The 57,182-nt window shown below is 72.2% G+C and carries 51 protein-coding genes; 34 read left to right on the top strand and 17 right to left on the bottom strand.

Annotated elements, in window-relative coordinates; all coding sequences use genetic code 11:
• Positions 1–157: 157 nt before the first annotated feature.
• The 3 genes from SZ60_RS08615 to SZ60_RS08605 are packed head-to-tail and all read left to right on the top strand — an operon-like array spanning position 158 to position 3,320.
• Positions 158–1,405, top strand: coding sequence for a glycosyltransferase (locus SZ60_RS08615; protein ID WP_231567091.1), 1,248 nt, complete (start codon positions 158–160; stop codon positions 1,403–1,405).
• Complete coding sequence (locus SZ60_RS08610; RefSeq protein ID WP_043595143.1) at positions 1,402–2,487, top strand: glycosyltransferase; 1,086 nt, start codon at positions 1,402–1,404, stop codon at positions 2,485–2,487. Before SZ60_RS08615 ends, SZ60_RS08610 begins: the two co-directional genes overlap by 4 nt.
• The gene (locus SZ60_RS08605) at positions 2,484–3,320 is read left to right on the top strand and encodes a glycosyltransferase family 2 protein (RefSeq protein ID WP_043595141.1); all 837 of its coding nucleotides are present in this window, start codon (positions 2,484–2,486) and stop codon (positions 3,318–3,320) included. Before SZ60_RS08610 ends, SZ60_RS08605 begins: the two co-directional genes overlap by 4 nt.
• A gap of 135 nt (positions 3,321–3,455) precedes the next feature.
• Here SZ60_RS08605 and SZ60_RS08600 read toward each other — a convergent pair whose 3' ends face one another.
• Positions 3,456–3,740 carry a hypothetical protein gene (locus tag SZ60_RS08600; protein WP_043595140.1) on the bottom strand — a complete coding sequence of 95 codons (285 nt, stop codon included), beginning with the start codon at positions 3,738–3,740 and terminating at the stop codon, positions 3,456–3,458.
• A 154-nt stretch (positions 3,741–3,894) separates the two neighbouring features.
• Between SZ60_RS08600 and SZ60_RS08595 the strand changes: the two genes are divergently transcribed.
• The 3 genes from SZ60_RS08595 (at position 3,895) to SZ60_RS08585 (ending at position 9,304) form a co-directional block, all read left to right on the top strand.
• Positions 3,895–4,224 carry a hypothetical protein gene (locus SZ60_RS08595; protein ID WP_043595139.1) on the top strand — a complete coding sequence of 110 codons (330 nt, stop codon included), beginning with the start codon at positions 3,895–3,897 and terminating at the stop codon, positions 4,222–4,224.
• Between the two features lie 112 nt (positions 4,225–4,336).
• Positions 4,337–5,725 carry an LCP family protein gene (locus SZ60_RS08590; RefSeq protein ID WP_082059993.1) on the top strand — a complete coding sequence of 463 codons (1,389 nt, stop codon included), beginning with the start codon at positions 4,337–4,339 and terminating at the stop codon, positions 5,723–5,725.
• 132 nt (positions 5,726–5,857) lie between these two features.
• Positions 5,858–9,304 carry an SdrD B-like domain-containing protein gene (locus tag SZ60_RS08585; RefSeq protein WP_156155549.1) on the top strand — a complete coding sequence of 1,149 codons (3,447 nt, stop codon included), beginning with the start codon at positions 5,858–5,860 and terminating at the stop codon, positions 9,302–9,304.
• An 88-nt stretch (positions 9,305–9,392) separates the two neighbouring features.
• On the opposite strand, the gene SZ60_RS08580 is transcribed toward SZ60_RS08585, so the two are convergent.
• The 4 genes from SZ60_RS08580 to SZ60_RS08565 all read right to left on the bottom strand — a co-directional run bounded on the left by SZ60_RS08580 (position 9,393) and on the right by SZ60_RS08565 (position 13,773).
• On the bottom strand, positions 9,393–10,373 hold the full coding sequence (locus tag SZ60_RS08580) for an alpha/beta hydrolase (protein WP_043595137.1): 981 nt from the start codon (positions 10,371–10,373) through the stop codon (positions 9,393–9,395).
• Entirely contained in the window at positions 10,366–11,913 is a 1,548-nt protein-coding gene (locus tag SZ60_RS08575) for an MFS transporter (protein ID WP_369700701.1), read from the bottom strand. The genes SZ60_RS08580 and SZ60_RS08575 overlap by 8 nt, the downstream gene beginning before the upstream one ends.
• Before the next feature lie 142 nt (positions 11,914–12,055).
• The gene (locus SZ60_RS08570; protein ID WP_197073531.1) at positions 12,056–13,066 is read right to left on the bottom strand and encodes a helix-turn-helix domain-containing protein; all 1,011 of its coding nucleotides are present in this window, start codon (positions 13,064–13,066) and stop codon (positions 12,056–12,058) included.
• Between the two features lie 236 nt (positions 13,067–13,302).
• Positions 13,303–13,773, bottom strand: a complete 471-nt coding sequence (locus SZ60_RS08565) for a GNAT family N-acetyltransferase (RefSeq protein WP_043595136.1) — start codon at positions 13,771–13,773, stop codon at positions 13,303–13,305.
• A gap of 50 nt (positions 13,774–13,823) precedes the next feature.
• Here SZ60_RS08565 and SZ60_RS08560 point away from each other — a divergent pair, with 50 nt between their 5' ends.
• Positions 13,824–14,420 carry a TetR/AcrR family transcriptional regulator gene (locus SZ60_RS08560; RefSeq protein ID WP_043595135.1) on the top strand — a complete coding sequence of 199 codons (597 nt, stop codon included), beginning with the start codon at positions 13,824–13,826 and terminating at the stop codon, positions 14,418–14,420.
• A gap of 4 nt (positions 14,421–14,424) precedes the next feature.
• Here SZ60_RS08560 and SZ60_RS08555 read toward each other — a convergent pair whose 3' ends face one another.
• The gene (locus tag SZ60_RS08555; protein WP_043595134.1) at positions 14,425–15,075 is read right to left on the bottom strand and encodes an NAD(P)-dependent oxidoreductase; all 651 of its coding nucleotides are present in this window, start codon (positions 15,073–15,075) and stop codon (positions 14,425–14,427) included.
• 62 nt (positions 15,076–15,137) lie between these two features.
• Between SZ60_RS08555 and SZ60_RS08550 the strand changes: the two genes are divergently transcribed.
• From SZ60_RS08550 to SZ60_RS08535, 4 genes are all read left to right on the top strand, one after another.
• Entirely contained in the window at positions 15,138–15,740 is a 603-nt protein-coding gene (locus SZ60_RS08550; protein ID WP_043595133.1) for a TetR/AcrR family transcriptional regulator, read from the top strand.
• Between the two features lie 63 nt (positions 15,741–15,803).
• Entirely contained in the window at positions 15,804–17,036 is a 1,233-nt protein-coding gene (locus SZ60_RS08545) for a DUF2254 domain-containing protein (RefSeq protein WP_052505254.1), read from the top strand.
• Between the two features lie 711 nt (positions 17,037–17,747).
• Positions 17,748–18,179, top strand: coding sequence for a LexA family transcriptional regulator (locus SZ60_RS08540; protein WP_148076764.1), 432 nt, complete (start codon positions 17,748–17,750; stop codon positions 18,177–18,179).
• Entirely contained in the window at positions 18,172–19,491 is a 1,320-nt protein-coding gene (locus SZ60_RS08535; protein WP_043595132.1) for a Y-family DNA polymerase, read from the top strand. The genes SZ60_RS08540 and SZ60_RS08535 overlap by 8 nt, the downstream gene beginning before the upstream one ends.
• Here SZ60_RS08535 and SZ60_RS08530 read toward each other — a convergent pair.
• The 3 genes from SZ60_RS08530 to SZ60_RS08520 form a co-directional block, all read right to left on the bottom strand.
• The gene (locus SZ60_RS08530) at positions 19,478–20,812 is read right to left on the bottom strand and encodes an MFS transporter (protein WP_043595131.1); all 1,335 of its coding nucleotides are present in this window, start codon (positions 20,810–20,812) and stop codon (positions 19,478–19,480) included. The two genes, SZ60_RS08535 and SZ60_RS08530, sit on opposite strands and share 14 nt — an antisense overlap.
• Entirely contained in the window at positions 20,809–21,342 is a 534-nt protein-coding gene (locus SZ60_RS08525; RefSeq protein ID WP_043595130.1) for a helix-turn-helix domain-containing protein, read from the bottom strand. The genes SZ60_RS08530 and SZ60_RS08525 overlap by 4 nt, the downstream gene beginning before the upstream one ends.
• 98 nt (positions 21,343–21,440) lie before the next feature.
• Positions 21,441–22,082 carry a TetR/AcrR family transcriptional regulator gene (locus SZ60_RS08520; protein ID WP_043595129.1) on the bottom strand — a complete coding sequence of 214 codons (642 nt, stop codon included), beginning with the start codon at positions 22,080–22,082 and terminating at the stop codon, positions 21,441–21,443.
• A gap of 294 nt (positions 22,083–22,376) precedes the next feature.
• On the opposite strand from SZ60_RS08520, the gene SZ60_RS08515 reads away from it, so the two are divergent.
• Together SZ60_RS08515 and SZ60_RS08510 are read left to right on the top strand one after the other, a co-directional pair.
• Positions 22,377–23,306: an acetamidase/formamidase family protein gene (locus tag SZ60_RS08515; protein WP_043595160.1), complete on the top strand. Its 930-nt coding sequence runs from the start codon at positions 22,377–22,379 to the stop codon at positions 23,304–23,306.
• 221 nt (positions 23,307–23,527) lie between these two features.
• Complete coding sequence (locus SZ60_RS08510; protein ID WP_043595128.1) at positions 23,528–24,097, top strand: manganese efflux pump MntP family protein; 570 nt, start codon at positions 23,528–23,530, stop codon at positions 24,095–24,097.
• Between the two features lie 32 nt (positions 24,098–24,129).
• Here SZ60_RS08510 and SZ60_RS08505 read toward each other — a convergent pair whose 3' ends face one another.
• From SZ60_RS08505 to SZ60_RS08495, 3 genes are all read right to left on the bottom strand, one after another.
• The gene (locus SZ60_RS08505; protein WP_043595127.1) at positions 24,130–25,644 is read right to left on the bottom strand and encodes a serine hydrolase; all 1,515 of its coding nucleotides are present in this window, start codon (positions 25,642–25,644) and stop codon (positions 24,130–24,132) included.
• Between the two features lie 263 nt (positions 25,645–25,907).
• Positions 25,908–26,591: a hypothetical protein gene (locus tag SZ60_RS08500; RefSeq protein ID WP_043595126.1), complete on the bottom strand. Its 684-nt coding sequence runs from the start codon at positions 26,589–26,591 to the stop codon at positions 25,908–25,910.
• Positions 26,591–27,631, bottom strand: coding sequence for a DMT family transporter (locus SZ60_RS08495; RefSeq protein ID WP_082059989.1), 1,041 nt, complete (start codon positions 27,629–27,631; stop codon positions 26,591–26,593). Before SZ60_RS08495 ends, SZ60_RS08500 begins: the two co-directional genes overlap by 1 nt.
• A gap of 92 nt (positions 27,632–27,723) precedes the next feature.
• On the opposite strand from SZ60_RS08495, the gene SZ60_RS08490 reads away from it, so the two are divergent.
• The 3 genes from SZ60_RS08490 to SZ60_RS08480 all read left to right on the top strand — a co-directional run bounded on the left by SZ60_RS08490 (position 27,724) and on the right by SZ60_RS08480 (position 29,383).
• Positions 27,724–28,278, top strand: a complete 555-nt coding sequence (locus tag SZ60_RS08490; RefSeq protein WP_171007356.1) for a CGNR zinc finger domain-containing protein — start codon at positions 27,724–27,726, stop codon at positions 28,276–28,278.
• 90 nt (positions 28,279–28,368) lie between these two features.
• On the top strand, positions 28,369–28,854 hold the full coding sequence (locus SZ60_RS08485) for a MarR family winged helix-turn-helix transcriptional regulator (protein ID WP_043595125.1): 486 nt from the start codon (positions 28,369–28,371) through the stop codon (positions 28,852–28,854).
• Positions 28,855–28,942: 88 nt separating this feature from the next.
• Positions 28,943–29,383, top strand: coding sequence for an OsmC family peroxiredoxin (locus SZ60_RS08480; protein ID WP_043595124.1), 441 nt, complete (start codon positions 28,943–28,945; stop codon positions 29,381–29,383).
• Between the two features lie 96 nt (positions 29,384–29,479).
• Here SZ60_RS08480 and SZ60_RS08475 read toward each other — a convergent pair whose 3' ends face one another.
• Positions 29,480–30,538, bottom strand: coding sequence for a magnesium and cobalt transport protein CorA (locus tag SZ60_RS08475; RefSeq protein WP_043595123.1), 1,059 nt, complete (start codon positions 30,536–30,538; stop codon positions 29,480–29,482).
• Between the two features lie 558 nt (positions 30,539–31,096).
• Here SZ60_RS08475 and SZ60_RS08470 point away from each other — a divergent pair.
• From SZ60_RS08470 to SZ60_RS08455, 4 genes are all read left to right on the top strand, one after another.
• On the top strand, positions 31,097–32,071 hold the full coding sequence (locus SZ60_RS08470; RefSeq protein ID WP_156155548.1) for a D-isomer specific 2-hydroxyacid dehydrogenase family protein: 975 nt from the start codon (positions 31,097–31,099) through the stop codon (positions 32,069–32,071).
• Between the two features lie 92 nt (positions 32,072–32,163).
• Entirely contained in the window at positions 32,164–33,111 is a 948-nt protein-coding gene (locus SZ60_RS08465) for an aldo/keto reductase (RefSeq protein WP_043595122.1), read from the top strand.
• Positions 33,112–33,116: 5 nt separating this feature from the next.
• A complete protein-coding gene (locus SZ60_RS08460) occupies positions 33,117–33,752 on the top strand; it encodes a hypothetical protein (RefSeq protein WP_043595121.1) in 636 nt (211 codons plus the stop codon).
• 187 nt (positions 33,753–33,939) lie between these two features.
• Entirely contained in the window at positions 33,940–35,379 is a 1,440-nt protein-coding gene (locus SZ60_RS08455) for an NtaA/DmoA family FMN-dependent monooxygenase (RefSeq protein WP_231567090.1), read from the top strand.
• Between the two features lie 82 nt (positions 35,380–35,461).
• On the opposite strand, the gene SZ60_RS08450 is transcribed toward SZ60_RS08455, so the two are convergent.
• A complete protein-coding gene (locus SZ60_RS08450; RefSeq protein ID WP_043595120.1) occupies positions 35,462–35,941 on the bottom strand; it encodes a hypothetical protein in 480 nt (159 codons plus the stop codon).
• Positions 35,942–36,192: 251 nt separating this feature from the next.
• Here SZ60_RS08450 and SZ60_RS08445 point away from each other — a divergent pair, with 251 nt between their 5' ends.
• From SZ60_RS08445 to SZ60_RS08435, 3 genes are all read left to right on the top strand, one after another.
• A complete protein-coding gene (locus SZ60_RS08445) occupies positions 36,193–37,263 on the top strand; it encodes an LLM class flavin-dependent oxidoreductase (protein ID WP_043595119.1) in 1,071 nt (356 codons plus the stop codon).
• Between the two features lie 64 nt (positions 37,264–37,327).
• On the top strand, positions 37,328–38,584 hold the full coding sequence (locus SZ60_RS08440) for a D-arabinono-1,4-lactone oxidase (protein ID WP_043595118.1): 1,257 nt from the start codon (positions 37,328–37,330) through the stop codon (positions 38,582–38,584).
• Positions 38,577–39,623 (top strand): aldose 1-epimerase family protein, encoded by a 1,047-nt coding sequence (locus SZ60_RS08435; protein ID WP_082059987.1) that lies wholly within the window; start codon positions 38,577–38,579, stop codon positions 39,621–39,623. Before SZ60_RS08440 ends, SZ60_RS08435 begins: the two co-directional genes overlap by 8 nt.
• Positions 39,624–39,707: 84 nt before the next feature.
• Here SZ60_RS08435 and SZ60_RS08430 read toward each other — a convergent pair whose 3' ends face one another.
• Positions 39,708–40,010 carry a hypothetical protein gene (locus SZ60_RS08430; RefSeq protein ID WP_043595117.1) on the bottom strand — a complete coding sequence of 101 codons (303 nt, stop codon included), beginning with the start codon at positions 40,008–40,010 and terminating at the stop codon, positions 39,708–39,710.
• Positions 40,011–40,478: 468 nt separating this feature from the next.
• Here SZ60_RS08430 and chvE point away from each other — a divergent pair, with 468 nt between their 5' ends.
• The 7 genes from chvE (at position 40,479) to araA (ending at position 49,836) form a co-directional block, all read left to right on the top strand.
• Positions 40,479–41,633 (top strand): multiple monosaccharide ABC transporter substrate-binding protein, encoded by a 1,155-nt coding sequence (gene chvE, locus SZ60_RS08425; protein WP_043595116.1) that lies wholly within the window; start codon positions 40,479–40,481, stop codon positions 41,631–41,633.
• Between the two features lie 124 nt (positions 41,634–41,757).
• Positions 41,758–43,287: a multiple monosaccharide ABC transporter ATP-binding protein gene (gene mmsA, locus SZ60_RS08420; protein WP_199859237.1), complete on the top strand. Its 1,530-nt coding sequence runs from the start codon at positions 41,758–41,760 to the stop codon at positions 43,285–43,287.
• On the top strand, positions 43,274–44,542 hold the full coding sequence (gene mmsB / locus SZ60_RS08415) for a multiple monosaccharide ABC transporter permease (RefSeq protein ID WP_082059986.1): 1,269 nt from the start codon (positions 43,274–43,276) through the stop codon (positions 44,540–44,542). Before mmsA ends, mmsB begins: the two co-directional genes overlap by 14 nt.
• Positions 44,543–44,700: 158 nt before the next feature.
• Positions 44,701–45,690, top strand: a complete 990-nt coding sequence (locus tag SZ60_RS08410) for a LacI family DNA-binding transcriptional regulator (protein WP_043595114.1) — start codon at positions 44,701–44,703, stop codon at positions 45,688–45,690.
• Positions 45,691–45,782: 92 nt separating this feature from the next.
• Positions 45,783–47,600, top strand: coding sequence for a ribulokinase (araB, locus tag SZ60_RS08405; RefSeq protein ID WP_082059985.1), 1,818 nt, complete (start codon positions 45,783–45,785; stop codon positions 47,598–47,600).
• Positions 47,597–48,310, top strand: a complete 714-nt coding sequence (locus SZ60_RS08400) for an L-ribulose-5-phosphate 4-epimerase (protein ID WP_043595113.1) — start codon at positions 47,597–47,599, stop codon at positions 48,308–48,310. The genes araB and SZ60_RS08400 overlap by 4 nt, the downstream gene beginning before the upstream one ends.
• Entirely contained in the window at positions 48,307–49,836 is a 1,530-nt protein-coding gene (gene araA, locus SZ60_RS08395) for an L-arabinose isomerase (protein WP_043595112.1), read from the top strand. The genes SZ60_RS08400 and araA overlap by 4 nt, the downstream gene beginning before the upstream one ends.
• 163 nt (positions 49,837–49,999) lie before the next feature.
• Here the strand turns inward: araA and SZ60_RS16440 are convergent, their stop codons facing one another.
• On the bottom strand, positions 50,000–50,608 hold the full coding sequence (locus SZ60_RS16440) for a response regulator transcription factor (RefSeq protein ID WP_052505253.1): 609 nt from the start codon (positions 50,606–50,608) through the stop codon (positions 50,000–50,002).
• Positions 50,609–50,669: 61 nt separating this feature from the next.
• Here SZ60_RS16440 and SZ60_RS08385 point away from each other — a divergent pair, with 61 nt between their 5' ends.
• The 3 genes from SZ60_RS08385 (at position 50,670) to SZ60_RS08375 (ending at position 55,106) form a co-directional block, all read left to right on the top strand.
• Positions 50,670–51,560 (top strand): ABC transporter ATP-binding protein, encoded by an 891-nt coding sequence (locus SZ60_RS08385; protein ID WP_231567089.1) that lies wholly within the window; start codon positions 50,670–50,672, stop codon positions 51,558–51,560.
• Positions 51,520–53,985: an ABC transporter permease gene (locus SZ60_RS08380; RefSeq protein WP_197073530.1), complete on the top strand. Its 2,466-nt coding sequence runs from the start codon at positions 51,520–51,522 to the stop codon at positions 53,983–53,985. The genes SZ60_RS08385 and SZ60_RS08380 overlap by 41 nt, the downstream gene beginning before the upstream one ends.
• Positions 53,986–54,092: 107 nt before the next feature.
• The gene (locus tag SZ60_RS08375) at positions 54,093–55,106 is read left to right on the top strand and encodes an LLM class flavin-dependent oxidoreductase (RefSeq protein ID WP_043595110.1); all 1,014 of its coding nucleotides are present in this window, start codon (positions 54,093–54,095) and stop codon (positions 55,104–55,106) included.
• A 126-nt stretch (positions 55,107–55,232) separates the two neighbouring features.
• On the opposite strand, the gene SZ60_RS08370 is transcribed toward SZ60_RS08375, so the two are convergent.
• Positions 55,233–56,672, bottom strand: a complete 1,440-nt coding sequence (locus SZ60_RS08370; protein ID WP_052505252.1) for a mannosyltransferase family protein — start codon at positions 56,670–56,672, stop codon at positions 55,233–55,235.
• Between the two features lie 70 nt (positions 56,673–56,742).
• On the opposite strand from SZ60_RS08370, the gene SZ60_RS08365 reads away from it, so the two are divergent.
• The coding region (locus SZ60_RS08365) for a hypothetical protein (protein ID WP_043595109.1) at positions 56,743–57,182 on the top strand (440 nt) is incomplete at its 3' end.

Below are 57,182 nucleotides of genomic sequence, written 5' to 3'. Positions count from 1 at the left end.
ACGCGGCCCGCGTGCCGGCCTCGCGCCGCGGCACCCCGCAGCGCGCCGCCCTGCAGCGGCAGCGTCGGTCCGTGCGGCGACGACAACGCCACGACGTGGCCGCCGCCCATCTCGCGGTGTACGAGCGCGCCCTCGCGACGGTCGCGGCGGTGACGGCGTGATCCGCGCCTCCCGGCCCCTGCGCATCGTCGTCGTGGCGCCGTTGCGCTACCCGATCCGCGAGCCGTTCGCCGGCGGCCTCGAGTCGTCGGTCCACCACCAGGTGCGCACCCTGCGCGAGCGCGGTCACCGCGTCTCGCTGATCGCGACCGAGGGGTCCGACCACCTCGACCAGAGCCCGCCCGAGTTCGTCCTGCCCGCCGTGGTGTTCGACGACCCGGCCGAGGCGACGGACACGACCTACCCGGACGGCTACCTCGAGCGCGCGCTGCCGGCTCTCGAACGCGCCCTGCAGTTCGTCGCCGACCACGCCGACGACTACGACCTCGTCGACAACCACAGCCTGCACGGCGTCCCGCTCGCCCGGGCCGACCGCATCGGCGTGCCCATGGTCAGCACGCTGCACACGCCGACCCTGCCCGACATGCTCGCCGCGCACCGCTCGTCCACCGGGCCGCGCAGCCGCTTCGTCGCCGTCAGCGGTCACACCGCCGCCGCCTGGGCGCGGGAAGGCGTCGAGGCGAGCGTCCTGCCGAACGGCGTCGACACCGAGCGCTGGGGCTTCGGACCCGGGGGCGACGACCTCGTCTGGTCGGGACGCATCGTCCCCGAGAAGGGGTTGCACCTCGCCCTCGAGGTGGCCCGTCGCGCCGGGCGCCGCCTCGTCATCGCCGGTCGCATCGGCGACGTCGACTACTTCGAGACCGAGGTCGCCCCGCACCTCGGCGTCACCGCCCACTACGTCGGCGAGCTGCGCCAGCCCGAGCTCGCGGCCCTCGTCGGCCACAGCGGCTGCGCCCTCGTCACGCCCGTGTGGGAGGAGCCCTTCGGTCTCGTCATCGCGGAGGCGCTGGTCACCGGCACGCCGGTCGTCTCGTTCGCCGTCGGGGGAGTCCCCGAGGTCGTGGCGGGTTCGGTCGGGGCCGCCCTGGTCCCCGCCGGCGACCTCGACGGCATGGCGCGCGCCGCCGACGACCTGCTGCGCCGGGTCGGGACGGACGCCGACGCCCGTCGCACGGTGCGGCAGGACGCCGTCGACCGGTTCTCGCTGCGAGCCCGGGCCGCCGTGCTCGAGCGGCTGTACTCCGACGTCGTCGCCTCCGACGAGCGCGTGCCGGGCACGTCCGCCGGCGCCGCGACGGAGGCGACCGGCGTGGGTGGCCGGCACCGTGCCTCCTCGTCCCTCACCGGCGGCCTGTCGGCCGTCCGCCCGGCCGGCACCGGCCGACGGGTCGTGACGGCGTGACGTCGACGGTCGCCCGCCCCCTCGTCGGCTGGTACGTGCACCACCACGGTGCCGGGCACCGCACCCGCTTCTCGGCCGTCCGGCCGCACCTCGACGCCGACGTCGTCGTCTTCAGTTCGCTGAGCGCTCCCGTCGACCTGCCGGCCGACACCACCTGGATCGAACTCGAGCGGGACGACGCCCCGACCACGGGATCGGACGGCGTGGTCCGGCACCCCGCCGACGCGTCGCCGACCGTGGGCGGTCTGCTGCACTGGGCTCCGGTGGGGCACCCCGGGCACACCTCCCGCCTGGGCCGCATCGCCCGGGAGATCGCCGGGGCCGCGGCCGACGGGCGTCCGTTCGACGCGATGGTCGTCGACGTCTCGGTCGAGGTGACGCTGTTCGTCCGGTTGCTCGGCGTCGAGGTCGTCGTGGTCTCGCAACCCGGCGACCGCACCGACGAACCCCATCGACTCGCCTACGACGCCGCGTCGCGCGTGATCGCCCCGTGGCCCGCCGGGACGCACGACTCGACGGCGCTCGACCGGGTGGCCGAGAAGGTGCGCTGGGTCGGTGGGATCTCGCGACAGGACGGGCGTCGGGTCCCGGTGCCCACGCCGACCGTCGTGCCCGGCAACGTCCTCTTCGTCGGCGGTGCCGGCGGCAGCGACCACGACGACCTCGCTGCCGCGGTCGCCCGTGCCGACCGGGCCACACCCGGCACGAGCTGGTCGGCCCTCGGCCTCGACACCTGGGTCGACGACCCGTGGGCGGCCATGACCGCGGCCGAGGTGGTCGTGACCTGGGCCGGTCAGAACACCGTCGCCGACCTGGCCGCCCTCGGTGCCCGTGCCGTGGTCGTGCCGCAGACCCGACCCTTCGACGAGCAGCTCACGACCGCCCGGGCGCTCGACCGGGCGGGCCTCGCCGTCGTCGCGTCGTCCTGGCCGGAGGACGACGAGTGGCCGGCGCTGATCGAGCGGGCACGCGGTCTGCGGCCCGACTGGTCGGCGTGGCAGGTCGAGGGGGCTGCCGCCCGCGCCGCCGCGGTGGTCGCCGAGGTCGCCGTGCCGACAGCCGGGGCAGGAGCCGCGTCGTGACCGTCGTCGTCGTGACCCTCGCGTCCGCCACCCGCATGAAGCACGTCGCGAACCAGCTGCGGTTCGTCCGGCAGGTCGCCCCCGACGCCGGCCACGTGGTCGTCTGGCTCGACGAGACCCCGGCCCCCGACGTGCCCGCCCTGGCCGGCGTGACGACCCTGCACGTCCCGCCCGGCCCCGACGGCCTGCGCCTCGCCGCGGGGCGCAACCGCGGAGCCGACGCGGCCGTCGGTCACGGCGCGACGCTGATCGTGTTCCTCGACGCCGACTGCGTCCCGGGTGCCGACCTCTTCCGTCACTACGAGCAGGCGGCGCTCGACCACCCGGGGGCCCTCTTGAGCGGACCCGTCACCTACCTGCCCGACGGGTTCGTGCTCGGTGGCGGCGAGGGACTCGAGGCGGCGACCGCTCCGCACGCGGCGCGACCCGCGCCTCCCGCCGGGACGACGCTCGTCGCGGGCGCCGCGGACTACCCGCTGTTCTGGTCGCTCTCGTTCGCGGTGACGCCGGACACCTGGGCGCGGCTCGGCGGCTTCGACGAACGGTACGAGGGCTACGGCGGCGAGGACACCGACTTCGCGTTCACCGCGCGCTCGCTCGACGTCCCGCTCGTCTGGGTCGGCGGCGCCCACGCGTACCACCAGTACCACCCGACCTCGTCCCCGCCGTGGCGGCACCTGGCCGACGTCGTGCGCAACGGTGGCTTGTTCGCCGAACGCTGGGGTGAGTGGCCGATGGGTGGCTGGCTCGACGCGTTCGAGCGGGCCGGGGCGGTGCGCCGCACGACCGACGGCGGCTGGGCGCTCGTCGAGGGTACGGCCGTCCCGAGCTGAGCCGCCCCGGTCTGACCCGCCCCGAGTCGGCGGGCCGGAATCGCACCGCCGACTGAACACCGCACCGTCGATGTGGGCGGTGCGACGTCCGGTCGGCGGTGCGACACCGCCCCGAGGAGGCGCGGCGCGGCCGGGTCAGTCGAGCGTGCCCTGGTCGGACGACTTCTTGTGGGCGATGGCGTCGCGTTCGGCGGCGAGCGACGCGACGGTGGCCGGGTCGAGGGCGTCGTAGTCGACGAACGGGTCGGGCTGGCCCGTCTTGTCGGCGACGACCGCCGAGTAGGCCGAGACGGCGAGTCGCAGCTTGGCGGTCGCCCGCCCGGCGCGCTTGCTCGACAGCGGTTTCTCCTGCATGACCTTGCGGTGGTGGTCGAGCGCCTCGACGAGGTCGCGGTGGGCCGTCTTGAGCTTTTTCGCCATGTGACGATCATGCCCACCCGGGGCCGATCTGCCAACACGGTCGTGCCCGCGGGGGACCCGCCGGGGGACAAGCCGCCGCAGGGGACGAGGCGAGGCCGGGTGCTTTCACAGCGGGTGGCCATACTGCCGTAACCTCCCGGGCGGACCATCAGGCATGATCTCGCTGACCGGAGTGATCCACCCCACCGACGAAGTGGCCGTGCTGCACGTCGTCGAGCAGAAGCTCCGGCGGCACTTCCCGGCGTTGAGCGCCGCGTCCGAGGTGCTCGTGCTGCAGGCCTGGGGCCTCCCCGTCCGCGTCACCGAGCAGTTGGCGCGGCTGCGGCTCGACGTCGTCGTGGGCGACCGCGACGAGGCGGCCACCTTCCGGGACACGGTCGGTGCCGAGTTGCGTGGCTGGTCGGGGTCCGGCTCCCTGCGGGTCGACTGGACCGAGGACGTCCTGCCCGCCGTCGCGCCGGCCACGCTCGGCGAGAGCGCCTGACCGGGACGGCCGGGGACGCCGACGGGGCGACCTCCGGGGTTTCCCGGCCCGCGCCTCCTATGCTTCGTCCCGACGAGGGCCGCCCGAGCCCTTTCTCGCCGAGGGGGCGCGCATGACCGACGACGGACGCACCGAGCGAGCACTCGACGACGCCGACGGCTCGACGAGCCGAGGAGGCGCGGTGCGCGAAGGCGGGATCGCCCGCCACGGTCGCCTCCGCCGTGGCCACCCCGTGGCGTTCGCGGCGAAGATCACGGCGGCCGCGCTGGCCGTCGTGCTCGTCAGCACGACCTCGGTCGCGGCCATCGCCACGTGGCAGGTGCTGCAGGGCGCGAGGCCCACGGTGCCGCTCGCCGGACCCGACGGGTCGTCCGCCTCGCCCGTACCGCAGCTGACGGCACAGACCGGCGAGGTGAACCTGCTGCTGATCGGCACCGACACCCGCGAGGGGTTGGGCACCGGGTTCAACGACGCCGCCAACCAGCGGGCCAGCTCGGGGGCGGGCAAGAACGACTCGACGGTGCTCGTGCACATCTCCGAGGACCACACGAACATGGCGGTCGTCAGCTTCCCGCGCGACCTGATCGTGCCGATGCCCGCGTGCCCGAACGACGACGGCACGGTCAGCCCGGCGACCTCGGGCGCGATGCTGAACACCGCGCTGGGTCGTGGCGGACCGAAGAACGGGCTGTCGTGCGTGGCGCAGACGATCGGCCAGCTGACCGGACTGCAGATCGACTACGCCGGGTCGATCACCTTCGAGGGGGTCGTGTCGATGGCCGACGCCATCGGCGGCGTCGACGTGTGCCTGGCGACGCCGATCCGCGACACCGAGGTCCAGCCCGCCCTCGACCTGCCCGCCGGCACGCGGACGTTGTCGGGGGCCGAGGCCGGGGCGTTCCTCCGGTCGCGCTACGGGGTCGGCGACTCGAGCGACCTCGGGCGCATCAGCAACCAGCAGACGTTCCTCTCGGCGCTCGCCCGGCAGACGGTGTCGGCGGGGACGCTGACCGACCCGACCAAGGTGCTGGCCATCGCGCGGGTGGCGTTCGCGAACATGACGCTGAGCGACACGCTGGCCGACGCGTCGACCCTCGCCAAGCTCGCCCTCGCCGTGAACACGGTCGGGCTGTCGAACATGGTCTTCGTGCAGTACCCGGCGGTGGACGACCCCGCGGATCGCAACCGCGTCCTGGTCGACGAGGCGTCGGCGTCGGTCCTGGACGAGGCGCTGCAGCGCGACCTGCCGCTGACCCTGTCGACGGACAGCCTCGGGCGGTCGGCGGTGCTCGACCCGGACGCACCGGCGCCGAGCACGTCGACCGACCCGTCCGCCGAGGCGACGGGCGAGCCGTCCGCGCCGGCGCCCGACGTCGCTCCGGCCGACGGGTCGGCGACCGGTGTGGCGCCGACGCCCGAGCCGGCGCCGACGTCGGCCGAGCTCCCGAGCAGCGTGACGGGCCAGTCCGCCGATCAGGTCACCTGCGCCAAGCGCGACTGACGATCGGGTCGCTCCGTCGGCCTTCCGTGGGTTCCGTCCTGGGTCGACCGCGCCCTAGGATGACAGCCGACATGTGATCTCGAACATGTCACCTTCCGGGTGGCCTGTCGCGATCCAGGAGAGGCGCACACGATGAACACGACCACAGGCATCCGAGGGGTCGGTGTGACGGTGGCCCTGGCGATGGTGACCGCGGTCCTCGCGGCGACACCTGCCGCGGCGACGCCCGCCGCCACCGCTCCGGCCTCCGCTTCCGCCTCCGCTTCGCCCACCGCACCGGCCCCGGCCTCCACCGCGCCCGCCGTACCGGCCTCGGCCGCGACCGTCGACCTCGAGATCGAGCGCCGTGCCGACGGCAGCGGCCCCTTCACGCCTGCCGACGGGCCCGGTGCCGACGCCGGCGCCTCCAACGGCATCGTCCGCACCTTCGACGCCATCACCTACCGTGTCACCGTCAGTGCCAACGGCGGTTCGGTGACGAACGAGCGGTTCACCGTCACCGCACCCGCCGGCACCACCTGGGCCGGTCTGCCGAACACCTGCCAGGCCGACGGCTCCGCGATCGTCGGCGCCGAGCTCACCTGCAACGTCGGCATGGTCGGCGAGGGGCAGGTCCTCGCCACCCCGGTCGTCCTGACCATCGACTCGCAGGCGGGCGGTGGCACCGTCGCGATCACGGGCACCGTGACCGGTGACGACGTCGCCGCCCCGGCCGGCCCCGTCACCTCGGTGTCGACGACCGTGTCCGCCGCGCCTCGCTTCGATCTCAGCAAATCCGTCGCGAACTCCAACTTCCACCCCGGCGTCGTCGGTCCCGACGGCACCGAGGGCACGGTCGTCCAGTACCCCGTGGCCGTCGCCTGGGAGCCCGTCGTCCCCGGGCAGGGGCTCCTCGGCTACGAACGTTCGGCGGGCACCTTCACCTTCCAGGACGACGTCTCCCGCATGTTCGGCGATCTCCCGTCCCCGGCGGTCCTCTTCGGTCACGACGGAAGGGCGGCCTGCGGGCTGAACGACGGACGCACGTTCCCGGTCCTCCCCGGCGGCAGCGGTGGCAGGTCCACGGCGGTCCTGCACTCGGGCCGGTTCGACTGCACCCAACCCGCCCCGGGGCAGCCCGTCGACGTCACGATCACGGGCACCGACACCGACATCACGCCGTCGCGGGGCATCCCTTCGCAGAGCGCCACCGGCCAGCCGATCCAGGGGGGCGTCAAGCCCTACGTGATCAGCGGCTACATCAGCATCTGGGTTCCCGGCCTCGACGCCGGCCAGTCCCTGATCGCGACCAACACCTACACGCCCCTGCAGACCACGGGCATCAGCGGTGCCTCCAACTTCCCGGGTTCGACCGAGCCGCTGACGAACAACTCCGTCGACCGCAACCTGTCGTACTTCGTCCCGGGAGGGGGCTTCAAGCACCTCGGCCAGACCCGGGACGACGGCTCCACCGCCGTCGGTTCGGCCAAGTCCGGTGACCCCTACGTCACACCCGGGACGCGCATCCGGTCCCAGGTGAACCTCGCGAACAAGGGTGTCTCGGACTACGTCGGGGCGATCGCCTGCGACGTCTACGACAACCGATTCCAGAAACTGACGACCCTGTTCGGCAACCACGCCGCCACCAACGGGTGGAACGACGGCGTCCGCGTCGAGTACGCGGCGTTCTCCTTCACCGACCCCTCCGTCGGTCGTGACGCCACGTGCGACGACTCCGACGGGCCCTGGTACGACAGCCCCGAGGACGTCCCCGGCGGTGTCGACGCGATCGGCAAGATCCGCGCCGTCGGGACGGTCGCCGGCGGGAGGGCGGGCAACCTCTTCAGCTACTTCGAGGTGCAGGCCGCGCCGAACGACACCCGCCTCTACGACTTCGGCTCGATCTTCGACGGCACGAGTGCCTGGGTCCACGACACGGCGCCTGCGGTCAACGGCGCGGGGCCCCTGGCCGACAGCGTCATCGTCACCCAGGTCAGGGCCAGGATCGTGAAGAAGATCGTCGACCCCGGCACCAGCGCCGCGACCACTCCCGACAAGACCGCGTTCGTCGTCGCCGGGACGAGCGTCGACTACGCCCTCTACCCGACCCTCACGAACGCCACGGAGGGGGGCCGCCCCCAGGTCCTCACGGTGACCGACGTCCTGCCCCCGCACACCACGTACCAGCGTGGTTCGAGTTCCCTCGAACCGACGAGCGTCGAGACCACGACGATCGACGGTGAGGTCCACGAGACCATCGTCTGGACCCTCGAGGACGTCGTCCCCAACCGTCCGATCACTGCCCTCACCTACCGGCTCGACGTGTCCGGCACCGCCCCGGCGGGGTCGGTGAACAACACCGCCCGCGTCTTCTCCGAGGACGACCTGTCGCCCGAGGAACGGCGTACCGCGCTCCGTGGTGTCCGAGTCGAGTCCTCGAGCGGCATCGGGGTCCAGAAGACCGCCGAGGAGCCCACCGTGGTCGTCGGCGACCCGCTCGTCTGGGCCCTCGAGTACCGGAACACCGACGCCGTCCCCATCGCGGCCGTCGACCTGATCGACGTCCTGCCGTCCGTCGGCCCCGGCGGTGGACAGGTCGACCTCGCCGCCCCGGTCGCCGTCGACCCCGCCGCCGGTGAACGCGTCAGCTACACCACGGCCACCCCGGGCAGCATCTCCCTGGACGGTGACGATCCGAGCAACGCACCCGGTGGAGACACCGCCTGGTTCGACGGGTCCCGCATCGGAACGGGGGGCGACGGGGTGGCGCTCGAGGACGTCACCGCCGTCCGCATCCAGCGGACCACGGCCGTCGACGTCGGCGAGGTCGTCACCCACGACCTGACCGCGACGACGACGGAGGCACGTGACGGAGACGTCGTCACGAACCGGTTCGGCCTGCGCGCGACGAACCTCGCGCTCCCCGCTTTCTCGAACAGGGCCTCCATCACCGTCGTCGCCGGCGCCGTCGGTGACCTCGTGTGGGACGACGCGGACGCCGACGGGCTCCAGGGACCTGCCGAGAGCGGCACTCCGTCCCTCCCGGTGACCCTCGTCGGCGCCGACGACCGGGGCCGTCCGGTCGAACGTCACACCACGACCGACATCGGGGGCACGTACGTCTTCGACGGGCTCCGCCCGGGGGCCTACACCGTCGCGTTCTCCTCGCTGCCCGACAGGGCCTGGACCGCACGCCATCAGGGTGATGACGAGACCGTCGACTCCGACGTCGCGGCCGACGGCACCGCGTCGGTGGTGCTCTCGACCGTCCTCGAGGGAGACGAGCTCGTCGGGGTCGACAGGGACCGAAGCATCGACGCGGGCCTGCTGGCGGCCGTCGATCCAGGGGCGCCCGTCGACCCGGGGGCGCCCGTCGACCCAGGGACTCCCGTCGACCCGGGGGTGCCATTCGACCCTGAGGCACCCGTCGGCGCCGAGGACACGATCTCGAATCCGTCGGCCGGTCCCGGTGCGCAATGGAGAGATCGTCTGCTCGCCTTCACGGGCACCGAACCGGCCGTCATCGGCATCGCCGCGCTCGGCCTCCTCGTCCTCGGAGCGCTTCTCGCTCTCGCCGCGCACCGCCGACGGGACTCCTGACCGTGTCCCGCCCTTGCCGCAGGCCGCCGATCGTGACCGGCCCAGGCCCGGGCCCGGGCCCAGGCTCGGGCCTGGGCCTGGGCCTCGGTCAGGCGGCAGAGCCGAGGAGGCGCCCGGTCCAGTCCCGCAGGGCCGCGACGGCCCGTCGCGAGAGGGTCGCCTGCGGCAGCATGCTGGCCGAGCCGTGGAAGGCCCCCGGCCACACGTGTAGTTCGGCCTGCACGCCGGCCGCCCAGAGCGCGCCGGCGTAGGCGACGGCCTCGTCACGGAACACCTCGGCGCTGCCGCAGTCGACGTACGCCGGCGGCAGACCGGCCAGGTCGGTCGCGCGGCCGGGGGCCGCGTGGATCGACACGTCGTCGCTGCCGCGACGGTCGCCGAGGTAGGCGTCCCAGCCGAACCGGGTCATCTCCCGGTCGGCGACGCCCACCCCGTCGAACTGCCGGGCGGAGAGGGTCGCGTCGCGGTCGTCGAGCATGGGGCTGACGAGCACCTGGCCGGCGACGGCCGGACCCTGTCGGTCCCGGGCGAGGAGCGCCGTGCCCGCGGCGAGTCCGGCTCCGGCGCTCTGGCCGACGAGGACGATCCGCGCGGGGTCGACGCCGAGCTCGTCGACGTGCTCGGCGACCCAGGCCAGGCCGGCGTAGCAGTCCTCGACCGGGTACGGGTCGGGGTGCTCCGGGGCGAGACGGTAGTCGGGGCTGACGAGGACGACGTCGTGCACGAGCAGCCAGTCGTCGTACGAGTCGAGGTTGCCGAGGTGGTGGCCGAACATCATGCCGCCCCCGTGGATCGCGTAGGCGCAGGCCGCCGTCCCGGTGCGGCCGATCCGCTGGACGACCGCGAGGGCGATCGGGGCGCCGAGGTGCCCGGGGACGGTGATGCTGCGCCTCTCGAGACCGCGGGCGTGCAGTCCTTCGTCGAGCTGCGCCTCCGTCATCTCGAGCTGTCGCATCCGCGGCAGCATCTCGGTCTCGAGACGGAAGCGGCCGCGGGCGTCCATCGCCTCCAGGAAGGGGACGAACTCGGGGTCGAACGGCGGGCGGGGCAGGGTGGTGGTGTCAGGCACGGGTGGTCTCCTCGGTGGGGGTGGTCGAACGGGCAGGGGTCGAGAGGTGTGTGGGAGGGGGTTCCGTACGGCCGCGGTCGGCACCGCCGTCGTCGGCCCGGGCCCGGAGCATCCCGAGCACGACGAGCGCGGCGGCCACGACGCAGAGTCCGAGGCCCGCGACCGTCAGCGCGTCCTGGAACGTGGCCAGACGCGCGGCCGTCCAGGTGGTCGTGGTGATGCTGCCGTCGACGAGGACGGCGACGACCGTCCCGGCCGCCGTGACGGCGGCACCGCTCGCGAGCTCGCTCGACGTGTCGACGAGGGCGGCGCCGACCGAGGTGCGGTCGGTGGGCAGGCCGGTGAGCACCGAGGCGCCCGCGACGACCCCGACCACGCGCATCCCCGCCGCGACCAGCACGAGCGCGACGAGCACCCAGACGTACCCGTGGCGACTCAGGGCGCCGAAGACCGCGAGACCCGCGACGACGGCCGCCGCGCTGATCCCCGCCGCGCGGCCCAGGCCCACCCGCCGGACGAACGGCCCGACGAGTCGGCCGCCGGCGAGCAGCACGACGACCTGCGGAAGCGTGCCCACGGCGGCGAGGGCCGGAGGCCAGCCCCAGGCGAACTGCAGTTGCAGCGTCACCAGGTACGAGAGCCCGGCGACGGCGAGGCCCGACGCCGCCTTGAACGCCAGGCCGCTCGACACCAGCGGACGGGCGAGCAGCGGGAGATCGACCACCGGGTGTCGGGCCGACCGCTCCCGGGCCACGAACCCGACGGCGCCGACGACGGTCACGGCGACGCCGAGCCACCCCCACCCGGAGGCGCCACCCGACTCCACGAGGACGGTCGGCGTCACGAGGGCCGCGGACACGGTCACCGTGCCGAGAAGCGCCCCGACGACGTCGACCGGGTCGCGTCGGAGCCCTGCGGGGTCGTCCCGGGCGATGCCCGACCGGATGCCGACCAGGGCCAGCACGGCGATCGGCGCGTCGGCGAGCAGCAGCACCTGCCACGGTGCGACCGCCAGCACGAACCCGCCGAGCGTCGGTCCGACGGCGAGGCCGACGAGGCCCGCGGTCGAGATGACGGTCAGCGCCCGGACGCGCAGGCGCTCGTCGTCGAAGAGGCGGAACGCCAGCGCCATCGACCCCGGTGTGGTCATCGCGGCGGCGGCCCCCATGAGCACGCGGACGGCGACGAGTTCTCCGGTCGTCGTGACCGCCGCGGTGGCGAGGCTCGCCGCGGCCAGCAGGACGAGGCCCGTCAGCATCACGCGGCGGCGGCCGACGCGGTCGGCGACGGCGCCGAACAGCAGCATGAGCCCGCCGAAGGCGACCGAGTAGGCAGCGGACACCCACTGCAGGCCCGTCGTCGACGCGTCCAGCTCGCGGCCGATCGTCGGCAGCGCGACGTTCAGCACCGAGTTGTCGAGCATCTCGAACAGGAACACCGCGGACAACCCGGCGAGGGCGATCCAGGCGTCCGAGAGGCGAGGAGGCGCGTCGCCGGTACGCAGACCGGCGCGGCGGATGAGGTGGGGGCTGGGCGACACGAGGGCGCACTCCTTCGAGGGAAGAAGTGGCGGATCGTCCGATGCCGCGTGCGGGTGCGTCGCGGATCGCGACGCCTTTTACCTCAGTGAGGGAGACAATACACGGACCGGAGGCGACGACGGAACCCTGGCCGTCGTCCGCTCAGCGCGCGAGGGTGTCCTTCGGGTGCTCGCCGAAGCGGGCCAGGTACGCAGCCGAGAACCGGCCCATGTTCCCGAAGCCCCAGCGGCCGGCGACCTCCGAGACGAGGGTCGTCCCCGGGTCGCCCGCGACGAGGTCCTGGCGCACCCGGTCGAGGCGGACGTGTCTGAGGTACTTCGACGGACTGGAACCCAGGTGCTCGTTCATCAGTTGCTGCAGGGTCCGGGTGTGCATGCCGGCGGCCGTGGCGATGTCCGCCGACGAGATCGCCTGGTCGGCGTAGGCGTGCACGTACTCGGCGGCCAGTCGCAGGCGTTTCGTCCGTTCGGTGCGCAGGGTGTCGGGGACGTCGACCGCTCGCCAGGGAAACACGTCCAGCAGCGTCCTGACGATCGCCGTCTGGGCACTGTGTCGGGCGAGGGGAGGGGTCCGCGGGTCGACGATCGTCGGGGTGGCCGTGCCGAGGGTGCGCTGCCAGGCGGCGAGGGCGACGTCGCTCGGGACGGCGGCGTAGTCGAAGACGATCCGTTGCGCCGGCCCGGCGTGGCGTTCGGTGGCGACCTCCTCGAAGAAGGCGCCGTCGATCTGGACGATGCCGTGCCGGTGGGGGCTCATGACGAAGGAGAAGGACGTCTCGGTCGGGGTCAGGAACGGCCGGGTGCCCACGCTGGTGAGTTGACCGGTGGGGTGGTCGATGGTCACGGAGCCCTGCTGGAACCAGGACACGACGTAGTCCCGGGACCACGGGATCGTGCCCTGCAGGTGACCGGTGAAGGTGCCGGTCTGCAGCGCCAGACGGGCGTCACCGGCGGAGGCGAAGCGGAACGCGAACGGCTCCGCGCCGACGCGAGCACGGAAGTCCCGGCCGGCGAGGACCGTCTGCAGACTGTCGCGCGCCTCCTCGATGTCGTCGCTCGACCAGGCGTCCCGTCGGAACTCGTCGGGTGCGCGCTCGTCGGGCGCGCGCTCGTCGGGCGCCGGTCCGGTCGCGGGCATGTAGGTGCTGGGCATGGTGATCTCCTGGTCCTCCTCTCGTCCGGGGCGCACGTTGGTGGGACGTGGCCTCAGCAATGGGGACGAGGGTCGAGCAGGTTTCGTCACGAATCGCCGACGGGAGGTCTGACGGACACGATGCCGCATCCACCGGCAGCTGTCCCTACCCCAGAAGACGTGTCCCGCCCCGGGGGCGGCGTCCCGTCGCGGGCCGGGAGGCCGCCGGCGGGTCGACGGGGTGCCGCGGCCACGGCTCAGACGTCGCGGGCGAAGCAGACCGACTCGGCCGATCCGACGTACGAGCCGAAGGGCGGGATGCTCTCGTAGCCCTCCCGTTCGTAGAAGCGGATGGCGTCCGGCTGGAGGATGCCCGTCTCGAGCACGATGCAGCGGGTGCCCAGGTCGCGAGCGGCGTCCTCGAGGGCTCGGAGGACGGCGGTCGCCACCCCCGACCCTCTCGCCTCGGGCGAGACGTACATGCGTTTGACCTCGACCGTGGCCGGGCCGAGCACCGTGTCGGCCAGGGGGCGCAGCCCACCGCAGGCGATCGGCCGGCCGTCGTCCGCGCGGGCGACGAGGAACACGGGGACGTCGGCCGCCGACGGCGGCGTGCCGGGCTCGTGGTCGTCGCTGCCGTACCGGGCGTCGAGTTCGACCCGTTGCGCGCGGCGGAGTCCGCCGGCGTCGGGGTGGTCGAAGGGGGTCCGGGTGATCGTCCAGCTCATGGGGGTCCTTTCGTGACGACCGTTACGGTAACAGACGTTACGATGTCGGGATGAGCAGGACGCGAGATGTGACCGACACCCGGAGGCGCCTCTCGGACGCCGTGTTCACGACCCTCGCCGAGCGGGGGCCGACGGGACTCACCCTCCGCGCGGTCGCCGAACGGGCGGGTTGCACGACGGGCCTCGTCCTGCACACCTTCCGGGACAAGCAGGCCCTGCTGCTCCACGCTCGAGACGTGCTCCACGAGCGCACCCGCGAGCGCTCGGACGCGCTCGAGCGCGATGCCGGCGACGCGATCGCCGCCGTACGTGCCGTCGTCCTGGGCACCCTGCCGACCGACGACGAGCGTCTCGCCGAGGCCCGCGTGTGGGTCGGCTTCCTGGCGGCGGCGCTCGACGATCCCGTCCTGGCCGAGCGGCATGCGCGCAACAGTCGCGCGTTCGCCGATCGTCTGACCCGGTTGCTCGAGGCCGGTGATCCCGGGGTCCGAGACGAGGCGGCCACCCGGGCGGCGGCCCTCGTCGCGGCCGTGGAAGGGGTCTCGAGCCTCGCGGCGGGCGACCCCGGCCGATGGACCACGGCGCGTCAGCTGCAGGCGCTCGAGTTCGTCCTCGCCGCCGCCCTGCCGTCGAGCCCGCCGCGATGACCGGTCAGCGTCGTCGGTACCGGCTGCCGTCGGAGGTGTGGACGGCCGAATCGTCCGAGAGAATGCGCAGATTGTAGGTCGCGCAGTCGACGAACGTCCCGATGCTGATGATGGAGGACGAGCGGTGCAGCTCTCCCTTGGAGGGGCCGTCGGAGCCGATGCCCGCCCGGTGGACCATCCACTCGACGTCGCGGGCGTCCTCGTCGAGGTAGCGCATGACGGCCTCGTTGTCCTCGTGCTGCCCGATGTACCCGCGGGCGATCGTGCGGCGGACGATCCGCAACGCCGGCGCGAGGGGCCTGCCCGGTGCCGCGCTCAGGCCTCCGGCCTGGTAGAGGAGTCGTCGCGTGCCGCTGCGGCGCATGGCGGGGACGAGCGATCGGACGAAGATCGTGTTCACCTGCCGATCGCGCTGGGCGGCCGCGTCCCCGAGCATCATCACGACGGCGTCGACGCCGTCGAGCAGGGCGTCGAGGTCGAGGTCGTCGTCGAGGGAGCCCTGGACGACCTCGAGGTCGTCGTGCTCGATCGCGAGCTTGCCGGGCGTCCGCGCGAGGGCGCGGAGCCGATGCCCGGCGTCGAGGGCCAGTCGCGTGAAGTGTTGCCCGGTCTGGCCCGTGGCGCCGAGCACGAGGAGGGTTCGTGGAGTGGTCATGGATTTAATCTAGGCGGTGTCTAGTATCTAGTCAATGACTAGTCGGGGATTAGGATCGAGGCATGACGCAGCGGCCCTTCCACCACGGGAACCTCCGCGCGGTGCTGCTGGACGAGGCGATCGAGGTCGTGCGCGAGTCCGGTGTCGACGGCCTCTCGCTCCGCGACCTCGCCCGTCGGGCCGGGGTCAGTCACGGTGCCCCCCGGAGCCACTTCGTCGACCGTCAGGCGCTGCTCGACGCGCTCGCCGGAGCCGGGTTCGAGCGGCTCACCACCGCGATCCGGCGCGCACTCGACGGCGGGGGAGGTCGGACGGAACGCCTGCACCGCGTCGCCCGCGCCTACGTCGACTTCGCCGTCGACGACGCCGCGCTCATGGAGCTGATGTTCCAGGCCAAGGTCACGACGAAGCCCGAGGCCGTGCACGAGGCGGCCGGCACCCTCTTCGCCGTGCTCGACGGAGCCCTGGGGCCGGCGGAGTCCGAGGCGTCCGGCGACGAGTCGCGCGACCACTTCAAGATGCTCTTCGCGGCGACGATGCAGGGGATCGCGGCGCTCGTCGCCTCGGGCCGCGTCGAACGACCCCTCGGGGACCGCCTGGTGGGCACGGCCATGGACACGATGCTCGACTCCGACCTTGGACGGCGCGTGGTCACGGCCCGCTGATCGGCGGGGGAGTCCTCTTCCTCGGGCGGTGCCCGGCGGGAGGCACCGTCTACGCTCGGCGGCATGCTGTCGTCGACCCGCGTGCGGGAGTCGTTCTGGTTCCTGCCCGCCGTGTTCGGGCTCGTCGCCGTCGTCCTCGCCGAGGTGCTGGTGACGGTCGACCGGTCCCTGCCGACGACGGTGACCGAGGGGCTGCCGCTGCTGGGTGCCCTCAGCGCCTCCGGGGGACGGTCGTTGCTGTCGGGCATCGGGACGTCCATGCTGACCGTGGCCGGGACGTCGTTCTCGATCACGATCTCGGTGCTCGCCACGACGTCGTCGACCTACGGCCCGCGACTCGTCCGCCACTTCATGGCCGACCGTGCCAACCAGTTCGTGCTGGCGACCTTCACCTCGACCTTCCTCTACTGCATCGTCGTGACGCGCACCGTCCACACCGAGGTCGACGACACCAGCGCCTTCGTCCCGGTGATCGCCGTCCACGTCGCGGTCCTGCTCAGCGTGTTCGACGTCGGGGTGCTGGTCTTCTTCATCCACCACATCGCCGGCTCGGTGCAGATCACCTCGTTGCAGGCGCGCGTGCTCGACGACCTCCGGGCCGTGACCGACGTCGTCTACCCCACGAGCCCGGCCGACGACGTCAGTCAGGAGGCGCGGGTGGGGTCCTCGGCGGACGGTCCGCTCCCGGCCGACGCGGCCGTCGTCCGGGCACACGCCGACGGCTACGTGCAGACCGTCGCGTGGGAGGCGCTCCGCCGCGTCGCCGTGCGCGAAGGCCTCGTCGTCGAGGTCGTGGCGATGCCCGACCGGTACGTGATCGTGGGGGACCCGCTCGTGGTGACCAGCGCCTCCCCGGGGTCCGACACGGTCCGTGAGCTGCGACGGGCGGCCACCCTGGGACCCGCCCGGACCCCTCACCAGGACGTCGGGTTCGCCCTGCAACAACTCGTCGAGATCGCCGTGCGCGGTCTCGCCTCGGGGAGCAACGACCCGTACACCGCGGTGAGTGCGCTCGACATGTCGGCCGGGGTGCTCGTGCCGCTCTGGCGTCGGGGCGAGCCCTTCACGGCCCTGCTGGACGACCGGGGTGAGCCGGTCGTCCTCGTCACGTGGCCGACGGTGGACGCGCTCGTCGACTCGCTCTTCCACACCGTCCGCACCTACGCCCTCGACCAACCGGCCGTGCTGGCAGCGGCGCTGCACCTCGCCGAGCGGCTCGACGAGGTGGCGTCGTCGGCCCGCGCCGGTCGACTGGTCGATCACGAGACCGCCCTGCGGGACGCCCTCGCCGGCTGAGGCGTCCGCCGCCGCCGACCGCACGCGTCGGCAGGCAGCCGGGTGGATCGAGGGGCAGGGTCCGGCATCGCCGAGGTGCACGTCGCGCCGGGAACGTGCCGCGCGCGACGTCGCCCCCGGCCCCGGCCCCGGCCCCGGCCTCGACCTCTGCCTCGACGCCGGCCCCGACCCCGGGCTCGACCCCGGTCTCGACCCCTAGCTCGGCCCCGGCCCCGAGTTCGTGGGTGCCGTGCGTTCGTGTCGGCAACTCCGGGCTGGTGCCGCAGCGCCGGATGCCGGGCCCGGAAACCCGGGGCCCGTGCCGGTCGCTGCACCCGGAGGCAGGAATTGCCCGCATCGGGAGGCCACGCGCAGGGCGGGGTGGCGGGGTGGCGTGCCGGGGGTGCGCGTCGAATCGGATCGGTCCGGTCGTGACGGCGCATCGCCACGGTACCCGTCGGCAACTCCGGACCGGTGCCGCCTCGCGAACCCCCGGGCCCGGAAGCTCAGGGGCGCCGCGGAACGACTCCGCACGAAGCAGGAGTTGCCGACCACGCGGCGGGGCGGGCGGTCGGGCGGCGGGGCGGCCTTCCCGGAGCGGAGAGGGGCGCGGTGTCGATGGTCTGTCGTAACGTCCTCGGTGGGAGGCGTGATGAGAGACCACCGGCAGCCGACCGCGCGAACCGGCGCGCGCCTCTTCGACGACCCTCGGGCCGGGCGCGAGGGCGCACGGTGACCGCCGTCATCGGTCCCGTCGGCGGCGACGAACGTCCCGACCACCTGCTGCCGCAGCAAGCCGCCGAAGCCGTCCACGCCGGATTCCCCTCGCCGGCACAGGGGTACTACAACGGGCCGGTCGACCTCAACCGGCACCTGATGCGCGACCCGACCGCGACGTTCCTGGTCCGCGTCAGCGGCGACAGCATGACCGGCGCCGGCATCTTCGACGGTGACGAGCTCGTCGTCGACCGGGGCCTCGACGCGCACGACGGGCACGTGGTCGTCGCCGTCGTCAACGCCGAGCTGACGGTCAAGCGCCTCTCGTACCGGCAGGGGCAGATGGTGCTCAGCCCCGAGAACCCGGCCTACCCAGAGATCGTGCTGTCCGAGCTCGACGAGGCGACGATCTGGGGCGTCGTGACGAGGTGCCTGCACCGTGTCTGAGTCCGTCACGACCTCCAGGTCCGCCACGTCCGAGCGCAGCGTCGCCATCGTCGACGCCAACAACTTCTACGTGTCGTGCGAGCGCGTGTTCAACCCGGCCCTCGAGGGCCGACCGGTGGTCGTGCTGTCGAACAACGACGGCTGCGTCATCGCGCGCTCGCAAGAGGCGAAGGCGCTGAACGTCGACATGGCCGCACCGTGGCACAGCATCGCGCCGATCGCGGCGATGCAGGGCGTGGTCGCGGTGTCGAGCAACTACGAGCTCTACGGCGACATGTCGGCGCGGTCGGCCGAGATCCTCAGCCGGTACACCAGCGACCAAGAGGTGTACTCGATCGACGAGTCGTTCATCGAGTTGACGGGTTCGCTCGACGACACGATCGCGCAGGCCCGCGAGATCCGCCGGGCCCTGCGCAAACTTATCGGTCTGCCGGTCAGCATCGGCATCGCGCCGACCAAGACCCTGGCCAAGTTGGCCAACCGCGGCTCCAAGCAGAACGCCGCCCTTGCCGGTGTGTGCCACCTGGGCAGCTACGCCCCCGAGCAGCAGACCGCCATCCTCGCGAGCGTCGACGTCGGCGACGTCTGGGGCATCGGCCGACGTACGGCGAAGAAGCTCGCGCCGCTCGGCATCCACACCGCGGCCGACCTCCGCGACGCCGACGCGGCCCGCATCCGCTCGCGCTTCGGCGTCGTGCAGGCCCGGGTGGTGCACGAGCTGCGCGGCGTCGACTGCCTGCCGATCGAGCAGGTGCAGCCCGAGCGCGAGCAGATCCACCACTCGCGCTCGTTCGCAGTGCCCATCACGACCGTCACCGAACTCGAAGAGGTGCTGTCGGTGTACACGCAGCGCGCGGCGGCCCGGTTGCGACAGCAGGGCTCGTTGACGCGCATGATGCGGTGCTTCACCGCGACCTCGCCGTTCTCCGACAGCGCCGCCCACACGAACCATTCGGTGTCGGTGGCGTTCCCCGAGCCGACCGACGACGCCGCCCTGTTGTACCGCTCGGCCATCGCCGCCCTCGGCCCGCAGCTCGAACCCGGCAAGCGTTACGTCCGAGCCGGCGTCACCCTGATGGAGCTCACCCCGCGCGACGAACACGCGAGCCTCGACGTCTTCGGACAGGCCGACGCGGCACCGCCCGCCTACGGGGCCGTCATCGACCGGATCGCCGGCAAGTTCGGCGAAGACACCCTGGGGCTCGGCATCGCGGGTCTCCGGCACCGCCGCGGGTGGTCGATGAAGCGCGACATGGTCTCGCCGCGCGCGACCACCCATTGGGACGAACTCGCGACCGTCACGGCCCGATAGCCCGGTCGGTCGTGGCTCCGGTCGTCACCTCGGTCGTCAGTCGGCGGACACCAGGCGTCGCCACGGCCGCCAGGGTCGCCGTGACGATGATCGCGGCACAGACGAGCAGCGTCGGTCGCGTGCCGAAATGGTGTGCCGCCGGCCCGGCGAACACCTCGCCGAGCGGCACGGCCACGAACGAGCCGACCATGTCGTACGAGTAGACCCGGGCCAGGGAGGCGCGGGGAACGTTGCCCTGCAACGACTGGTCCCACGAGATGGCGAAGATCTCGAGGGCGACGCCGCCCAGCAGGAACGCCACCACCAGCGTGGGCACCGCCGGCGCCAGCCCGAGCATCGCCACCGGCATCGCCGTCACGGCCATCAGCCCCACGCCCACGGCGAGGCCGTGCCGGGGTCGCCAGCGCAGGGCGACGACGGCCCCGAGGCCGAGGCCGACGGTCTGGGCCGCGACGACGAGTCCCCAGGCCGCCCGCCCGAACGACCCGTCCGCCACGACGGGCCCGAGCACCGTCGTCGCCCCCACGAACGCGGCGTTCAGCACCGCGAACTGCGCCACCACGATCCAGACCCACGAGCGCCGGGTGAACTCCTGCCACCCGTCGCGCAGGTCGGCGAGCACCGACGAGCCCGAGCCCGTGCCCGTGCCCGTGCCCGAGCCCGTGTCTGCCGCGCCGGTCGCCGGGGTTCCCGGCCGGGCGGGCAGGCGCAGCCGCGAGTACAGCACGCCCGCGAGCGCGAACCCCGCGGCGTCGATCACCAGACCCCACCCCGGCCCGACCACCGCCACGATGCCCGCCCCGGCCGAGGCCCCGACGACGCTGCCTCCGTTCAGGCCGAGGCGCAGCAGCGCGTTGGCGGGCCGCAGCAGGGCGTCGGGCACCGTCTCGGCCACGAGAGCCGCCGCCGCGGGCAGGCTCACCGCGGCGACCGCCCCGTTCAGCACGCCCAACACGACGAGCAGCGGGATCGTCGCCGACCCCGTGATGACGAGCGTCGCGACCACGGCCTGCGTCCCGGCCGCGGCCAGCGACGTCCCGACGAGCACGACGTCGCGCCGCAGCCGGTCGGCGATCACGCCTCCGAAGAGCAGCACCGCGACGTTGGCGATCGATCGGGCGGCCACCACGAGTCCGAGGTCCGCCGCCGACCCGGTCAGGTCGAGCACGGCGAACGCGAGCGCGATCGGGGCGACGGCGTTGCCGAGCACGCCCGTCGTGCGCGCCGCGAGCAGCCAGCGGAACGTGCCGTGAGCGAGGGGGCCGCGGTGGTCGCGAGGTGCCCGGGTGACCGAGGAGGCGCCTCCTGCGTCCCCGGTCACGGTCGCCTCATCGGGAACAGCGCGGCCGTCATCGACACCGGGTTCGTGCCCGGTGTCCGGGGGCGCTGCGCGGCCGCGTGCAGGAGGGCGGAGGCGTGACCCACGTGGCGCACGACCCGCTGCCAGGTCTCGGCGTCGACCCAGAGCTCGGCGTCGGTCGAGATCTGGGGACCGTCCGCCCGCCGGGGGGAGCGGCGGCGCAGCTCGTCGGCCAGTGCGTCGACGTAGCGGGCGCGCTCGGCGTCGGTGTCGGCGTCGGTCCCGTCGGCGGTGGGCGGGACGACGGGGAACGGCTGCGCCGACGACAGGTGCCGGTAGCGCTTGGCCTCGCCGCCGCGGATGGTGACGAGCTCGACGACCTCGACGAGACCCACGCGCTCGAGCACGCGCAGGTGGTAGCTCGCGGTGGCCTGCGACAGCCCGAGCTCGCGACCGGCCTCGGCGGCGCTCATCGCGACGCCGGTGAGGAGCGACAGGAGGCGCAGACGGATCGGGTGGGCCGTGGCGCGGAGTTCGTCGAGTGCGGACATGTGGCCATGGTGCAGGCCACCCGGGCCGACCGTCAAACGGGTCTTTGGGGGTCGGCTCCGCACTCCCTGCGGAGGTCGCGAGCCTGCGCGAGCAGGGGCTAGCGGTCGAGGTCCCAGACCTGCTCGGCGTAGGACTGCGACCATCCGGCCCGGAGGCGCGTGACCGCCCGGTCGTACGAGGCCAGGAGGTCCATGCGCGGCCGGACCATGGACTGCATCTGCAGGCCCTCGTAGAGGGCGATGAGTTGCTCGGCCCCGCGATCCGGTTGCATCGTCGCCGGTTCACGACCGACGGCGACGTCCTGGGTGAGGCCTCGCAGGACGAGAGCGTGGAACTTCTGCCATTCGTGCTGCAGGGTCGGGGCCATCGGATGGCCCGGTGTCGCCGCCACGTTCAGCAGCGACGTGAGGAGGCGCATGAGAGAGGGGTCGAGGACGTTCTGCTCCACGATGCCCCGGAGGAACCGCACGGTGCCGTGGCTCTGCAGGAGGGGGATCACCGGCTCCATGCGCTCGGCGTTCCAACGGTCGACCGCGGCCATGACGAGGCCGTCCCACCGGGGGAAGTGGCGCTCGACCGTGTCGACCGGCAGGTCGGCGATCTCGGCGACGACGGCGTACGTGGTCTCGTGGAAGGCCCGCGTACGGAACGCCGTGACGACGGCCCTCACGATGCGGACCCGGGTCTCGGTGTCGTGGCTCGGGCGGACGGTGTCGTGCGGGGCGTCGGGTGTTTCCATCACTGCCTCATCCGACCATCCCCGGGGTCGGGTCGTCCAGACCCCGTTCGGGCGGTACCGGCGGTGGTTACTTCGAGGTGGCGAGGCCCACGAGCGCGGCCGAGATCAGGCCGGCGCCGACGACCGAGATGGCGATGATGAGGACGTGGAAGAACAGGACCATGGGGGCGTCGGTCTCTCTGTGAGCAGGTGGGGCGGGGTCTGGGCGGAACAGGGGTCCATCGTACCGAGGGCCCCTGGGCGCGGCACGTCCGGCGGAGCGTGGGTGTCGGCGTCGCGGCCTACGCTCGGACGATGACGACCCACCGCCTCGACCCCAGCACCGACACCGCCCACGAGGTCTTCTCGCGCGACCACGCCCCCGTGCTGACGATCGACCCCGGTGACACCGTCGTCGTGCGCTCGCTCGACGCCTCGGGTCACCTCGAGCCGCAGACCGTGCCCGGCGAGGTCACGCCGTACCTCTTCCCGACGCGGCGGGGTCACGCCCTGACCGGTCCGATCGCCGTCCGCGGAGCCCGTCCGGGCGACATGCTCCAGCTCGACCTGCTCTCGCTCACCCCCGACGACTGGGGATTCACGGTCGCCGCGGCCGCCGACACCCCGATCACCCGCCACCTCGGCCTGGTCGACGCCGAAGCCGCCTGGCTGCTCTGGAGCATCGACCACGAGGCGGGCACCGCCACCGAGAGCAGGGGCCTGCGTCGACCGATCGCGCCCTTCCTCGGCGTCATGGGACTCGCCCCCGCCGAGGCCGGAGAACACTCGACCATCCCGCCCCGCACCTCCGTGGGCGGCAACATCGACTGCCGTGACCTCGTCGCGGGCACGACCCTCTGGTTGCCGGTGGCGGTCGACGACGCCCTGCTCTACCTCGGCGACGGGCACGCGGCCCAGGGCGACGGCGAGGTCGGTGGCACCGCGATCGAGACCGGCATGACGACGGAGGCGCGGGTCGGCCTGGCGACGGACCGCCCGCTCACGACGATCCACGCCGAGACCCCCGAAGCCCGCATCACCTTCGGCTTCGACGCCGACCTCAACGTCGCCAGCGGGGACGCGCTCGCCGCGATGGTGATCTGGATGCAGCAGCTCTACGGCGTCGACGCCGCCACGGCACTGGCCTTCGCGAGCACGGTCGTCGACCTGCGCGTCACCCAGGTCGCCAACCGGACCTGGGGCGTGCACGCCGTGCTGCCTCGGGACGTGCTCGTCCCCGCCTGAGCGGCGCCGCGCCTCCTGACCGTCGACCGCGGGTCGGCGTCCGGTGGTCGCCGTTCGGCTCGCAGCGCCCCGCGCGACGGTTTGCCAACACCCCGAATTCGGCGTGCCGAATACCTCTGATCAGCACTTTTTCGGTCGAGGAGGCGCGCTCGGCATGCCAGGATCGTCAGGTTCCGAGACACCGGCGTCTCCACCCGACCGTCTCGAAAGGCGCTGCCCCCATGTCGTTCTGGGCCCTCTTCCTCATCGCGCTCGGCGTCTCCGCGGACGCCTTCGCCGTCGCCCTCGGCAAGGGCCTGCACATGACGCGCTTCAACGCGCGCCACGCGGTCGTCATCGCCCTCACCTTCGGTGCCTTCCAGGCGCTGATGCCGCTGCTGGGCTGGCTGCTCGGCTCGACCTTCGCGCAGTACATCGCGCCGTTCGACCACTGGGTCGCCTTCGGCCTGCTCGCCCTGATCGGCGGCAAGATGCTCTACGAGGCGTTCTCGTCGGGCGAGGACGACGAGAAGGACACCGACCGGCTGAACCTCCGCGAACTCGCCGTGCTCGCGATCGCCACGAGCATCGACGCCCTCGCGGTCGGCGTGACCCTGGCGTTCCTGCCGGTGTCGATCGGCTGGGCGATCCTGCTGATCGGCGTGACGACCGCCGTGCTGACCTTCGTCGGCGTGCTCGTCGGGCGCCGGGTGGGTGCGAGGTTCGGCAAGCCGGCCGAGATCGCCGGTGGCGTGATCCTGATCCTGATCGGCGTGAACATCGTGCTCGAGCACACGGGCGTCCTCGGCTGATCCCCGCGCTGCGCTCGGCGTGCCCCGCTGCGTCAGCCGCGCGGCATGCGCAGCTGCGTCAGCGCGGGCGCGTGCAGCGGCTGGGTCTCCCACAGGGCCGTGAAGGTCGCGTCCGCCTCGTCGAGCGTGAGGTGCAGGCGGTGCGGCGTCTCGACGAAGACGAGGTCGACGTGCAGCAGGTCGGCCGACCGGGTGGCGCTCGCGGCGACCGGAGCCGCGACGGAACCGGTGCCGGAGCCGGTGCCGGGGTCGGTGCCGAAGCCGTCGGTGACGACCCAGTCCTCGGCCTCGACGCGGGCCACGAGGCGGGAGTCGCCCTCGACGAGGGTGAGCGTGGTCGCGGCGTCGGCCGAGGCGCGCAGTTCGACGAGGGTGAGGCCGGGCTGGTCGTTGCCCTCGGCCGCGGTGAACGAGACGAGGCGCTCGGTGCCGGGGGAGTGCCGGTCGCCGACCCGTGCCTCCTCGTCCGCCGGTCGGACCGGTGCGGCGTCGTGCTCGGTCGGACCGGCCACCCCGGGCAGCGTCAGGTCGGCGAGGCGGGCCGCCAGCGAGTCGTCTGCCGCGGCGTCACCGACGCGGATCGTGTCCGTGCCGAACGCGGGCAGCAGGTGCGTCCACGCGGCGTCGAGCACGGCCTGCATGTCGAGCGACTGGCCGGTCAGGGCGAGCACGACGTCGTGCTCGGGCAACACGACGGAGAACTGCCCGTAGGCGCCGTCGCCGCGGTAGCCGTGGCGGGCCATCCAGAACTGGAAGCCGTAGCCCTGGGCCCAGTCGGGGTTCGACTCGCCCGCGTTCGAGACGTGCGAGCGCGTGGCCTCGGCGACCCACTCGCGCGGCAGCAGCTGCACGCCGTCCCACTCGCCCTGCTGCAGGTACAGCTGACCGAGGGCGGCGATCGCGTGGGTGGTGGCGTGCAACCCGCTGAAGCCGAGCTCACGGCCGGACGCGTCACGCTGCCACCCGACCTCGCCGATGCCGAGCGGGTCGAGCAGGCGCGGGCGCAGGTACTCGCTCAGCGACTGGCCCGTGACGCGTTGCACGATCGCGCCGGCGGCGAAGGTGCAGGGCTGGTTGTAGGCGAAGACGGTGCCGGGCTCGTCGTCGGGCGGCGTGAGCAGGAAGCCCCGGACGACGTCGACCGGGTCGACGGCGAGCGCCCGGTCGAGGGTCTCGGCACGGTGCCCGCTGGCCATCGCGAGCACGTGGCGCACGAGCATCGAGCGGCTGCGCGGGTCGGTGACCTCGTCGTCGAGTTCGGGGAAGTGGCCGAGCACGGTGTCGTCGAGCCCCATCAGCCCCTCGGCGACGGCGAACCCGACCGCGGACGAGGTGAAGCTCTTGCTGAGCGAGTAGAGGAGGTGGGCGCGGTCGGCCGAGTACGGAGCCCACCAGCCCTCGGCGACGACCTGCCCGTGGCGCAGCAGCATGATGCTGTGCGGCTCGACGCCGGCGGTGGTCTCGAGGGCGTCGACGAACGCGGCGATGCCCGCCGCGTCGACGTTCTGGGCGGAGGGCGTGTTGCGCGGCAGCGTCGTCGGAGTCACCCCCCGACCCTATGCCCGCCCCCGGTTCGCTCGGCCTCGCCCAGCCCCCGTGTGCAATTCGCGACGACTGCCGGCGCGAGCCTGGTCATGGACGGTCGTGAGCGGCGTGTCGCACGGGTTCTGTCGGGTTCGGTACGACGTTCGGGCTCTGGCAGGTCGGGTTCGGCCCGCCAGAGCGCCTCCCGGCTAGGTCGAACCCGACGCCCTGTCGTCGTCGAGCGCCCGCAGGTGGCGGTGGGGGAGGGAAGCCGAGGAGGCGCGGGTCAGGTCGCGAGGGACGCCAACCGCAGGTCGACCAGCGGCACGAGGTCCCGCGGCAGCACCACGAGCACGATCGAGCCGTCGACCTCGGTGCCCCAGCCGACCAGGTCGGGATCGGTGTCGATCAGCACGGCGTCGTGTTCGACCCCGTCGACGACGAGCACCGCTCCCGGCTGCGCATGCCGGACGGTCACGGGGGCGTCCACCACGGGCACGGCGCCGTCGGGTCGGGTGCTCCGCCCCTCGGCCGTGTTGATCAGCACGTGGTTCACGTGCCGAGCGAGATGCTCCGCCACGGGATCGCGTCCGCCCGACCGTTCCGGTTCGTCGGGTACGACCGTGGTGGCCACCGCCTCCCACAGCATCGGGTACCGGAACGCCCGCAGTCCGGCCAGGAACCACTCGGGCTGTCCGGCGTCCACCGCGTTCGCCAGGTGATGGTCGATCTCGGCGACGTTCTCGACCAGGTTGGACGGGGCACCGGGGTCGGACGGGTCGGCGACGAACACGTAGTTCAGGGCAACGGTGTCCAGCACGTCGTCGTGCGCGATCGTGCTGGGCTGCGTGAGGTCCAGGCGGGGCTGCTCGACGAACGTGTACACGGGGCGACCGAACGTCGCCGCGATCTCGGAGGCCGTGTCCGGGCGGGGGAGGTCGTGCAAGCTGGCGTTCTCGACGGGGTCCATCACCTCATGGTCGCACCCCGGCCCTCGGCCACCGCGTCGGCGAGGGGCGTCTCGGCCACCGCGTCGGCCACGACCTCGGCCTCGCGGGTGCGCTCGGCCCGCACGAAGCCGATGCCGACGACGATCAGCAGGCCGCCGCCGAGTTGCAGCGTAGTGAGGGCCTCGCCGAGCAGCAGCCAGGCGTAGAGCGCGGCGGCCGCGACCTCGAGCAGGCCGACGAACGACGCCAGGCGCGAGCCGAGCATGCTGCTGGCCGTGATGCTCGTGGCGTAGGCGACCGCCGTGGCGACGACGCCGACCACGAGCATCGGCACCCACCACGGCACGATCGCGTCGAACAGGGGCACGTCGGCCGCGGAGGTCGTGAACGGCACCAGACCGGTCAGGCCGAGCAGGCCGAGCAGTCCGGCGCCGACGAGCAGGCCCGACGCCGCCAGCGCGACCGGGGGCAGGTCGCCGCTCGGTCGGGCGGCGATCACGAAGTAAGCCGCACAGCAGACCATGGCCGCCCCGGCCAGGGCGAGCCCGACGGGGTCGAGCGCCACGCCGCCACTCGGGGCGACGACCAGCAGGAGGCCCGCGAAGGCGATCGCGGAGCCCACGAGCACCACGACCTGCGGCACACGCCGCGTGGTCGCCCAGGCCACTCCGACGAGCAGCAGCGGGGCGAGGTACTCGACGAGGATCGCGGTCCCGACCGGGATGCGCACCACCGCCGCGAAGTAGAAGACCTGCGTGCCGGCGACGCCGATCACGGCCATGCCGAGCACGCGCCGGCGGGCCCGCCAGATCGGGCCGAGCCGACCGCGGAGGGCGACCAGGGCGACGGGTGCGAGGACCACCCCGCCGATCAGGGCGCGGACGGTGACGGCCGCCACGGGGCTCCACCCCGACTCGAGCAGCGGCTTGACGAAGGGCCCCGAGAAGCCGAACGAGGCCGCGGCGAGCAGCGCGACGAGCAGGCCTGCGGTGGTCGAGGCGGGGCGCCCGTCGGCGAGGGGCGTCGTCGCGGGCGGGGTCGTGGTCGCACCGGTGCTCACGGGGACTCCTTCTGTCAGGGCCGTCGTGCACAATGGGTGGTGACGCGCCGCTTCTGTCGCGAGCGTATGACCGCCTCTCACAAGGAGTCAACTTGCATTTTGCCCCTGACACCGAAGACGTCCTCGAGTTCAACGTCGCCCTGGTCAACACCGGCGCCGGCGCGAGTCGGTCCGGTGACGACGAGCTCTCGAGCCGCGCCGAGCTGAAGGACCTGCTCGACTCGTTCGCCTTCTCGGGCCGCTTCGACCGGGACGACGCGGAACTGGCCTCGGTGCAGGGCGTCCGGGCCGAACTGCGACGCATCTGGACGCTCGAGCGCGATCTGCTCGCCGCCGAGGTCAACCGCATGCTGGCCGACAGCGTCTCGTCGCCCCGGCTCGTGCGACACGACGCCCTCGACTGGCACCTGCACGCGACGAGCGACGACGCGCCCCTCGCCGACCGCATCCGAGTCGAGTCCGCGCTCGCCCTGGTCGACGTGATCCGCACCGACGAGACCGGCCGGCTGCGAGCCTGTGCGGCGGACGACTGCGACGGCGTCTTCGTCGACCTGTCGCGCAACGGCTCGAAGCGGTTCTGCAGCGTCCGCTGCGGCAACCGCGTCAACATGATCGCCTTCCGCGAGCGCCGGGCCGACGTCGACTGAGGCGGGTTCGTCGCCGCCCGCCCCGCGTCTCGCTCGGTGCCATTCGATTGTGCACAACCAAATCGCGCACGACGTGCTACAGTCGCCGACATGACGACAGCAGCCGAGACGACGACTCCGGGCCCGGCGCCCGTGCTCGACGAGCAGATCTGCTTCGCGCTCTACAACGCCTCGCGTGCCGTCACGGCGCGGTACCGCGACCTGCTCGCCCCGCTCGGCCTCACCTACCCGCAGTACCTCGTGCTGCTGGTCCTCTGGCAGGGCGGCCCGACGACCGTCTCCGAGCTCGGCCACCAGCTGCAGCTCGAGTCGGGCACGTTGTCGCCCCTGCTCAAGCGGCTCGAGGCCCACGGCCTGGTCACGCGCACGCGCTCGGCCGCCGACGAGCGCACCGTCGACGTCGCCCTGACCGACGCCGGGGTCGCGCTCCGCGAGCAGGCCGCCGGCTTCGCCGACCAGATCTGCGGCGCCACCGGTCTCGAGCTGACCGACCTGCAGACGCTGCGAGCCGACATCGCCGCGCTCGCCGCCGCCGTCCGGGCGAACACGGCCGCCCTCACCGACCAGCACCTCTGACCCGCCTCACCGACCGACCAGAACACCCCCGAACACCCCACCCGGAGCCGACCCCGACGTCGGCCCCCTCCACGAAAGAAGGCACCACATGCCCACTCGCACCTCACGCACCGCCTGGAACGGCAGCCTCGAGACCGGCGAAGGCCAGGTCGAACTGTCGAGCTCCAAGCTCGGCACCTACGACGTCTCGTTCCCCAAGCGTGCGGCCGACGACGCCAACGGCGCGACCAGCCCCGAAGAGCTGCTCGCCGCCGCCCACTCGGCCTGCTACGCCATGCAGTTCTCGGCCGTCCTCGGCCAGGCCGGCGGCACCGTCGAGGCGCTCGACGTCAAGGCCGACGTCTCGCTCGGCCCGGACTCGGCCGGCGGCTTCAAGCTCACCGGCATCGCCCTCACCGTCCGCGGCGAGGTCTCCGGCATCGACGAGGCCGGCTTCCTCGAGGCCGCCCAGAACGCCAAAGAGACGTGCCCCGTCTCGAAGGCCCTCACCGGCGTCGAGATCACGCTCGACGCCGCGCTCGAGGCCTAGGCCCCGACCGCAGCACCGCACCGCCTCGAGAACGCAGGAGGCGCAGGTCACCCGACCCGCGCCTCCTGCGTTCTCCGCGTCACCGGCCCGACCGCGTCAGAGCCACTTCTTCCACTTGAAGACTCCCCAGATGCTCGCGCCGACCGCGACCATGGCCGCGACCGCCATCGGGTAGCCGAACTGCCAGTGCAGTTCGGGCATGTGGTCGAAGTTCATGCCGTAGACGCCGCCGACCAGGGTCGGGGCGAACAGGATGGCCGCCCAGCCCGAGATCTTCTTGACCTCGTCGTTCTGCTGCAGGCCGACCTCGGACAGTCGCCGGGTCTCCTCGTTCTGGGCGAGCCCGGCCTCGGACAGACGACGCATCTCGTCGTTCTGCGCCTGGGTGACGAGCGTCGAGTGCACCGTCAGTGCGTTCTCGAGCAGCGCGCGGAAGGTGTCGGCGCGCTCGCCGATGCGCAGCACGTGGTCGAGCACGTCGCGCAGCGAGCGCTGCAGTTCGACGTCGACGCCGTACTTGTCCGACCCGCGCAGCAGGTTCTCGAGCATGCCGCGCAGTGGGCTCGTCGCGCGCTGGAAGCTGATGACCTCGCGCAGCAGCTCGTAGATGCGTCGGGAGACCTCGGGGTCGCCGCCGAAGAGCTCGTCCTCGATCTCGTCGATGTCCTTCTCGATGCCGGCGACGACCGGGCCGTAGCCGTCGACCACCTGGTCGAGCACGGCGTAGAGCACGGCCTCGGGACCGAGCGCGAGCAGCTCGGGGTTCGACTCGAGGCGGCGGCGCACCCGGCCGAGGTCGGGGTTCTCGGCGTGCCGGATCGTGATGACGAAGCCCGGGCCGACGAACACGTGCACCTCGCCGAACTCGACCGTCTCCTCGGCGTCGAGGTAGCGGGCCGAGCGCAGCACGACGAAGAGGGTCTCGCCGAAGCGCTCGAGCTTCGCGCGCTGGTGCCCCTTGAGCGCGTCCTCGACGGCGAGCGGGTGAAGCTCGAACTCCTGGGCGATGGCGCGCACCTCGTCGGGGTCGGCGCGGTACAGGCCGATCCAGGCCATGCCCTGGTGCTCGTGCAGCAACTCGAACGTCTCGTCGAGGTTCGCCGGGCTGTCGGTGCGGTGCCCCGCGACGTAGATGCCGTTGTCGATGAGTGCCATGGTCTGCGCTCCTGCCGTTCGGGGTGCGACGACCGTCCGTCGAGGGACGATGTCGTACCGGTGGTGGTCACGACAGCCGTGCGGACGACGGGTGTGCGGTGGGGGCCGGGGCGACGCACACGGGCGACGAGACGACACCGGGGTGTCGGGTCGTCGACGACGTGCGTCGACAGGAGACGTCGGTGCCCGTGGGCATCGCTCGTGGTCGGTCGGGCCCGCAGCTCAGACGAGCGGGGCGGACGGCGCGATCACGGAGCGATGCCGCGGGGCGCCAGTACTGTCACCAGCCATCGCCGCTCACCTGCCTTCCGTCGTGCTGCCGCCGGGCCCGGTGGGGCCGTGGGCCCGCCTGGGCCGTGGGACAGCGTACCCCTGCCCGCAGGGGCGGTCGACCGTCGCCGGGCGAGGTCGGAGGGAAGGAGGCGCGTGTCGCCGTTGACCCGTGCCTCCCGCGTCCACGATCGGGTTTCGCGACCGGCAGACGGCGTCACTCTGCCACCGGTCCGACGAAGACACGAGCCTGAGTCGCTTTCGTGACCTGATCGATACGGTGGACGGATGAGCACCGTCGCCGTCACCGTCCTCCCCGCCGCCTCCGCCACCGCCGACTCCGAGGGGTCGTCGGGCGACACGTGGGGCGTCGCGCCCGCGAAGCGGGCGGTGGACGCGACCGACGCCCGCCTGGTCGAGCTCGGCGACGAGACCGAGATGATCGTCGTCGGCGGCCGCATCGACCAGGGCGAGTTGCGATCCGCGATCGAGCAGCACCCCGGCGTCCGCATCGTGCAGCTGCCGAGCGCGGGCGTCGACGCCTACGTCGAGACCATGCAGGCCACCGCCCGGGACGGTCTCGTCTTCACCAGCGCCAAGGGGGCCTACAGCGCACCCGTGGCCGAGCACGCCCTGGCGCTGACGCTGGCGACCCTGCGCTCCCTGCAGATCAGGGCCCGCGCCTCCTCGTGGGAACGCGAGCAGCGGGGCATCTCGCTGAACGGGGCGAGCGTCACCATCGTCGGCGCCGGCGGCATCGGGACCGAGCTGCTGCGCCTGCTGCAGCCGTTCGACGTCGAGGTGACGATGGTGCGCCGTACCGACGAGGACGTCCCGGGCGCGGCCCGCACCATCACGGTCGACCGCCTGGCCGAGGTGCTGCCGACGAGCGACGTCGTCGTCGTCGCCGCGGCGCTCACCGGCGGCACCCGCAGCCTGCTCGGAGCCGACGAGTTCGCCGCCATGAAGGACACGGCCGTGCTCGTCAACATCGCCCGCGGTCCGCTCGTCGACACCGACGCCCTCGTCGCGGCGCTCGCCGAGGGGCGGATCGGGGCGGCGGGCCTCGACGTCGTCGACCCCGAGCCGCTGCCCGACGGTCACCCGCTGTGGGCCGAACCCCGTGCCCTGCTCACCCCGCACCAGGCCAACACGAACGCGATGACCGAGCCGCTCTTCCAGGCCCGGGTCGAGGCGAACATCCGGGCGCTGGCCGACGGCGGTGACCCCGAGGGCGTCGTCGACGTCGAGCAGGGCTACTGATCGTCCACCTGGGAACGAACCCGACCCCGACGCGTTAGACCTGGGTAGTCGCCGCGCCGACCCGACGCGACGTTCGCGAAAGGAACCCCCGCATGCCCCTCATCGGAACATCCGACCTCGACGTCTTCCCCCTCGCCCTCGGCGGCAACACCTTCGGCTGGACGAGCGACGAGGCCGAGTCGCACTCGGTGCTCGACGCCTTCGTCGCCGGCGGCGGCAACTTCGTCGACACGGCCGACGTGTACTCGGCCTGGGCCGACGGCAACTCGGGCGGTGAGTCCGAGACGGTCATCGGCACCTGGCTCGCCCAGGGCGGCGCCTCGCGTCGTGACCGGATCGTCCTCGGCACGAAGGTCAGCCAGCACCCCGAGTTCTCCGGGCTCGGTGCCGCCAACGTCGCGGCCGCCGCCGACGCCTCGCTCACCCGTCTGCAGACGGACCACATCGACCTGTACTGGGCGCACTTCGACACCGGCGACGACCTCGTCGAGACCCTCGGCGCCTTCGACGCCCTGCAGAAGGCCGGCAAGGTGCGGCACGTCGGCATCTCGAACTTCTCGCCCGAGCGAATCACCGAGTGGGTGGAGATCGCGCGCCGTGAGGGGTTCGCGGCCCCGGTCGCCCTGCAGCCGCACTACAACCTCGTGACCCGGAAGGCATACGAGCGCGACCTGGCTCCGCTCGCCGCCACGAACCAGCTCGGCGTCACGCCGTACTTCTCGCTCGCCGCGGGCTTCCTCACCGGCAAGTACCAGACCCGCGACGACATCGCCGGGGCCCGCAGTGGCAACGTCGAGGGCTACTTCAGCGACGAGGGGCTCGACGTCGTGGCCGCCCTGCGTGACATCGCGAGTGCCCACCAGGTCGAGATCGCCACGATCGCCCTCGCCTGGCTGCAGGCCCAGCCCCGCGTCGTCGCCCCCATCGCCAGCGCCCGCACCCTCGAGCAGCTGCCCGCGTTGCTGGCCAGCGCGAGCGTCGCCCTCAGCGCCGACGAGCTCGCCGCCCTCGAGACCGTCTCGGCCCGGGTGGCCGAGTAGCGACGATGAGCAGCGTGCCCCCCGACCAGCGGTTCCACGGACGCATCGCCGGCTTCGGCACCGAGTCCGGGACGCGCGTCGTCGTCGGGCTGTGGAACCGTTCGCCGCTCGGTCGCTTCGTCGACGTCATGGTCGAGGACGCCGACGGTCACCGCACCTTGCTGGCACCGTCGCAGGCCGTCGCCGACTACGTCTCGTCGACCTACACGTTCGACGAGGTGCGGGTGCAACCCGTCTCGTGGCGCGGCGTCGACCGGACGCTGCGGGTCTCGGCGGGCCCGGACGACGCGGGCGGCGACGTGCTCGACCTGTCGCTCGAGATCGGCCCCGTGTCGCCGCTCGGGTGGCTGCTGCGGCTCGTGCCCCGGGCGTTCGCGACCCGGCCCGGCTGGCTCACGCTGATCGATCCGGTGGCCCGGCTGATCGTGCGGGGTGCCCGCACGGCGGGCACGGCCGGCGGCGGCCGTCGCGAGTACTACGGCGTGACGCTGGCCCGGCGCATCGTCGCGGTCGACGCCCGTCTCGACGGTCGTGCGCTCGGGGTGCTGGCCCCGCTCGACCCGCCCGTGCGGTTCGGCTTCGGCTCGGCGCCCGCCGACCCCAGCCTCGTCGACGTGACGACCACGATCCGCGAGCGCTGACCCGCCGCACCGTCCCCGAACTGCACCGCACCGCACTGCACCGCACCGCGTTCCGTGCACCGCACCTCGTCTCGTCGCGGTGTCGTGCACGAAACGCGGGGCGACGGGTGCCGCCCGGCCTTCCCGTCGTGCAACACGGCGTCACCGCCCGGTGGACGAGGAGGCGCGGTGCGGCACAGTAGGACGCGTGAGCACCGCAGACACCCCCGCGCCCGACCCGTCCGCCACCGTCTCGTCCGTCGCCGTCGACGCCCCCACCACCAAGAAGAAGCTGATCCTCAACCTCTTCGAGATGAACTGCGTCGGGCACATCACGCACGGCCTCTGGAGGCTGCCGCACAACCATCGCAGCGAGTACAAAGACCTGGCGTACTGGCTCGAGCTGGCCCGCCTGGCCGAACGCGGCGGTTTCGACGCGATCTTCATCGCCGACGTGCTGGGTGCCTACGACGTCTTCGGCGACAGCCCGGCGCCGGCCCTGCTCGAGGGAATCCAGGCGCCGAACAACGACCCGATGATGGTCGTGCCGGCGATGGCGGCCGTGACCGAGCACCTCGGCTTCGGCATCACGTTCTCGACGAGCTACGAGCCGCCGTTCGCCTTCGCGCGGCGCATGTCGACCCTCGACCACCTCACGAAGGGACGCGTGGGCTGGAACGTCGTCACGTCGTACCTGCCGAACGCCGCGCGCAACTTCGGCCTCGACGCCGAGATCCCCAAGGCCGAGCGCTACGCCCGCGCCGCCGAGTACCTCGACGTGCTCTACAAGTTGTGGGAGGGCTCGTGGGAGGACGACGCCGTCGTCGCCGACCCCACCGCCGACGGCCTCGAACCCGGCTCGGGCGTCTACACCGACCCCGCGAAGGTGCACGCGATCGACCACGTCGGCGAGCACTTCCGGGTCGCCGGTCCGCACCTCAGCGAGCCGTCGCCGCAGCGCACGCCCGTGCTCTTCCTCGCGACCGCGTCGCCGAAGGGCGTCGAGCAGGCGGCCCGCAACGCCGAGGTCGTCTTCACCGGCGGTCCCGCCGTCAAGGCGGTCGGCGCCGCCACGCGCGAGGCGGCCGTCGCGGCCGGGCGCTCCGCCGACGACGTGTCGTTCATCGTGCAGGCCGGCGTCATCACGGGCGAGACCGACGAGGTCGTCGCCGAGAAGCTCGCGCTCTACCGCTCGTTCGCCAGCGAGCAGGGCAAACTGATCCACCGCAGCATCCCGTTCGACGCCCCGTCGCACCCCCGCGACCGCACCGTGCGCGAGGCGCTCGAGGCCGAGGGTCGGCTCGACCACCCGGGAGCCGCCGCGCTGCCGCTCGACATCACGGTGGGCCAGCTGATCGACTCGGTCGACGAGGCCTGGGGCGGCACGTTCTTCGTCGCCGGTACACCGACGGTCGTGGCGGACGCCGTCGAGCGCTGGCTCGACGACGAGGGGATCGACGGCATCAACCTGCGCCAGTACCACTCGTTCGACACGCTGACCGACTTCGTCGAGCTGATCGTGCCCGAGCTGCGTCGACGCGGTCGACTGCGCGAGGCGTACGTGCCCGGCGAGACGCTGCGCGAGCGGCTGACCGGCGGTGGGCCCCGGCTGCCCGGGACACATCCGGCGGCGGCCTACCGCCGCTGAGCCCGGGAGGCGCGGCGCGGCCCGATGCGCCGTTCGCGTCCGTTCGGTGAGCGACCGGGCTCAGGTCGACGCGCCGACGAGGTCAGCGAGCGGCGGGGCTGCGGTACCGCGCCGGGACCGGCGGGACGCGGAGCCACGTGGTCCGGCTGACGCCCCGGCCGTCCGACCACTCGACGAAGACGGTGCCGAGGGCGACCACCGCGTCGAGCTCGACGGGGGTCGCGATGCCGAGCGGAGCCCCGGGGCGCAGCTTGTCGCGACCCCGGACGGGCCCGCCGGGCAGGTCGACGAGCACGTCGCGCGCGGGGCGTCCGACCGTGCGGAGCACCAGGCAGGTGCCGAGGGGCAGCGTGGGGTCGCTGCCGTCGTTCGGCAGGTCGAGCCAGGACAGCACGAAGGTGGCGGGTCGACGCAGGCGGGTGGCGCGTTCGCGGCGGAGGCGCGTCGGACGGGTCGAGGTCGCCGGGGCGGCCCCGACGGTGGTGACGGGGCCGAGCGTGGTCGCGGCGTCCGACGGGTCGGTCGTGCCCGGGCGTCCGGTGTCGGGCTCTGCGGTGTCCATCGTGTTCTGTTCCCCTGAAGTCGTGGTGGCGTCCGTGGTCGTGTCGTCGTCGACATGACTCTCGAACGGCTCCGTCCAGCGAACCGCACGCGGGCCCGGGGGACAACGGGGCACGGCCACCCAGTACGGGGGTGGGCCGGTCCCCAGTCCGGGGGACGCGGATCGGGGGACGCGAGCGGGGGGACGCGAGCCGGGGGAGGCGGTCCGGGGACACGGGCCGGGGCGTCGAGTCGTCTGGCTAGGCTCGACCGGTGACCACCGCCTCCTCGTCGTCCGCCCCGTCCGCCGCCGCGAGGCCGCTGCGCCGTCTCGGCTTCCTCACCATCGGCGCCTTCGAGGGCGATGACCCGACCGCCGGTCTCGAGCAGGGGCTCGAGCTGTTCGAGCGGGCCGAGGCGCTGGGTCTCGACGGCGGCTGGACGCGTACGCGGCACCTCCAGTTCGGCATCTCGTCGCCCGTCGCGTTCCTCTCGGCCGCGGCGCAGCGCACCTCGCGCCTCACCCTCGGCACGGCCGTGATGCCGCTCGGCTGGGAGAACCCGTTCCGCCTGGCCGAGGACTGGGGCACGGTCGACGTGCTGTCGCGTGGACGGCTGCAGCTGGGGGTCAGCGTCGGCGAGCCCCGCGGTTACGACGAGATCGCCCCGCACCTCTACGGCGACGCCTCCGATCACCAGGACTTCTCGTACGGCCGGGTCGAGAAGTTCCTCTCGCTCGTGCGTGGCGAGCAGGTCAGTGCGTTCGAGGGCACCGAGGGCATCGAGGTCTACACCGGGCGGGTGCAGCCGCAGAGCCCCGGTCTCGCCGACCGCGTCTGGTACGGCGCGGGCAGCCCGCGGTCCGCCGAGTGGGCGGGCCGGCAGGGCCTCGGCATGCTCATCAGCAACGTCAGCTTCGCGGGCGCGCCCGGGCCGATCGAGCCGACCCGCTTCGCCGCGTCGCAGCTCGACCAGATCCGCGCCTTCCGCGCGGTCCACCCCGCGGGTCAGGAGGCGCGGGTCGCCAAGGGCGCGGTCGTCCTGCCCACCGACACGGCCACCGCCGAGCAGCGTGCGGCGTACGAGGCCTACGCGTCCTCCCGTCGCGACCGCACGACCGTGGCCCACGGTCCCCGGGGCATGATGTTCGACCGCGACCTCGTCGGCCCGTCCGAGTGGATCGCCGAGCAGCTCCACGAGAACGCCGCGATGCGCGAGGTCGACGACCTCATCGTCGAGCTGCCCTTCGACTTCGGCCTCGCCGAGTACACGCAGGTGCTGACCGACGCCGCCGAGCGCCTCGGCCCCCTCCTCGGCTGGCAGGCCACCGACGGAGCCGAGTGAGCGCTCACTCACCGTAGGCCGCTCGCCTAGACTCGACGCAGCACCCCGAGCCGAAGGAGTCTCCATGCAGAACTGGGCCGCCAACGTCGAGTACTCGACGACCGACCTGCGTCGCCCCACGAGCCTCGACGAGCTGCGTGACGTCGTCACCGGCAGCCGCCTGGTCAAGGCCCTGGGCTCGCGCCACTCGTTCAACCGCGTCGCCGACACCGACGGCACCCTCGTCTCGCTCGACGCGCTCGGCACCCCCGTCGAGATCGACTCGGCCGCCGGCACGGTCCGCGTCGGCGCGGGCACGACGCACGCCGCCCTCGCGGGCGAGCTGCAGCGCCACGGCCTCGCCCTGCACAACCTCGCCTCGCTGCCGCACATCTCGGTCGCCGGTGCGGTCCAGACCGGCACGCACGGTTCGGGGGTCCGCAACCCCGCCCTCTCGGCGGGCGTCCGCGCCGTCGAGCTCGTGCGCGCCGACGGCAGCCTCGAGACCGTCCGCCGCGGTGACGACGCGTTCGGCGCCTCCGTCGTCTCGCTCGGCGCCGTGGGCGTCGTCACGACCCTCGAGCTCGACACCGTGCCGACCTTCGACGTCGAGCAGACCATCCACGAGCACCTGCCCTGGGCGGCCGCCCTCGAGCACCTCGACGCCGTGCTCGCCAGCGCTTACAGCCTGAGCTTCTTCACGCGGTACGACGGCGACGGGGTGGACCAGGTCTGGTCGAAGCACCGGGTCGGCGACGAGGTCGGTCTCGACCTCCGCGACCTCGGTGCGGTGCGGGCCGACGCCACCACGCACATGATCCCCGGGGCCGAGACCGCGGCCGTGACGCAGCAGGGCGGCGTGGCCGGTCCCTGGCTCGAGCGCCTGCCGCACTTCCGGTTCGACTTCACGCCGAGCGCCGGCGAAGAGATCCAGAGCGAGTTCCTGATCCCCGCCGAGCACGCCGCGGCCGCGATCGAGGGGCTGCGGGGCATCGCGCACACCTTCGCCGACGTGCTGATGGTCAGCGAGATCCGCACGATCGCCCCGGACGACGCCTGGATCAGCCCGAGCGGTGGACGTCAGAGCGTGGCCTTCCACTTCACCTGGCACCGGCGTCCCGACGAGGTGCTCGCCGTCCTGCCCGAGATCGAACGGGTGCTCGGAGCGTTCGACGCCCGCCCGCACTGGGGGAAGGTCTCGACCGCCACGCACGCCGAGCTGCGCCGGGTGTTCCCGCGTCTCGGCGACTTCGCCGCCCACGTCGAGTCGGTCGACCCCGAGGGGCGTTTCCGCAACCCGTTCCTGTCCGCGTCCGTCCTCGGAGAGCCCGCGCATGTCTGAGCCCACCCCCGTCGCCTCGGTGCCGCCGCCCGGCACCACGCCCCCCGTCGTCGAGCCCGCACCGGGTGCGCCACCGACCGCGAGGCTCGTCACGTCGCCGGTGCCGGTCTCGGGTGCGCAGGTCGTGCTCGAGCGTGCTGGCTACCGGGCCGAGATCGCCGGGGTCGGGGCCACGCTGCGCACCCTCACCTTCGAGGGCCGCGACCTGGTCGTGCCGTTCGCCGCCGACGAGGTGCGACCGGGCTTCCGCGGGGCGCTGCTCGCCCCGTGGCCCAACCGCGTGACCGACGGCCGATACGAGCGCGACGGGGTGGAGCACCAGCTGCCGCTCAACGAGGTCGAACGCGGCCACGCCCTGCACGGCCTGGCCCACTGGGCCGACTGGACGATCGACCAGGCCCAGGCCGCGAGGGCCTCGGCCTCGTTCGTGCTCGTGCCGAGCGACGGCTACCCGTGGCGACTGGCGCTGTCGGTCGTCTACGAGCTGACCGACGACGGGCTCACCACGACCGTCACGGCCCGCAACGCGGGCACGGGCGTCGCCCCCTACGGCACCGCGCCGCACCCCTACCTCGTCGCCGGCGAGGGCCGCGTCGACGACTGGTCGTTCACGTTGCCCGCCGCGAGCTACCTCGAGGTGACCGACGACCGCCTCGTGCCCGTCGGCACGCGGCCGGTCGGCGACCGTGACGGCTTCGACTTCCGCGACGGGCACGCGATCGGCGACCTCTTCGTCGACCACGCCTTCACCGACCTCGCGTTCACCGCGGTCGACGGCGCGGGCGGCCCCGCACAGGAGGCGCGGGTCACCGCCACGGTCACCGCGCGCGACGGGCACGGCGTCACCATGTCGTGGGGTGCCGAGTTGCCCTGGGTGCAGGTGCACACCGCCGATCGCCCCGAGCCCGAGAACGACCGGGTCGGGTTGGCCGTCGAGCCGATGACCTGTCCGCCGGACGCCTTCAACTCGGGTGACGACCTCGTACTGCTCGCCCCGGGCGAGGCCCACTCGGCGAGCTGGACCATCGCCGCGTTCTAGCGCGGCCCGACACCTCCGAACCAGCACGACACCCCACGAACCCGGGGAGTCGCGCTGGTTCGGGGGTGTCGCGCCGGGCCGCCCTCAGACGGCGACGGGTTCGGTCTGCCAGGTCATGGCCGAGACCGTGCCGGGCAGGCAGCGCTCGAGGGCGGCCTCGAGGGCGCGACGCGTGCGGCGGGCGGTCAGCTCGTCCCGGACGACGACGTCGAACCGCAGCGCCTCGGGCAGCTCGGTGAGCAGCACGGTTCCGGCATCGGCGAGCTGCACGAGGTACTGGCCCTCGTCGACCCGCGCGGCACGGTGCTCGGCGAGCAGGCGGCGCGACAACCAGAACAGGCCGGCGGCGTCGTACGCCGTGTGGACGGTCGCGGTCGCGGTGATCATGCGCACACTGTGACGTGACGACCGCTCACGCGCGTGAACGGCGTGTGGCGAACGTGTAAATCATGTCGCGACACGCCGGGCACGAACCGACTTGACAAGCACCTGGACCTCGTTCAGTATTGCCCAGCACCACCGATGTGAGCGCTCACATTCTCAGGTCAGCGCTCGACCGTCCTCGTGACGGGCCATCCCGCTCCACTCCGCGACACCCCAGCCACACGTTTCCTGACGAAGAGGTCAACCGTGAACAGCTCCTCCCTCCGCCGCCCGGCCGCCCACCGGGCCGTCCGCACGTCGCCCGCCCCGCGCCTCCTCGCGGCCGCTCCGGCCTGACGTCCCCTCAGCCCCGACGGGCAGGCCTCGCGCACCCGTCGGCCCGGCGCATCCCCGGCCACCCGAGCCGTCGAGCGCCCGCACCACAGAGATCCCCTCACAGCACCATCACCCGTCATCGACGACGCCGTCGAGATGACACCTGACACGAATGGAACAACCGTGAAGAAAAAGCTCCTCGTCGGCATCGTCGCCGTCGGCATGGCATTCTCCCTGGCCGCCTGCTCCGGCGGCGGCGGCGGACGCGGCGGTGACGCCGGCGGCAGCAGCAGCGGCGACAACGCCGGTGCGCTGGTCGGCGTCGCGATGCCCACCAAGGTGTCCGAGCGCTGGATCAAGGACGGCGACGCCGTCAAGAGTGCCCTGGAAGACAAGGGATACAAGGTCGACCTCGAGTACGCCGACAACAAGATCCCCCAGCAGGTCCAGCAGATCAGCAACATGATCACCAAGGGCGCCAAGGTGCTCATCGTCGCCTCGATCGACGGTGGCTCGCTCAGCGACCAGCTCGACTCGGCCGCCAAGGCCGGCATCAAGGTCATCTCGTACGACCGCCTGCTGACCGGCAACGAGAACGTCGACTACTACGTCTCGTTCGACAACTACAAGGTCGGCGTCGACCAGGGCACCAGCCTGCTGACCGGTCTCGGCCTCGCCGACGCCGACGGCAAGAAGGTCGACGGCGCCTCGCCCAAGACCATCGAGGTCTTCGCCGGCAGCCCCGACGACAACAACGCGACCTTCTTCTTCAACGGCGCGATGGACACCCTCAAGCCCTACATCGAAGACGGCTCGCTGACGATCGGCTCCGGTCAGGACCAGTTCACGCAGGCCGCGACGCAGCAGTGGGACCCCGCCACCGCCAAGGCCCGCATGCAGAACCTGATCGCCTCGACCTACTCGGGCGGCACCAAGCTCGACGGCGTGCTCTCGCCCTACGACGGCATCTCGATCGGCATCATCTCGGCCCTCGAGGGCGCTGGCTACGCCAGTGACGCCCTGCCGGTCATCACCGGCCAGGACGCCGAGGCCGCCTCGGTCAAGTCGATCATCGAGGGTCAGCAGTACTCGACGATCTACAAGGACACCCGCCAGCTCGCCGACCAGTCCGTGCTGATGGCTGACGACCTGCTGACCGGCAAGACGCCCGAGACGAACGACGACAAGACGTACGACAACGGCGAGAAGGTCGTCCCGACCTTCCTCTTCCAGCCGACCATCGTCACCAAGGACAACTACAAGAAGGTCCTGATCGACAGCGGCTACTACACCGAGGCCGACCTCAAGTAGGTCCCTCCCCTGCGAGAACCGAGGAGGCGCCGGTCGCCGACCAGCGCCTCCTCGTCTCTCTGCTCCCCAGCGGCACCCACCCGACACACGGAAGAAGGAACACGTGGCGAACACGATCCTCGAGATGCGGGAGATCACCAAGACGTTCCCCGGCGTCAAGGCCCTGCAGGACGTCACGCTCGAGGTCGAGCGTGGCCAGGTCCACGCGATCTGCGGCGAGAACGGCGCCGGCAAGTCGACGCTGATGAAGGTGCTCTCGGGTGTCTACCCGCACGGCTCGTTCGACGGACAGATCCTGCTCGACGGTCAGCCCGTCGACTTCAAGAACATCAACGACTCCGAGGCCGCGGGCGTCGTCATCATCCACCAAGAGCTCGCTCTCAGCCCCTTCCTGTCGATCGCCGAGAACATCTTCCTCGGCAACGAGCAGTCCAAGGGCGGCTTCATCGACTGGAACAAGACCAACCTCGACGCCGCCGGTCTGCTGGCCCGCGTCGGCCTGCGCGACAACCCGATCACCAAGGTGGTCGACATCGGAGTCGGCAAGCAGCAGCTGGTCGAGATCGCCAAGGCGCTCTCGAAGCGCGTGAAGATCTTGATCCTCGACGAGCCGACCGCCGCCCTCAACGACGACGACTCGGCCCACCTGCTCGACCTGATCAAGAGCCTGCAGGCCCAGGGCATCACGTCGATCATCATCAGCCACAAGCTGAACGAGATCAAGGCGATCGCCGACAAGGTGACGATCATCCGCGACGGCAAGACCATCGAGACCCTCGACATGCACGCCGGCGAAGTGTCCGAAGATCGCATCATCAAAGGCATGGTCGGTCGCGACCTCGAGAGCCGCTACCCGGCCCACGAGTCGAAGGTCGGCGCCGAGCTGCTGCGCATCGAGGACTGGACCGTCCACCACCCCCTCGACGCGACGCGCGAGATCATCCACCAGGCCAACCTCAGCGTGAAGGCCGGCGAGATCGTCGGCATCGCCGGGCTGATGGGCGCCGGACGAACCGAGCTCGCGATGAGCGTCTTCGGCAAGAGCTACGGCACCGGCATCTCGGGCACCGTCTACAAGCGCGGCGAAAAGGTCGACACCTCGACCGTCAGCAAGGCGATCGCGGCCGGCATCGCCTATGCCACCGAGGACCGCAAGAAGTACGGCCTCAACCTGATCGACGACATCACCCGCAACGTCTCGGGTTCGGCGCTCTCCAAGCTCGCGAACTGGGGTTTCGTCAACCGGTCCGAAGAGAGCACCGTCGCCGAGCGCTTCCGCAAGAGCATGAACATCAAGGCGCCCACCGTGGCCGCCGTGACCGGAAAGCTCTCGGGCGGCAACCAGCAGAAGGTCGTGCTGTCCAAGTGGATGTACGCCGACCCGGACGTGCTGATCCTCGACGAGCCCACCCGCGGCATCGACGTCGGTGCCAAGTACGAGATCTACACGATCATCAACCAGCTCGCGGACGCGGGCAAGGGCGTCATCGTCATCTCGTCCGAGCTCCCCGAACTGCTGGGCATCTGCGACCGCATCTACACCCTCTCGGAGGGGCGCATCACGGCCGACGTGCCGATCGCCGAGGCGACCCCCGAATTCCTCCTGAAGTACATGACCCTCGAACGAGAGAGCCCCGTCAATGAGCGCGCCTAGCCCCACCCAGGCCACCGACCCGAAGCCCACGGGCGGGTCGCCCACCTCCCGTCAGCCGCAGTCCGGTTCGGGTGGCAACCCGATCACGGGTGCCGTCTCGTACCTCGGCGGACAACTGCGCCAGATCGGCCTGTTCATCGCGCTGATCGTGATCGTGCTGTTCTTCCAGATCACCACGAACGGCATCACCCTGGCGCCGATCAACGTGTCGAACCTGGTGGTCCAGAACAGCTACATCCTGATCCTGGCCATCGGCATGGTGATGGTCATCATCGCCGGCCACATCGACCTCTCGGTCGGGTCCATCGTCGCCTTCACCGGTGCGATGGCCGGCGTGATGATCACGCAGTGGGGCCTGCCCTGGCCGCTCGCCGTGGTGCTCTGCCTCGTGCTCGGTGCCCTGGTCGGGGCCTGGCAAGGCTTCTGGATCGCCTACTTCGGCATCCCGGCGTTCATCGTCACCCTGGCCGGCATGCTCGCCTTCCGTGGTGCCGCCCAGATCGCGCTGCAGAGCACGCAGATCTCGTCGTTCCCCCAGGGGTTCCGTGACATCGGTTCGGGCTTCCTGCCGGCGTTCGGCACGACCGGGTACGAGCCGCTGACGCTCATCCTCGGCGCTGTGGCCTCGGTCGCCCTGATCGGCACCGGCCTCCGTGGTCGGGCGACGCGTCGTAAATACCAGCTCGAGGACGAGCCCTTCGTCTGGTTCGTCACCAAGCTGGTCTTCACCGTCGCGCTCGTCATGTACGTCGGATTCCTGCTCGCGAGCTACTCGGGCACCCCGATCGTGCTGGTCATCCTCGCCGTGCTCGTCGTCGTCTACTCGACTGTGATGAAGAACTCGGTCTTCGGTCGTCACGTCTACGCGATCGGCGGCAACGTGCACGCCGCCGAGCTGTCGGGTGTCAAGACCAAGCGCGTCACCTTCCTGCTCTTCGTCAACATGGGCGTCATCGCCGCCCTCGCCGGAGTCGTCTTCACGGCCCAGCTGAACCTCGCGGCGTCCAGCGCTGGAACTGGATTCGAGCTCGACGCCATCGCGGCCGTCTTCATCGGCGGCGCCGCCGTCACGGGTGGCATCGGAACGGTCACCGGCGCGATCATCGGTGGTCTGATCATCGGCATCCTGAACAACGGCCTCTCGATCCTCGGTGTCGGCACCGAGTACCAGTCCCTGATCAAGGGCCTCGTGCTGCTCGCCGCGGTCGCGTTCGACGTCTTCAACAAGCGTCGCGCCGCCTCCTCCGGCAAGTAACGAGCCGCACCATCCCGCGAAGAGGCGCGGTTCCCGGTCACGGGAGCCGCGCCTCCTCGTCTCCCCGCCCCGGCGGGCACCGACCAGACCGCAGGAGGCGCGGGTCGGCCGCGCAGGACACCGACGTCCCGAAAACCGAACCGAACTAGGATCACCTCGTGGCAACCCTCTTCGACGTCGCGGCCGCGGCCGGCGTCTCGCACCAGACCGTGTCGCGGGTCGTCAACGGCGACCCGACCGTCCGTCCCGCCACCAAGGCCAAGGTCGACGTCGCCATCGACGAGCTCAACTACCGGCCCAGCCTGACCGCCCGGGCCCTGGCGAGCCGCAAGACGAGGTCGCTCGGCGTGATCAGCACCGGGTTCCCGTTCTACGGGCCGTCCAGCACGATGCACGGCTTCAACGGAGCGGCCCGTCGCGCCGGGTACCAGGTGTCGATGGCCACCCTCGACGTCGACGACCGGCTGGGCATGCGGCAGGCGCTCGACTCGCTGGTGGGCCAGAACGTGGCGGCCATCGTGCTCATCGCGCCCGACGCCGAGGCGCTCGAGGTGCTGCGACGCTCCGGGGTGTCGGTTCCGCTCGTCACCGCCGACAGCGAGGCCGAGGACGGCCACCACACGGTGTCGTTCGACCAGGCCGCCGGGGCCGAGGCCGCCGTCGAGCACCTCGTGTCGCTCGGGCACCGTCGCGTCGCGCACGTCGCCGGACCCGACGGGTGGATGGACGGCCGCGACCGCGAACGGGGCTGGCATGAGGCCTGCGCCCGGCTCGGCGTCGACTCGACGGTGCTGCTGCGCGGAGACTGGACGCCGCGCTCGGGGCATCGCATCGGCCGAGAGCTGGCCGAGCGCGACGACGTGACGGCCGTGTTCTGCGGCAACGACCAGATGGCGCTCGGGGTCGTGCACGCCTACGTCGACGCCGGTCGCGTCGTGCCGCGCGACGTCAGCATCGTCGGCTTCGACGACATCCCCGAGGCCGAGCACTTCGTCCCGCCGCTGACCACCGTGCGGCAGGACTTCGAGGCGCTCGGACGTCGTCTCATGACGACCGTCGAAGCGGTGCTCGCCGGCGACGAGGCGCCCGTCGCGGCGCTCGACCCCGAGCTCGTGGTCCGCCGGTCGACGGCGGCCCCCGCCCGCTGACGGACTCCGACCCGGCCGTGCGACATTGCACGGCCGCACTCGCTCATGTGAGAATGTGAGCGCTCACTTTCGCATCAGGACAAGGACGTTCCATGGCTGAGACCGCCATCCCCTCCGACTCGTCGCCCGCGGCTCCCGACCCCGCCGGCACGTCGGCCGACACGTACGTCGTCGGCGTCGACTACGGCACGCTCAGCGGCCGGGCCGTCGTCGTGCGCGTCCGCGACGGCGCCGAACTGGCCAGTGCCACGTTCGAGTACCCGCACGCCGTCGTCGACCGCACCCTCCCCGGCACGGGCGAGCGCCTCCCCGCCGACTGGGCCCTGCAGGTGCCGTCCGACTACGTCGACGTGCTGAAGAACGCAGTGCCCGAGGCCCTTCGCGCGTCGGGCGTCGACCCCTCCGCGGTCGTCGGCATTGGCACCGACTTCACCGCCTGCACCATGGTGCCGACCACCGCCGACGGCACCCCGCTCAACGAGCTCGACCGCTTCGCCGACCGCCCGCACGCCTTCGTCAAGCTGTGGCGTCACCATGCCGCGCAGGGCCAGGCCGACCGCATCAACGAGTTGGCTGCGTCGCGTGGCGAGTCGTGGCTGCCCCGGTACGGCGGGCTCATCTCGAGCGAGTGGGAGTTCGCCAAGGGCCTGCAGCTGCTCGAAGAGGACCCTGAGGTCTACGCCGCGACCGAGCACTGGGTCGAGGCCGCCGACTGGATCGTCTGGCAGCTGAGCGGTCGGTACGTCCGCAACGCCTGCACGGCGGGCTACAAGGGCATCTACCAGGACGGCGAGTACCCCAGCCGTGAGTTCCTCGCCGCACTCAACCCCGACTTCGCCGACTTCGCCGAGACCAAGGTCGTGCACGAGATCGGCGCCCTGGGCGACGTCGCGGGCACGCTGACCGCCGAGGCCGCCGGCTGGACCGGACTGCCCGAGGGCGTCGCCGTCGCCGTCGGCAACGTCGACGCGCACGTCACCGCCCCGGCCGCCAAGGCCACCCAGCCCGGCCAGATGGTCGCGATCATGGGCACGAGCACCTGCCACGTGATGAACGGCGACAAACTGGCCGAGGTGCCCGGCATGTGCGGCGTCGTCGACGGCGGCATCGTCGACGGGCTCTACGGCTACGAGGCGGGCCAGTCCGGCGTCGGCGACATCTTCGCCTGGTACGTGAAGAACCAGGTGCCGCAGTCGTCGGTCGAGGCCGCCGCGGCGGCCGGCAAGAGCGTGCACCAGCACCTCACCGACCTCGCCTACGAGCAGCCCGTCGGGGCCCACGGCCTCGTCGCCCTCGACTGGCACAGCGGCAACCGCTCGGTGCTCGTCGACCACGAGCTCAGCGGCGTCATCGTCGGCCAGACGCTCAGCACGACGCCCGAAGAGGGCTACCGCGCGCTGCTCGAGGCCACGGCCTTCGGCACCCGCCGCATCGTGCAGGCCTTCGAGGAGTCCGGCGTGCCGGTCACCGAGTTCATCGCCGCAGGCGGCCTGCTCAAGAACGCCCACCTGATGCAGACCTACAGCGACGTGCTGCGCCTGCCGATCTCGACCATCACGAGCGAGCAGGGCCCGGCCCTCGGCTCGGCCATCCACGCCGCCGTCGCCGCGGGTGCCTACCCCGACATCCGCTCGGCGGCCGAGGCCATGGGCAGCGTCGACCGGGCGACCTACGTTCCCGACGAGGCGGCCGCCGACGCGTACGACGCGCTCTACGCCGAGTACCTCCTGCTGCACGACTGGTTCGGTCGGGGCGGCAACGACGTGATGCACCGTCTGCGGGCGATGCGTCGCGAGGCGACCCGCGCCTCCTCGGGTCCCTCGGCGAACGCCGAGAGCGCCCGGGGCACGGACGCCCTCGAGCAGGACGCCACCGCCTCGGCCACGAGCGACGCGGGGGTGACCGCATGACCGGCTGGATCGACCGCTCGACGCAGGCGGCCATCGACGCGACGCGAGAAGACGTCGCCACCCTGCACGCCGAGCTCGTGCGCTACGGGCTCGTCGTCTGGACGGGCGGCAACGTGTCGGGTCGCGTACCCGGCACCGACCTCTTCGTCATCAAGCCCAGCGGCGTGCTCTACGACGACCTGACGGCCGAGAACCAGATCCTCTGCCGCCTCGACGGCACCGTGGTCGAGGGCACGCCGGGCAGCGACCGCAGCCCGTCGAGCGACACGGCCGCGCACGCCTACGTGTACCGAACCATGCCGCACGTCGGGGGAGTGGTGCACACGCACTCGACCTACGCCACGGCCTGGGCCGCGCGCGGCGAGGCGATCCCCTGCGTGATCACGGCCATGGCCGACGAGTTCGGCGGCGAGATCCCCGTCGGGCCGTTCGCGATCATCGGCGACGACTCGATCGGCCGCGGCATCGTCGCGACGCTCGAGGGGCACCGCAGCCGGGCCGTGCTGATGCAGAACCACGGCGTCTTCACGATCGGCAAGGACGCCCGCGACGCGGTCAAGGCCGCCGTCATGACCGAAGACGTGGCCCGGACCGTCCACATCACCCGCCAGCTCGGCGAACCCATCCCCATCCCGGCAGAGAGCATCGACGCCCTCTTCGACCGGTACCAGAACGTCTATGGACAAGCACCCGCAGGAGAACTGAAGTGACGAACGACACGCTCGACCCCACCGCCTTCCTCGCCTCGCGAGAGGTGTGGTTCCTCACCGGCAGTCAGGGCCTCTACGGCGAAGAGACGCTGAGGCAGGTCGCCGACCAGTCGCGTGCCATCGCCGACGAGCTGGCCGCCGCCTCCGACGTGCCGGTGCGCCTCGTCTGGAAGCCCGTGCTGACCGACGCCGACGCCATCCGCCGCACGATGCTCGAGGCGAACCTCGACGACTCGGTCATCGGCGTCACGGCCTGGATGCACACGTTCAGCCCGGCCAAGATGTGGATCGGCGGCCTCGACGCCCTGCGCAAGCCGCTGCTGCACCTGCACACGCAGGCGAACGTGGCGCTGCCCTGGGCCGACATCGACTTCGACTTCATGAACCTCAACCAGGCCGCCCACGGCGACCGCGAGTTCGGCTACATGCAGACCCGTCTCGGCGTGCCGCGCAAGACGGTCGTCGGCCACGTCAGCGACCCGCGCGTGCAGCAGCAGGTGGGCACCTGGATGCGCGCCGCCGCGGGCGCCTCGGCGATGCGCTCGCTCAAGCTGGCCCGCTTCGGCGACAACATGCGCTTCGTCGGCGTGACCGAGGGCGACAAGACCGAGGCCGAGCTGGCCTTCGGCGTCCAGGTGAACACCTGGGGCGTCAACGAGCTGGCCGAGGCCGTCGCCGCGGCGACCGACACGGCGATCGACGAGCTCGTCGCGGTGTACGAGGCCGAGTACGACGTCGTGCCCGCGCTGCGCGCCGGTGGCGAGCGTCACCAGTCGCTGCGGGACGGTGCCGCGATCGAGATCGGGCTGCGGTCCTTCCTCGAGGCCGGCGGGTTCAGCGCGTTCACCACGAACTTCGAAGACCTGGGCGCACTGAAGCAGCTGCCCGGCCTCGCGGTCCAGCGCCTGATGGCCGAGGGCTACGGCTTCGGGGCCGAGGGCGACTGGAAGACCTCGGTGCTGGTGCGTGCGGCCAACGTGATGGGCGCCGGGCTGCCGGGTGGCGCCTCCTTGATGGAGGACTACACGTACCACCTGGTGCCCGGCGAGGAGAAGATCCTCGGGGCGCACATGCTCGAGGTCAGCCCGGCGCTGACGTCGGGGCGCGCCTCGCTCGAGGTGCACGCACTCGGCATCGGCGGCAAGGACGACCCGGTGCGCCTGGTCTTCTCCGCCGACCCCGGCCCGGCCGTCGTCGTCGCGATGAGCGACGTGCGCGACCGGTTCCGCCTCACGGTCAACGTGGTCGACGTGGTCGAGCCCGACGAGGACCTGCCGAACCTGCCGGTGGGGCGCGCGGTGTGGAAGCCCCGCCCGTCGTTCGCCGTGTCGGCCGAGGCGTGGCTGACGGCCGGCGCCGCGCACCACACGGTGATGTCGACCGCGGTCGGGCTCGAGGCCTTCGAAGACCTGGCGCGCATCGTCGAGACCGAGCTGCTGGTCATCGACGAGGACACCCGCATCCGCGACTTCCGTCACGAGGTCGCCTGGAACGCCGCGTACCACCGCCTCGCCCGCGGCCTGTAGGCCTCGCGGCCGGCTCGCGGTTCGCGGTTCGCGCTTCTCGCGCGGTCTGCGCATCGAGTGGTCCCGGATCGTCCTCCGCCCCACGGCGGACGACGGTCCGGGACCATTCGTCGTCGCGATGGCTGAGCCCGCTCGACCCCGTCTGCCCCGAGGAGGCGCGGGTCTAGATCCAACCGAGATCTCGCGCGTCCGAGGCGGCCCGTCCTCGGTCGGGCGCCCCGACCTTGCGGACGGCGGACGAGATCAGGTTGCGCACCGTGCCCTCGGCGAGGTGCAGTTCGGCGGCGCACCGTCTGGTCGAGAGCGACCGCTCGACGAGGCGCAAGACGTCACGCTCGCGTGCCGTGAGCGGGCACGCCTCGGCGCGGAGGACCGTGGCCGCCAACCTCGGGTCGACGTGGTCTTCTCCGGCAGCCGTTCGCCGGACGACGGCGAGGAGTTCGTCGATGCTCGCCTGCTTCGAGACGACCGCGTCGATGCCCGACTGGACGATCTGACGGACGAGCACGGCGGGCAAGCGGCGACCCAGGACGACGACCGCGTCGTGCCCTTCGCGCAGTCGCCGGGCGGCGTCCACGACGTCGGGGTGGTCGTCGGCGTCGATGACCAGCACGCTCCGCGGGGGTGGCCCTGGTTCGGAGGAGGGCTTCGCGGACTCGTGGATCGCGACGGCTTTCAGCCCCGGCGTCACACGGATGCACGCCTCGATCGCCGACCGCGTCAGCACCTCGTCGGCGACCACGCACACGTCGATCCTCCCGTCGGTCGACATGGCATCCCCCTACTCGTCATCGACTTCGTGACCAGTATCTCTCATGACGCCTTCGTGACACGTGCGTGGTGAGTCGGTGACGACGGTGACTATCGAGCCCGGGTGCGGATGTCGAGACTCAACAGTGTCCGATTGGTTCATCACGGAGGAGCAAGCGCATGCGGACGGATTTGGCGGCATGAGCACGGTTCCGCTCGTCGAGATCCGAGAAGTGTCACGGCTCTTCGAGAGCCGAGGTGGGAGACCGCCCGCCGTCGACCGTGTCTCGTTGGACCTTCACGAGGGCGAGATCGTCGCGATCGTCGGTCGCTCCGGCTCGGGCAAGTCGACTCTGGTGCAGATGGTCGGTGCTCTCGACACCCCCGATCACGGTCAGATCGTCTTCGACGGAATGACACTTTCTTCCCTCTCCGAGGCGGAGCGCACCGTCCTGCGAAGAGATCGCATCGGATTCGTCTTCCAGGACTCCCACCTCGTCCCGACCCTGTCGGTGCTCGAGAATGTCGCGCTCACGTCACTCGTCGCGGGAAGACGCCGCTCGGAATGGGCGGATCGAGCGCACGCGCTGCTCGACGAACTCGGCCTCGACGGTCTCGGATCGGCCCGTCCGGCCACCTTGTCGGGCGGAGAGGCCCAGCGTGTGGCCCTGGCTCGAGCGCTCTTCTCCCGTCCGTCTCTCGTCCTCGCCGACGAGCCGACCGGCGCGCTCGACAGTGCGACCTCACGGGATGTCCTGAGGCTGCTCCGGGGCGTGGTCGTCGACGACCAGGCGTCAGCGGTCGTGGTGGTCACCCATGACCTCGAGACCGCCTGCATCGCCGACAGGATCATCGTCCTGCGAGACGGCCGAGTCATCGCCGACGAACGCTTCACACCGGCGGCCACGATCGACAGCGTCGAGGGGAGGGCCCATGAAGAACGCGTTCGCGCTTGGTTGGCGGAACATCGCTGACGGACGGCGGCGGGCAGGACTCACCGCCCTCACGGCAGCCTTGGGGGTCGCCCTTCTCACGGCCTCACTCGTCACCGGACTGACGGCGCGCCAGACGGTCGTCGACGGAATCGATTCGTTGCTCACGTTCGGGGACGTGGGCATCGTCCCCGAGGTGGATCGTGAGTTCGTCGACGAGGGTCTCGTGGACGCACTCGCCGCCGATCCCGGAGTCGTGTCGTCGCTCCCCACCCTGAGTCGAGAGACGGTCGCGGTCGGCGCGACAGGTGAGGCGGAGACCCTCCTCCTGACCGGCGCCCCGGCCGGGCCGGACTCGCTCGCCTCCCAGGTGGTCACCGACGGTCGAGCTCCTCGACCGGGCTCGGACGAGGTCCTGGTGCCGACCGATGTCGCAGACCGCATGGACGCCTCCCTGGGGAGTCGAATGTCGATGACGACTCCCTCGGGCGTCCGCTCGTTCGACGTGGTGGGGCTCGTCGACCCCCGCTCGTTGGGTGTCTTCGCCCGGGACAACCTCTTCACCGACCTCGAGGTCGTCCAGAGGGCGTTCGGGCTCGAGGGTGACCTCACCCGTCTCGACCTCGAACTCGATCCTGCAGTCGCGTCCACCTGGGCAGCAGAACACCGAGCGGCGCTCCCGTCCGGAGCCGTCTTCCAGGACACGTCGGCCGTGGCCGACGGCCTCGGGCCCATCGAAACGGCCGTGACGGCGGTGATGGCAGGGCTCGCTCTGGTCGCCCTCGCCGTGTCGGCACTGCTCGGTTCACTGGCGAGCACGGCTGCCGTCCGAGCACGGCGCCGCACCTACGGTGTGCTGCGCGCCACGGGCGCGTCCACGCGGTGGTTGGTCTCGTCGGTCGGCGCCGAGATCGCCATCGTCGCAGCGGCCGGAACGGTCGTGGGCGTCGCGGTCGGCGTCGCAGGCGCTGCGGTGGTGATGAGTCGGACGGACGGGGAGACCCCGTCTCTTCCGACCCTCACCCTCTCGGTCGGTCTCGGTGTCCTCGCGGGAGCGACCTCCGCCGTGCTCGGAGCCCGACGAGCCGTCGCCGACGTCCGTCGAATTCCGCCGGCGTTCGTCGTGAGGGGCGTCGAACCCGCAGACGGTTCGCCCGGATCGTGCTCACGGCGACGAACCGTCGCGGTCGCCGTGGTCGCATCGGTCTCAGCGCTGGTGATCTGGGCCCTCGACTCAGGCGCCGTCCTCGATGCTCTGGGCCTGGTCGCTCTGGCGGCCTGTGCGGTGGCCCTCTCCCGCCTCGCGATCGCGCCCCTGGCGGCGTTCGCGGCCAGGCTCCAATGGGCAGCCGACCTGGCGCGTCGCCGACCGACCCGCGGCAGGTCGACGGTGACCGGGGCCCTCACCCTGGTGGTCTTCGGTGCGGTGTCGCTCGCCACCTGCGTCGGTGCCGTCGCCTCCGCGACAGGGGAACAGATCGATCGGCAGTTCGGGGCCGACGTGCAAGTCACGTCGGTCGTGCCCTTGTCGGACGACGCCGAGCCGATCGTCGTCGTCGACGGCGTTCGGGACGTCGCGCGGTCGGTGTCCGGTGAAGCCACCGTCCTGTCGGCGTCCGCCGAACTCGACGTGCCGTTCCAGGCGATCAACCCCGAGACCTGGTTCGACGTGTCGGGGCTCGCGTGGTCCGCCGGTGGCGGATCGAGAGGTGTCGAGTTGCTGAGGGCCGGTGGGGGCATCGCTCTGCCGAGGGGGGTCGCCGAGTCCCTGACTGTGGCCCCGGGCGATGAGGTCGTCGTGTCGGCCGGGGGGACTCAGGTGCCCCTCGAAGTCGTCGGGCTCTTCACCTCGGTGGCCACGGGGCAACAGGTCGTCATCGACCGCAGGACGGCGGGGGAACTCGGTGTCACGGGGGTCTCTCGGTGGGACGTGTCGGCAGACGGAGGGGTCGATGTCGCCGACTTGTCAGACCGCGTCGCCGCGCAGGTGGTCGGTGTCCCCGGTGTCGACGTCATCACCGCCGAGGCGACGAGGGATCGTGCAGCCTCCGAGACGGCAGCCCTCACGGCAGGACTCTTCGCTGCGGTGACGGTGACTCTGGCCCTCGGGGCCCTGGGGGCCAGCAGCACGCTGAGCCTCGACGTCGAATCGCGGCGTGATGAACTCGCCGTGCTCCGCACCGTGGGGTGCCGACGTCGCGGCGTCGGTGCCCTCGTCGCCTGGGACGCCACCGTGATCGCCGTGGCGTCGCTGAGTGCAGGACTGTTCCTCGGCTCGTTCGGGGGAGCACTCGGGACGCGGATCGTCTCGAGGCTCCTCGGCGTGGGGGTCGACCCGGTGGTCGATCCCGTGACGATCGCGGAAATCGTCGGCGTGACGGCGATCGCTCTCGCCTTCGCCGCCGTGGGGCCGGTCCTGCGGGCCTCCCGCACGGATCCCCTGACGATTCTGAGGGGCACGTCATGAGTGCCGACGCGAGAACGGGCTCAGCCGCCCGCCCCCGTCTGCGAGACAGCATCATCGTCGTCGCCGAGACCGGGCATACGGCGACGCCCGTCGTTGTTCACCCCCGCATGAGCATTCCCCTCTCGATCCTCGACCTCGCCCCCGTCGCACCCGGTCAGACCGTGCGCGAGAGCTTCGCGGCCTCCGTGGCCCTGGCGCAGCAGGCCGAGGCGAGTGGGTACCGGCGGGTCTGGTACGCCGAGCACCACAACATGGCCTCCATCGCCTCGAGCGCGACGTCGGTGCTGATCGCCCACATCGCGAGCCAGACCTCGACCATCCGCCTCGGCTCCGGCGGCGTCATGCTGCCGAACCACTCGCCGCTCGCCATCGCCGAGCAGTTCGGCACCCTCGAGACCCTGCACCCGGGCCGCATCGACCTCGGCCTCGGCCGCGCCCCCGGAAGCGACCAGGCCACGTTCCGCGCCATGCGCCGCGACCCCTCGTCGTCCGAGCGCTTCCCGCAGGACGTCGTCGAGCTGCAGGCCTTCCTCGCGGGGGAGTCCCGCGTCGCCGGCGTCCAGGCCGTCCCCGGTGCCGGCACGAACGTGCCGCTGTACATCCTCGGCTCGTCGCTCTTCGGCGCGAAGCTCGCCGCCGCCCTCGGCCTGCCCTACGCGTTCGCCTCCCACTTCGCCCCCGGCGACCTGATCGACGCCGTCTCGGCCTACCGCCGAGAGTTCCAGCCGTCGACCCAGCTCAGCGAGCCGTACGTGCTCGCCGCCGTCAACGCGGTCGTCGCCGACGACGCGGACGAGGCCGACGCCCAGTTCGCCACCATGAAGCGCCAACGTCTGATGATGCTGCTGCGCCAGAGCGGCCAGATCGACCCCACGCGCGAGTTCGGTGACGACGAACTCGACCACCTGCTGCGGACCCCGGTCGGCCAGCACGTCCAGACCATGACGACCTACACCGCCGTCGGCACGCCCGGCGACGCCCGCGAGTACATGGAGCAGTTCGCCCGCACCGCCCAGGCCGACGAGCTGATCGTCGCGCACGCGGCCTCGTCGACGGAGGCGCGCCTCCGTTCGGTCGCGCTCCTCGCCGACGCGATGCAGCTGGCCCCCGCCGCCGCGTAGCCCACCGGCGCCTCCGGGCGAGACGCGCTGCGCCCCTCCCGCCGGACACCGCCGAGTGGACTGGACACCGAGACATGCGACGGTGTCCTGTCCGCTGGGCGGTGTCTTCGTCGTAGCAGCCGGTGGCTACGGCGCGGTGAAGAGGAAGACGAACACGACGGCGACCGGCTGCAGGGCCGCCCCGCCGAGCAGCATCGTGCGGCGCAGCCACGGCCGCGACGAGATCGCGGGCGTGCCGAGCACGGGGCTGAGCGGCATGAGCAGCCGGAACAGGCTCTGCTGCGGCAGGAACACCGCGACGAGGTAGGCGAAGAACCCCGCGACGAACCCGACGACCTCGTGGCCGAGGCGCAGGGTCGAGCGGCGGGTCATCCAGAACGTGAACGACACGATGATGGCCAGCACGAGCACGATGCCGCCGATGCCCAACCAGCGGCCGGCCAGCAGGAACCACGGCGTCAAGGGCACGAAGGCCGGGCGGCCGACGTAGTCGACCCACCAGGCCATCTCGGTCTCGAGGTAGGCGTCCGACTGACCCGTGACGACGTGCGCGACGACCGGCCACGCGAGTCCGGCCGCGGCCATCGCGAGCCCCGCCACGACGATCGTCGTCAGTTCACGGGGCGGCATCCGGTCGCCAACGACGAACTCCCGCAGACCGGCCCAGGCGCGGCGGACCGACGTGCGGGCGGCGAGGGCGAGCGCAGGAGGCGCGGTACCGATCCCGGCGATCCGTCGCGTCCCGGCGTCTGCGGGAGGCCGCGTCGCCGCCCCGGTCGTCGCGGCGGCGGCCGTCGCGGCAGGGGCATGCCCCCCGGACACAGCCGACGGCCGGGCCTGGGGACGCTCCCGCTCGGTGTGCCAGCGCACGATCAGGTGGATGCCGAGCGCCAACGCCAGGGCGAGCGCCCCGGGTCGGACGAACGACGCGAGGATGCCCGCCGACGCCACGAGCGGGTAGTTCCGCCGCTGCATGGCGAGCAGGCCGCCGAACATCAGCAGCAGGAAGAGGCTCTCGGCGTAGCCGACCGACATGACGAACGCCACCGGCCCGAAGCAGAACAGCAGCACGGCCCAGAGGGCACCGGTGCGTCCGACCTTCGTCACGAGCAGGCGGTGGAGCACGATCGTCGCGCCCGCACCGAACACGGTGGCGAGCAGGGGCGCGGCGACGACGAAGTCCATGCCCGTGGCCACCATCAGCAGGTGGCAGAGGTACGGGAAGACCGGCAGGAACGCCCACTCGTTCGGCAGCACCTCGCCCGAGGCGTCGGTGGGCAGGGTCGACGGATAGCCGTGCAACGCGATGGTGCGGTACCGGTCGGCGTCCCACGACGACGTGAAGTCGAGGAAGCTGCGGTCGCTGCCCGGCGTGATGAAGGTCGCCCCGGCCAGTTTCGCGACCTCGTAGACGGCGAAGAGGACGCTCGTCGAGAACAGCCGCGACGCGAGGTATACGACGAGCACGCTGCGCCAGCTGCCCGACAATCGACCGGCCAGATCGACGGAGAAAGCGGGTCGGCGCAGCCTCGCCGCCGACGGCGACGCGATCGTCTCGCGGCTCACCGCCCCGCCCCGTGTCCGGTCATCTGGACGACGCTACCAAGAGTCGGCTGGGACGGGGCAAGATCGACCCGTGCCCCTTCCGTCCTTCGCCGCCCTCGGGATCGACGACGTCGCGGTCGCGGTCTACCGTCACGTCGTCGCCGGGGCCGGGGTGGCGGACGCCGCGGGAACGGCGGCCGGGCCGACGCCCGAGGCCGTGGCGCGGGCCGTGCACCTCGACGAGGCGACGGCCCTGGCCGCCCTGGAGCGCCTCCGTTCGCTCGGGCTCGTCCAGCGCTCGGCGGGAGGCGAGGGCTACGGCGCGGTGGACCCGCGCGTGGCCGTGCCGGCCGTCGTCGCCGCCCGTGCCGACGCGCTCGTCGAGGTCCGCGCGGCCGTGCCCGAGCTGGGAGCGTTGTTCGACGAGGGTCGTCGCCCGCACGACGCCGACGAGCTGACGCGGGTGGTCGTCGGGCACGAGGCCGTGGGGGACTGGTACTCGAGGCTGGAGCACCGGGCGACCACCGACTT

Source organism: Frigoribacterium sp. MEB024, assembly GCF_000878135.1.
In the GTDB taxonomy this organism is placed as follows: domain Bacteria; phylum Actinomycetota; class Actinomycetes; order Actinomycetales; family Microbacteriaceae; genus Frigoribacterium.
The sequence above is the reverse complement of the archived record's forward strand: the minus strand, read 5'-3'. Positions and strand labels throughout refer to the sequence as shown.

What these genes read in the sequence shown, in the direction of transcription:
- SZ60_RS08550 (WP_043595133.1), top strand. Translation starts at nt 15,138, where the DNA reads ATGACGCAGCGGCCCTTCCACCACGGGAACCTCCGCGCGGTGCTGCTG.
- SZ60_RS08435 (WP_082059987.1), top strand. Translation starts at nt 38,577, where the DNA reads ATGTCTGAGCCCACCCCCGTCGCCTCGGTGCCGCCGCCCGGCACCACG.
- SZ60_RS08585 (WP_156155549.1), top strand. Translation starts at nt 5,858, where the DNA reads ATGAACACGACCACAGGCATCCGAGGGGTCGGTGTGACGGTGGCCCTG.
- SZ60_RS08400 (WP_043595113.1), top strand. Translation starts at nt 47,597, where the DNA reads ATGACCGGCTGGATCGACCGCTCGACGCAGGCGGCCATCGACGCGACG.
- SZ60_RS08485 (WP_043595125.1), top strand. Translation starts at nt 28,369, where the DNA reads ATGACGACAGCAGCCGAGACGACGACTCCGGGCCCGGCGCCCGTGCTC.
- SZ60_RS08520 (WP_043595129.1), bottom strand. Translation starts at nt 22,082, where the DNA reads ATGGAAACACCCGACGCCCCGCACGACACCGTCCGCCCGAGCCACGAC.
- SZ60_RS08525 (WP_043595130.1), bottom strand. Translation starts at nt 21,342, where the DNA reads ATGTCCGCACTCGACGAACTCCGCGCCACGGCCCACCCGATCCGTCTG.
- mmsA (WP_199859237.1), top strand. Translation starts at nt 41,758, where the DNA reads ATGCGGGAGATCACCAAGACGTTCCCCGGCGTCAAGGCCCTGCAGGAC.
- SZ60_RS08590 (WP_082059993.1), top strand. Translation starts at nt 4,337, where the DNA reads ATGACCGACGACGGACGCACCGAGCGAGCACTCGACGACGCCGACGGC.
- SZ60_RS08555 (WP_043595134.1), bottom strand. Translation starts at nt 15,075, where the DNA reads ATGACCACTCCACGAACCCTCCTCGTGCTCGGCGCCACGGGCCAGACC.
- SZ60_RS08465 (WP_043595122.1), top strand. Translation starts at nt 32,164, where the DNA reads ATGCCCCTCATCGGAACATCCGACCTCGACGTCTTCCCCCTCGCCCTC.
- SZ60_RS08560 (WP_043595135.1), top strand. Translation starts at nt 13,824, where the DNA reads ATGAGCAGGACGCGAGATGTGACCGACACCCGGAGGCGCCTCTCGGAC.
- SZ60_RS08480 (WP_043595124.1), top strand. Translation starts at nt 28,943, where the DNA reads ATGCCCACTCGCACCTCACGCACCGCCTGGAACGGCAGCCTCGAGACC.
- araB (WP_082059985.1), top strand. Translation starts at nt 45,783, where the DNA reads ATGGCTGAGACCGCCATCCCCTCCGACTCGTCGCCCGCGGCTCCCGAC.
- mmsB (WP_082059986.1), top strand. Translation starts at nt 43,274, where the DNA reads ATGAGCGCGCCTAGCCCCACCCAGGCCACCGACCCGAAGCCCACGGGC.
- SZ60_RS08570 (WP_197073531.1), bottom strand. Translation starts at nt 13,066, where the DNA reads ATGCCCAGCACCTACATGCCCGCGACCGGACCGGCGCCCGACGAGCGC.
- chvE (WP_043595116.1), top strand. Translation starts at nt 40,479, where the DNA reads ATGACACCTGACACGAATGGAACAACCGTGAAGAAAAAGCTCCTCGTC.
- SZ60_RS08595 (WP_043595139.1), top strand. Translation starts at nt 3,895, where the DNA reads ATGATCTCGCTGACCGGAGTGATCCACCCCACCGACGAAGTGGCCGTG.
- SZ60_RS08430 (WP_043595117.1), bottom strand. Translation starts at nt 40,010, where the DNA reads ATGATCACCGCGACCGCGACCGTCCACACGGCGTACGACGCCGCCGGC.
- SZ60_RS08375 (WP_043595110.1), top strand. Translation starts at nt 54,093, where the DNA reads ATGAGCATTCCCCTCTCGATCCTCGACCTCGCCCCCGTCGCACCCGGT.
- SZ60_RS08600 (WP_043595140.1), bottom strand. Translation starts at nt 3,740, where the DNA reads ATGGCGAAAAAGCTCAAGACGGCCCACCGCGACCTCGTCGAGGCGCTC.
- SZ60_RS08450 (WP_043595120.1), bottom strand. Translation starts at nt 35,941, where the DNA reads ATGGACACCGCAGAGCCCGACACCGGACGCCCGGGCACGACCGACCCG.
- SZ60_RS16440 (WP_052505253.1), bottom strand. Translation starts at nt 50,608, where the DNA reads ATGTCGACCGACGGGAGGATCGACGTGTGCGTGGTCGCCGACGAGGTG.
- SZ60_RS08510 (WP_043595128.1), top strand. Translation starts at nt 23,528, where the DNA reads ATGTCGTTCTGGGCCCTCTTCCTCATCGCGCTCGGCGTCTCCGCGGAC.
- SZ60_RS08500 (WP_043595126.1), bottom strand. Translation starts at nt 26,591, where the DNA reads ATGGACCCCGTCGAGAACGCCAGCTTGCACGACCTCCCCCGCCCGGAC.
- SZ60_RS08380 (WP_197073530.1), top strand. Translation starts at nt 51,520, where the DNA reads ATGAAGAACGCGTTCGCGCTTGGTTGGCGGAACATCGCTGACGGACGG.
- SZ60_RS08440 (WP_043595118.1), top strand. Translation starts at nt 37,328, where the DNA reads ATGCAGAACTGGGCCGCCAACGTCGAGTACTCGACGACCGACCTGCGT.
- SZ60_RS08545 (WP_052505254.1), top strand. Translation starts at nt 15,804, where the DNA reads ATGCTGTCGTCGACCCGCGTGCGGGAGTCGTTCTGGTTCCTGCCCGCC.
- SZ60_RS08515 (WP_043595160.1), top strand. Translation starts at nt 22,377, where the DNA reads ATGACGACCCACCGCCTCGACCCCAGCACCGACACCGCCCACGAGGTC.
- SZ60_RS08470 (WP_156155548.1), top strand. Translation starts at nt 31,097, where the DNA reads ATGAGCACCGTCGCCGTCACCGTCCTCCCCGCCGCCTCCGCCACCGCC.
- SZ60_RS08460 (WP_043595121.1), top strand. Translation starts at nt 33,117, where the DNA reads ATGAGCAGCGTGCCCCCCGACCAGCGGTTCCACGGACGCATCGCCGGC.
- SZ60_RS08565 (WP_043595136.1), bottom strand. Translation starts at nt 13,773, where the DNA reads ATGAGCTGGACGATCACCCGGACCCCCTTCGACCACCCCGACGCCGGC.
- SZ60_RS08475 (WP_043595123.1), bottom strand. Translation starts at nt 30,538, where the DNA reads ATGGCACTCATCGACAACGGCATCTACGTCGCGGGGCACCGCACCGAC.